Source organism: Herbidospora mongoliensis (genome assembly GCF_001570545.1).
GTDB classification, from domain to species: domain Bacteria; phylum Actinomycetota; class Actinomycetes; order Streptosporangiales; family Streptosporangiaceae; genus Herbidospora; species Herbidospora mongoliensis.
In genome coordinates this window covers 115343-171664 of record NZ_BBXD01000025.1, presented here as the reverse complement: position 1 = coordinate 171664, position 56322 = coordinate 115343, and the positions used below count along the sequence as shown (strand labels likewise).

Annotated in this window: 52 protein-coding genes and 1 tRNA gene (1 of these 53 running past the window's edge); 29 read left to right on the top strand and 24 right to left on the bottom strand. The window is 68.5% G+C overall.

Going from position 1 to position 56322, the window contains the following annotated elements:
• Positions 1-641, top strand: a 641-nt coding sequence (locus AW272_RS36125) for a transposase (RefSeq protein ID WP_369408814.1), incomplete at its 5' end; no start/stop codon positions are given.
• Positions 642-927: 286 nt separating this feature from the next.
• Here AW272_RS36125 and AW272_RS36120 read toward each other — a convergent pair.
• Together AW272_RS36120 and AW272_RS36115 are read right to left on the bottom strand one after the other, a co-directional pair.
• A complete protein-coding gene (locus AW272_RS36120; protein WP_169807695.1) occupies positions 928-2166 on the bottom strand; it encodes a GTPase family protein in 1239 nt (412 codons plus the stop codon).
• A gap of 528 nt (positions 2167-2694) precedes the next feature.
• Positions 2695-2767 (bottom strand) — tRNA-Ala (locus AW272_RS36115).
• Positions 2768-3238: 471 nt separating this feature from the next.
• Between AW272_RS36115 and AW272_RS45805 the strand changes: the two genes are divergently transcribed.
• The gene (locus AW272_RS45805; protein ID WP_275527340.1) at positions 3239-3364 is read left to right on the top strand and encodes a hypothetical protein; all 126 of its coding nucleotides are present in this window, start codon (positions 3239-3241) and stop codon (positions 3362-3364) included.
• Positions 3365-3387: 23 nt separating this feature from the next.
• Here the strand turns inward: AW272_RS45805 and AW272_RS36110 are convergent, their stop codons facing one another.
• On the bottom strand, positions 3388-3825 hold the full coding sequence (locus tag AW272_RS36110) for a rhodanese-like domain-containing protein (RefSeq protein ID WP_066374634.1): 438 nt from the start codon (positions 3823-3825) through the stop codon (positions 3388-3390).
• 71 nt (positions 3826-3896) lie between these two features.
• Here AW272_RS36110 and AW272_RS36105 point away from each other — a divergent pair, with 71 nt between their 5' ends.
• Both AW272_RS36105 and AW272_RS46150 read left to right on the top strand, forming a co-directional pair.
• On the top strand, positions 3897-4871 hold the full coding sequence (locus tag AW272_RS36105) for a helix-turn-helix domain-containing protein (protein ID WP_066374598.1): 975 nt from the start codon (positions 3897-3899) through the stop codon (positions 4869-4871).
• Between the two features lie 112 nt (positions 4872-4983).
• Positions 4984-5160, top strand: a complete 177-nt coding sequence (locus AW272_RS46150) for a DUF6203 family protein (protein ID WP_369408812.1) — start codon at positions 4984-4986, stop codon at positions 5158-5160.
• Here the strand turns inward: AW272_RS46150 and AW272_RS36100 are convergent.
• Positions 5114-5458: an STAS domain-containing protein gene (locus AW272_RS36100; protein ID WP_066374597.1), complete on the bottom strand. Its 345-nt coding sequence runs from the start codon at positions 5456-5458 to the stop codon at positions 5114-5116. The two genes, AW272_RS46150 and AW272_RS36100, sit on opposite strands and share 47 nt — an antisense overlap.
• A 132-nt stretch (positions 5459-5590) precedes the next feature.
• Here AW272_RS36100 and AW272_RS36095 point away from each other — a divergent pair, with 132 nt between their 5' ends.
• From AW272_RS36095 to AW272_RS36070, 6 genes are read left to right on the top strand one after another with little or no spacing between them, the layout of a single operon-like run.
• The gene (locus AW272_RS36095) at positions 5591-6430 is read left to right on the top strand and encodes an STAS domain-containing protein (protein WP_066374594.1); all 840 of its coding nucleotides are present in this window, start codon (positions 5591-5593) and stop codon (positions 6428-6430) included.
• A complete protein-coding gene (locus AW272_RS36090) occupies positions 6430-6795 on the top strand; it encodes an STAS domain-containing protein (protein ID WP_066374593.1) in 366 nt (121 codons plus the stop codon). The genes AW272_RS36095 and AW272_RS36090 overlap by 1 nt, the downstream gene beginning before the upstream one ends.
• Positions 6792-7190: an ATP-binding protein gene (locus AW272_RS36085; protein WP_066374592.1), complete on the top strand. Its 399-nt coding sequence runs from the start codon at positions 6792-6794 to the stop codon at positions 7188-7190. The genes AW272_RS36090 and AW272_RS36085 overlap by 4 nt, the downstream gene beginning before the upstream one ends.
• Complete coding sequence (locus AW272_RS36080; RefSeq protein WP_066374591.1) at positions 7178-8140, top strand: ATP-binding protein; 963 nt, start codon at positions 7178-7180, stop codon at positions 8138-8140. The genes AW272_RS36085 and AW272_RS36080 overlap by 13 nt, the downstream gene beginning before the upstream one ends.
• Positions 8137-9777 carry an ATP-binding protein gene (locus AW272_RS36075; RefSeq protein ID WP_066374589.1) on the top strand — a complete coding sequence of 547 codons (1641 nt, stop codon included), beginning with the start codon at positions 8137-8139 and terminating at the stop codon, positions 9775-9777. Before AW272_RS36080 ends, AW272_RS36075 begins: the two co-directional genes overlap by 4 nt.
• Entirely contained in the window at positions 9770-11311 is a 1542-nt protein-coding gene (locus tag AW272_RS36070) for a fused response regulator/phosphatase (protein ID WP_066374584.1), read from the top strand. The genes AW272_RS36075 and AW272_RS36070 overlap by 8 nt, the downstream gene beginning before the upstream one ends.
• Here the strand turns inward: AW272_RS36070 and AW272_RS36065 are convergent.
• Positions 11266-12255 carry a GlxA family transcriptional regulator gene (locus AW272_RS36065; protein WP_066374583.1) on the bottom strand — a complete coding sequence of 330 codons (990 nt, stop codon included), beginning with the start codon at positions 12253-12255 and terminating at the stop codon, positions 11266-11268. The two genes, AW272_RS36070 and AW272_RS36065, sit on opposite strands and share 46 nt — an antisense overlap.
• Positions 12256-12327: 72 nt before the next feature.
• Between AW272_RS36065 and AW272_RS36060 the strand changes: the two genes are divergently transcribed.
• A complete protein-coding gene (locus AW272_RS36060) occupies positions 12328-13602 on the top strand; it encodes an MFS transporter (protein WP_218011168.1) in 1275 nt (424 codons plus the stop codon).
• Complete coding sequence (locus AW272_RS36055) at positions 13599-14291, top strand: aminoacyl-tRNA hydrolase (RefSeq protein WP_066374581.1); 693 nt, start codon at positions 13599-13601, stop codon at positions 14289-14291. Before AW272_RS36060 ends, AW272_RS36055 begins: the two co-directional genes overlap by 4 nt.
• Before the next feature lie 5 nt (positions 14292-14296).
• Here AW272_RS36055 and AW272_RS36050 read toward each other — a convergent pair whose 3' ends face one another.
• Positions 14297-14884 (bottom strand): hypothetical protein, encoded by a 588-nt coding sequence (locus tag AW272_RS36050; RefSeq protein ID WP_066374580.1) that lies wholly within the window; start codon positions 14882-14884, stop codon positions 14297-14299.
• Positions 14885-15076: 192 nt separating this feature from the next.
• The gene (locus tag AW272_RS36045) at positions 15077-16069 is read right to left on the bottom strand and encodes a DUF3616 domain-containing protein (protein ID WP_066374579.1); all 993 of its coding nucleotides are present in this window, start codon (positions 16067-16069) and stop codon (positions 15077-15079) included.
• Positions 16070-16155: 86 nt separating this feature from the next.
• Between AW272_RS36045 and AW272_RS36040 the strand changes: the two genes are divergently transcribed.
• From AW272_RS36040 to AW272_RS36020, 5 genes are all read left to right on the top strand, one after another.
• On the top strand, positions 16156-17067 hold the full coding sequence (locus AW272_RS36040; RefSeq protein WP_157519110.1) for a hypothetical protein: 912 nt from the start codon (positions 16156-16158) through the stop codon (positions 17065-17067).
• 56 nt (positions 17068-17123) lie between these two features.
• Positions 17124-17618 carry a DUF1269 domain-containing protein gene (locus AW272_RS36035; RefSeq protein ID WP_066374573.1) on the top strand — a complete coding sequence of 165 codons (495 nt, stop codon included), beginning with the start codon at positions 17124-17126 and terminating at the stop codon, positions 17616-17618.
• A 32-nt stretch (positions 17619-17650) separates the two neighbouring features.
• The gene (ftsH, locus tag AW272_RS36030; protein WP_083959047.1) at positions 17651-19603 is read left to right on the top strand and encodes an ATP-dependent zinc metalloprotease FtsH; all 1953 of its coding nucleotides are present in this window, start codon (positions 17651-17653) and stop codon (positions 19601-19603) included.
• 37 nt (positions 19604-19640) lie between these two features.
• Complete coding sequence (locus AW272_RS36025) at positions 19641-21131, top strand: Fic family protein (RefSeq protein ID WP_066374572.1); 1491 nt, start codon at positions 19641-19643, stop codon at positions 21129-21131.
• A gap of 199 nt (positions 21132-21330) precedes the next feature.
• Entirely contained in the window at positions 21331-21927 is a 597-nt protein-coding gene (locus AW272_RS36020; protein ID WP_157519108.1) for a DUF937 domain-containing protein, read from the top strand.
• On the opposite strand, the gene AW272_RS36015 is transcribed toward AW272_RS36020, so the two are convergent.
• Entirely contained in the window at positions 21924-23777 is a 1854-nt protein-coding gene (locus AW272_RS36015) for a CASTOR/POLLUX-related putative ion channel (protein ID WP_066374632.1), read from the bottom strand. The genes AW272_RS36020 and AW272_RS36015 overlap by 4 nt on opposite strands.
• A gap of 109 nt (positions 23778-23886) precedes the next feature.
• On the opposite strand from AW272_RS36015, the gene AW272_RS36010 reads away from it, so the two are divergent.
• A complete protein-coding gene (locus tag AW272_RS36010) occupies positions 23887-24483 on the top strand; it encodes a Maf family protein (RefSeq protein WP_218011167.1) in 597 nt (198 codons plus the stop codon).
• A gap of 50 nt (positions 24484-24533) precedes the next feature.
• Here AW272_RS36010 and AW272_RS36005 read toward each other — a convergent pair whose 3' ends face one another.
• Positions 24534-24842, bottom strand: a complete 309-nt coding sequence (locus AW272_RS36005; RefSeq protein ID WP_066374566.1) for a helix-turn-helix domain-containing protein — start codon at positions 24840-24842, stop codon at positions 24534-24536.
• Positions 24842-25159: a type II toxin-antitoxin system RelE/ParE family toxin gene (locus AW272_RS36000; RefSeq protein WP_066374563.1), complete on the bottom strand. Its 318-nt coding sequence runs from the start codon at positions 25157-25159 to the stop codon at positions 24842-24844. Before AW272_RS36000 ends, AW272_RS36005 begins: the two co-directional genes overlap by 1 nt.
• Positions 25160-25320: 161 nt before the next feature.
• Here AW272_RS36000 and AW272_RS35995 point away from each other — a divergent pair, with 161 nt between their 5' ends.
• Positions 25321-26127 (top strand): EI24 domain-containing protein, encoded by an 807-nt coding sequence (locus AW272_RS35995; protein ID WP_083959045.1) that lies wholly within the window; start codon positions 25321-25323, stop codon positions 26125-26127.
• On the opposite strand, the gene AW272_RS44600 is transcribed toward AW272_RS35995, so the two are convergent.
• Positions 26074-26847, bottom strand: a complete 774-nt coding sequence (locus AW272_RS44600) for a DUF4326 domain-containing protein (RefSeq protein WP_066374560.1) — start codon at positions 26845-26847, stop codon at positions 26074-26076. The two genes, AW272_RS35995 and AW272_RS44600, sit on opposite strands and share 54 nt — an antisense overlap.
• Positions 26848-26998: 151 nt before the next feature.
• On the opposite strand from AW272_RS44600, the gene AW272_RS35985 reads away from it, so the two are divergent.
• On the top strand, positions 26999-28042 hold the full coding sequence (locus AW272_RS35985; RefSeq protein WP_066374628.1) for a DUF4192 domain-containing protein: 1044 nt from the start codon (positions 26999-27001) through the stop codon (positions 28040-28042).
• Between the two features lie 205 nt (positions 28043-28247).
• Here the strand turns inward: AW272_RS35985 and AW272_RS35980 are convergent, their stop codons facing one another.
• Positions 28248-28589, bottom strand: coding sequence for a hypothetical protein (locus tag AW272_RS35980; RefSeq protein WP_066374559.1), 342 nt, complete (start codon positions 28587-28589; stop codon positions 28248-28250).
• 180 nt (positions 28590-28769) lie between these two features.
• On the opposite strand from AW272_RS35980, the gene AW272_RS35975 reads away from it, so the two are divergent.
• Positions 28770-29333, top strand: a complete 564-nt coding sequence (locus AW272_RS35975) for a DUF1707 and DUF4870 domain-containing protein (RefSeq protein ID WP_066374557.1) — start codon at positions 28770-28772, stop codon at positions 29331-29333.
• Between the two features lie 151 nt (positions 29334-29484).
• Here the strand turns inward: AW272_RS35975 and AW272_RS35970 are convergent, their stop codons facing one another.
• From AW272_RS35970 to AW272_RS35955, 4 genes are all read right to left on the bottom strand, one after another.
• A complete protein-coding gene (locus AW272_RS35970) occupies positions 29485-31005 on the bottom strand; it encodes an ATP-dependent DNA ligase (protein ID WP_066374556.1) in 1521 nt (506 codons plus the stop codon).
• Positions 31006-31087: 82 nt separating this feature from the next.
• A complete protein-coding gene (locus tag AW272_RS35965; RefSeq protein WP_066374554.1) occupies positions 31088-31462 on the bottom strand; it encodes an FKBP-type peptidyl-prolyl cis-trans isomerase in 375 nt (124 codons plus the stop codon).
• Positions 31463-31992: 530 nt separating this feature from the next.
• On the bottom strand, positions 31993-32637 hold the full coding sequence (locus AW272_RS35960) for a YflT domain-containing protein (protein WP_066374550.1): 645 nt from the start codon (positions 32635-32637) through the stop codon (positions 31993-31995).
• Positions 32638-32713: 76 nt separating this feature from the next.
• Positions 32714-34153, bottom strand: coding sequence for a GuaB1 family IMP dehydrogenase-related protein (locus AW272_RS35955; protein ID WP_066374548.1), 1440 nt, complete (start codon positions 34151-34153; stop codon positions 32714-32716).
• Positions 34154-34218: 65 nt separating this feature from the next.
• Between AW272_RS35955 and AW272_RS35950 the strand changes: the two genes are divergently transcribed.
• A complete protein-coding gene (locus tag AW272_RS35950; protein WP_066374546.1) occupies positions 34219-34680 on the top strand; it encodes a GyrI-like domain-containing protein in 462 nt (153 codons plus the stop codon).
• Here AW272_RS35950 and AW272_RS35945 read toward each other — a convergent pair.
• Together AW272_RS35945 and AW272_RS35940 are read right to left on the bottom strand one after the other, a co-directional pair.
• Positions 34662-35321, bottom strand: a complete 660-nt coding sequence (locus tag AW272_RS35945) for a nitroreductase family protein (protein ID WP_066374544.1) — start codon at positions 35319-35321, stop codon at positions 34662-34664. The two genes, AW272_RS35950 and AW272_RS35945, sit on opposite strands and share 19 nt — an antisense overlap.
• Positions 35321-36415 (bottom strand): CaiB/BaiF CoA transferase family protein, encoded by a 1095-nt coding sequence (locus tag AW272_RS35940; RefSeq protein ID WP_066374542.1) that lies wholly within the window; start codon positions 36413-36415, stop codon positions 35321-35323. Before AW272_RS35940 ends, AW272_RS35945 begins: the two co-directional genes overlap by 1 nt.
• A gap of 85 nt (positions 36416-36500) precedes the next feature.
• Between AW272_RS35940 and AW272_RS35935 the strand changes: the two genes are divergently transcribed.
• From AW272_RS35935 to AW272_RS35925, 3 genes are all read left to right on the top strand, one after another.
• The gene (locus tag AW272_RS35935) at positions 36501-37484 is read left to right on the top strand and encodes a 2-hydroxyacid dehydrogenase (protein ID WP_066374540.1); all 984 of its coding nucleotides are present in this window, start codon (positions 36501-36503) and stop codon (positions 37482-37484) included.
• A gap of 126 nt (positions 37485-37610) precedes the next feature.
• Positions 37611-38969 carry an FAD-binding oxidoreductase gene (locus AW272_RS35930; protein WP_066374626.1) on the top strand — a complete coding sequence of 453 codons (1359 nt, stop codon included), beginning with the start codon at positions 37611-37613 and terminating at the stop codon, positions 38967-38969.
• 7 nt (positions 38970-38976) lie between these two features.
• Positions 38977-40236: an SAM-dependent methyltransferase gene (locus tag AW272_RS35925; protein WP_066374538.1), complete on the top strand. Its 1260-nt coding sequence runs from the start codon at positions 38977-38979 to the stop codon at positions 40234-40236.
• Between the two features lie 49 nt (positions 40237-40285).
• Here the strand turns inward: AW272_RS35925 and AW272_RS44595 are convergent, their stop codons facing one another.
• Both AW272_RS44595 and AW272_RS35910 read right to left on the bottom strand, forming a co-directional pair.
• Positions 40286-42652: a PQQ-dependent sugar dehydrogenase gene (locus AW272_RS44595; RefSeq protein WP_218011166.1), complete on the bottom strand. Its 2367-nt coding sequence runs from the start codon at positions 42650-42652 to the stop codon at positions 40286-40288.
• A 300-nt stretch (positions 42653-42952) separates the two neighbouring features.
• Entirely contained in the window at positions 42953-44476 is a 1524-nt protein-coding gene (locus AW272_RS35910; protein ID WP_066374534.1) for a long-chain-fatty-acid--CoA ligase, read from the bottom strand.
• Positions 44477-44570: 94 nt separating this feature from the next.
• Between AW272_RS35910 and AW272_RS35905 the strand changes: the two genes are divergently transcribed.
• Positions 44571-46112, top strand: coding sequence for a GMC family oxidoreductase (locus tag AW272_RS35905; RefSeq protein WP_066374533.1), 1542 nt, complete (start codon positions 44571-44573; stop codon positions 46110-46112).
• 49 nt (positions 46113-46161) lie between these two features.
• The gene (locus AW272_RS35900; RefSeq protein WP_066374624.1) at positions 46162-47412 is read left to right on the top strand and encodes a cytochrome P450; all 1251 of its coding nucleotides are present in this window, start codon (positions 46162-46164) and stop codon (positions 47410-47412) included.
• On the opposite strand, the gene AW272_RS35895 is transcribed toward AW272_RS35900, so the two are convergent.
• Positions 47409-49352 carry a hypothetical protein gene (locus AW272_RS35895; protein ID WP_157519104.1) on the bottom strand — a complete coding sequence of 648 codons (1944 nt, stop codon included), beginning with the start codon at positions 49350-49352 and terminating at the stop codon, positions 47409-47411. The two genes, AW272_RS35900 and AW272_RS35895, sit on opposite strands and share 4 nt — an antisense overlap.
• 453 nt (positions 49353-49805) lie before the next feature.
• On the opposite strand from AW272_RS35895, the gene leuS reads away from it, so the two are divergent.
• Positions 49806-52259: a leucine--tRNA ligase gene (gene leuS / locus AW272_RS35890; protein WP_066374529.1), complete on the top strand. Its 2454-nt coding sequence runs from the start codon at positions 49806-49808 to the stop codon at positions 52257-52259.
• A gap of 128 nt (positions 52260-52387) precedes the next feature.
• A complete protein-coding gene (locus tag AW272_RS35885) occupies positions 52388-54016 on the top strand; it encodes a cellulase family glycosylhydrolase (RefSeq protein WP_066374525.1) in 1629 nt (542 codons plus the stop codon).
• A gap of 275 nt (positions 54017-54291) precedes the next feature.
• Here AW272_RS35885 and AW272_RS35880 read toward each other — a convergent pair whose 3' ends face one another.
• The 3 genes from AW272_RS35880 to lexA all read right to left on the bottom strand — a co-directional run.
• Positions 54292-54894, bottom strand: a complete 603-nt coding sequence (locus tag AW272_RS35880) for a DUF6461 domain-containing protein (RefSeq protein ID WP_066374522.1) — start codon at positions 54892-54894, stop codon at positions 54292-54294.
• On the bottom strand, positions 54891-55994 hold the full coding sequence (locus AW272_RS35875) for a MalY/PatB family protein (protein ID WP_066374521.1): 1104 nt from the start codon (positions 55992-55994) through the stop codon (positions 54891-54893). The genes AW272_RS35880 and AW272_RS35875 overlap by 4 nt, the downstream gene beginning before the upstream one ends.
• 152 nt (positions 55995-56146) lie before the next feature.
• Positions 56147-56322, bottom strand: partial view of a transcriptional repressor LexA gene (gene lexA / locus AW272_RS35870; protein ID WP_083959043.1) — the final stretch only. Its footprint extends 562 nt past the window's final position; 176 of the gene's 738 nt are visible here — the last part of the coding sequence; the start codon falls outside the window, past its right edge — the gene reads right to left on this strand; the stop codon is at positions 56147-56149.

Here is a 56322-nt window from a genome sequence, read left to right as displayed (position 1 = left end):
GAACAGGCCATTGCCGCCTGGAAGGACGAGCAGTGGCCGATCATAAAAGGACCGCGACCCGGTTGGGGGCCTGGCTCTGCTTCGAAGACGAGGCGGCCCAGACCTTGAGATCACCCAAGGGCCGGACCTGGGGACGACGCGGGATCACCCCGGTGGTGGCGGTGACCGCCAAAGGCGGCGGCCGGATCTCCATCGCCGCGCTGGTTGCGGTCAAACCGGCTGACCCGGCCGCTGGAGCCAGGCTGATCTACCGCACCCGCCCCTATCGCGGACGCAAAGGGGAGCCGAAAGGGTTCGCAGCCGCCGACTACGCGGCCCTGTTCGACGCGGCGCATCAACAACTCGGCGCGCCACTGGTGGTGGTGTGGGACAACCTCAACACCCACCACTCAGCACGGATGCGCGAGCTGATCGCGGCCCGCCCGTGGCTGACGGTCTTCTACCTGCCCGCCTACGCGCCGGAGTTCAACCCCGTCGAAGCGGTCTGGGCCCACATGAAGAAATCCCTGGCCAACCTGGCCACCCGCAACCAGGACCAACTCCTCGCGCTGGTGAAGAGCCGGCTCAAACGCATGCAATACCGCCGCCGCATCCTCAGCGGGTTCATCGCCAAGACCGGCCTGGACCCCCACCTCTCATAACCTCAGCCATTAAGGCTCTCTAGTGGTTATGGTTCGACGTCGTGAAAGCTGTATGGGGAATCCTGATAGCTATTCTGGTGTCCCGTACGAGCGTGTACCATCACTGCCCGATCGCGCCATACCGCCGAGTCGCGTAGATACCCATGCCGTACTCGTATTGCAGGCCACCTGTGTTCGATGACCTGTGCAGCGTGCGGCCACTGCCATCCGGTGAATAACCCGATTGAGTCGGCCGGAAGAGCGCGTGACAGCAGCCCAATTCCATTCACAGAAGTCGCCGGTACTGCTATATGATCTCTTTGAGTTTCGCCTGGAGTTGTCGCTTGACGTCTCCGCCCGAGCTCTGGTTGATGAAGTAGAGGATCGCGGCCTCGCCAACAGCTTTCGTGCCAGTTGCGGCGACGAACCCGGAGACAACATTTCCAGCCGCTGGAATCAGCTTCGCCAGGGCCCTGGCTGACTCACGGAAGATCGCTCCGACGCCCACGTTCACCCCCATGGCGACCAAGAACTCACTTGCCGTCTTCCGGGATATCTCCCGACCGGAGATATAGGCGATAGCCATGACCATGCTCAGTTGGAAGCCGGTGATGATCGGAAGATCGGCTAATGGTATGGGGGTCGATCCGACTGCCCCGCAGATCCCCGCATGGACTGTCACGATTTTTCTGGCAAGCTTGGTCTGGATTTTCTGGAATTGGGCGACTCGAACATACTCCAATCGGGTCTCATTCGGGATGACATCCATGATGATCTCGGAGAGCTTGTCGATGTTCCACCGATAGTCTCTGCGGGGGTTGATCTGTTCGTCGTGAAAGAACATCTTCGCCGAAGTGGGCAGGGCCGACGAAGCGAGATGAGGTTGGACGTAGGGCCGGGATCTAAGGTGGCGGTCCAGAACAGCACACGCCTCTTGGACGTGCTTCATCTTGTCGGGATCGGAGAAATCCAGGTCGCTGGGGTCGAGTTCATCGCACTGCGTGACCACTGGGACGATCTTGACCTCGTCGACGTCGCCCATGCTCACGACCAGACGATGAATCTCATCGAGGAAACCGAGGTCCGCGTCGACGGCCGCGCCGACTTCTTTCGCTTTGGCCAGGAAGAGGATGACGTCCGGGCATTTTTTCGAGAGAGCCAACCGAATGGAATCGAAGGCCGAGTCCGCCGCGTCGGTCTCGACGGGTTTCGATGCTTCCTGCGCTCCTCGCGTATCCAAGATCTCGATCTGCCGGTTACCGAACCCCAGCGTCTCCCAGGTCGCTTCTCCGGTTTGGGGACTTACCGCGCCGACCGGCCTCATCGGCGCACCGCACAGAGCGTTGATCAGCGAGGATTTTCCCGCGCCTCGCCGACCGATCACCATGACTCTCGGCCGTCTCCGGTCACCGACAAGGCTGACCAGTTCCCTGATCTCCTTCTTGGCGGCGTTCTTCACCGGCCCCGGGAGTGCGTCCAGCATTTCATTGAGCTTTTGGGCGATCGAACCAAGCCCATCGAGGGAGTCACGCTCGTCACTGGTCACCGTTCGCTCCTGCGCTAGGCGGTCCGGTGGATTCGCCGCCAATGCTGGCATAGGGAATCGTCTACGTGACACGCCCATCTGATATCGAAGGTAACGATCCAGGGAAGCGATAGGTCCGAAATGCATTTCGGGGCATGGCTTATCTACTACTTTGCCCCAATTCAAATACTCTGTCCGTCTGTGCTTCAGGAGCCGCACGTCTTGCTCGAACCCGCTAATCGTTCAACCACGTCAGCCCCGCATCGGAGGTGTGGGGCGAAGCCCCATCAACGGTCGAGCGAAGCGAGATCTATCCGAGCGACAGCGAGGCCTCACCAGAGAGCGCGAGGGGCGGAGCCCATCGCCAGGAGCGCAGCGACCCGGAGCGAACGCGACGTCGGGCCGCAACAGCGGCCAGGGGGAGCGCGAGGGGGCGAAGCCCTCTCGCATCGGGGGGCTCGGGGGGTCGTCCCCCCGTGTACGCAAAAGGGGATGGCCCGTGGCAGTTGGTCCCGAAGGGCCAACAACCACGAGCCATCCCATTACCCGTGGAGCTATGGGGATTCGAACCCCAGACCCCCTCCATGCCATGGAGGTGCGCTACCAGCTGCGCTATAGCCCCGAAGGTGTGAGAGAAGTCTATCGGACTGAGGGGGGTGCCCGTGACGGTGAGCGCGCCTGCCGGGGGCTCCTAGTCGTCGTCAAGTCGCGACCATCTCCATCCCAAGTGTCGGCGCCCATGCTGTGACTGTGCCCGGCGGTGACCTGCCCGGCAGGCAGGAAACCGCACGGGGAGAGGGACACGATGAAGATCGCCATCTTGCCGGCGGCGACCGCCCGTCGTCGGGGAACGCGACCAGGCGGTGGCCTCCACCCAAGCCGTCGGCCGGCCTGAAGTCTCCCTGCGGGGCCGGTATGGCACTCATACTCCACCGGCCCCGCAGGGCTCCAACAGAGCCGAAGCCCACAGCAGCCTGCCCCGACAAAGGACATTCAGTGACGAACACCATCAAGCCCCACGCGACCTACCCGGCCGGCGCGAGCACCTGCGGCCGTTTCAAACCCGTCCCCACAAGACTCCGGGAATCCAGCCATGACCACCATCAGAACCCGCCTGGCGCTGGCCGCGACCATCTTCCGCGCCCGCCCCACCGACGACGTCCACCCGCGTCAAGATCGCCCCTACGTGCCGCACTGGACTCTCGGCAACCTCCGCTGAGCGACGGCCCACGCATGAAATGATCACAAGGCCTGTGGGGCCGTCAGCACGTCCACCCCCCGGCGCTCGACCGTCCCGTCGACAAGCTCGATCTCGAAACCCTCGCGGGCCCAGTACTCGAACCCGCCGATCATCTCCTTCACTCGATACCCGAGCCGCGCGAACGCCGCTCCGCCCTGATAGGCCCCGTTACATCCGGGGCCCCAGCAGTAGACGACGACGGTCTGATCGAGCGGCAGCGTGGTGGTGGGGATCTCACTGACAGGGATGTGTACGGCACCAGGAACATGCCCCTGGTCCCAGCTGTCCCGGTTCCGCACATCGACGACGACGATGCCGGGAACGCCGTCGGCGAGGTCGCGGGCGACGTCGGACACGTCGGTCTCGACGGCCAGCCGGGCGGTGAAGTGGGCGAATGCGACGGCGGGGGAGGCGGCGGGGGTACGCAGAATCGCTGACATGCCCCAAGGGTGACCCAGGTCCGCCATCCGGCAGCAGTGGCGGAAACGCCCTCTTCCGCTAAGATTCCGCCATGCCCCATCGCGTCGCCGTCCTGGCTTTCGACGGCATGGCCCCGTTCGAACTCGGCTGCGTCGTCGAGATCTTCCGCGTCGCGAGACCCGACGGCGTCGAGTGGTACGACCTCACCGTCTGTGCCGAGATCCCCGGCCCGCTCGACGTGGTCGGTGGTTTCACGATGACCCCGTCCCACGGCCTGGACGCCTTCGAGAAGGCCGACACGATCGTCATCCCCGGCGTCCGCGACGTCCGCCGGCCCATCGCCCCGGCGCTCGCGGCGGCCATCGCAGGCGCCCACCGGAACGGAGCGCGGATCGTCTCGATCTGCTCCGGCGCCTTCGCCCTGGCCGCCGCCGGGCTTCTCGACGGCCGGACCGCCACCACCCATTGGCGGTACGCCCCTCTGCTCGCAGCCCGCTTCCCGGCGGTGACCGTCACGCCTGGCGTCCTCTACGTCGACCACGGCGACGTCCTGACCAGCGCCGGCAGTGCGGCAGGGCTCGATCTGCTCCTGCACCTGGTCAGAACCGACCGCGGCCCCACGATCGCCAACGCCGTCGCGCGCCGGCTCGTCATCGCTCCCCACCGCGAGGGCGGTCAGGCCCAGTTCATCGAAACCCCGGTCACCCCGACCGAGGAGGACGCCGTCGGCCAGGCCATGGAGTGGGCCCTGACGAGACTGGCCACGCCGATCACCGTCCGCGAGATGGCCCGCCAGGCCGCCATGTCGGAGCGCTCGTTCCTGCGCCACTTCGCCCGCAAATCCGGAACCAGCCCGCTCAAATGGGTCATCGCCCAGCGCGTCGCCGCCAGCCTCCCCCTCCTGGAGGGCACCACGGCCCCGGTCGAGGAGATCGCGACCGTCTGCGGCTTCGACAGCCCGGTGACCTTCCGCCACCACTTCACCCGGGCGATGAAGACCTCGCCTTCGGCGTACCGAAGGGCATTCCACGTGGGAACCGACTCGCTCGCCGTCGGAATCCGGTGAAGATCTACCGTCGGCCGCAACCCTCGGGTGGGCGGGCGATCCGGTCGACTGTCGGGTGACGAAACCCTTCTCCCTGGCCTACCTGCGAATATTCAGGGCAGGGACAATCCGCATGAAGCGAATAATGCAGGTGTTCGTCACCCGGTGGCTGTCGAAAACCCCGTGGGGCATGGCCCTGCTGGGAGCGGGCTGGTTCATCAACAGGCGGCGGCGTAAGGCCCGTGAAGAGCAGGACGCGAAGCTCAGGCCGGCCCGCCGGCGACAGCCTCAGCGGGCGAGTCGTAGATAGGAATGTGATCCGCCAGGCCCACGAGCTCCATCACCTTGCGCGGAGACGGGCGGGGGCCGCTCAGGGCGATGCTGCCGCCTTCGGTCTGCGTATGGTGAAGGGCGTCGAGGAGCACCCGGATGCCCGCGCTGTCCATGAAGGTCATCTCGGCCAGGTCGAATACCAGGTGGGCCGAGATCTCCCGGGCCCGGATGACCGCCTCGTGCAACTGCGCGGTGGTGGTGGCGTCGACGTCTCCGGCCACGGTGATCACGGCGTAGGCCTCGGACGGGGCCACGTGAACCCGGAGGTTGTCCATGATCTCCCTCTGTTCGTAACGGCATAACACCTACCACAGGAGAGCCTCTATCCAGAAACATGTCGCGGTCCCGGGGACTTCTCTAGGGTGGGGGTCGCGAATACTGCGAATCCGGTACGACTTGGAGGGCGAATGACCTCGGAATCCTTCGGTGACCTGATTGAGCGTTGCCGGGCGGCGGAGGACGAACTCGTACGCCAGTGGCGGACGGACGTGGCCGCGTCGTTGCGTGGACGGGTCTCGGAGATCGAGCTCGACAAGGAACTGCGTGACCTTCTCGACGCCGTGTTGTCGGCCGTTGGCTCCCCTCAGGGGAGTGACACGCGGTCGCCCGCCTTCGGTGAGGTTCGGGCGTTGCTGGTCGAGCTGTCCCGGTCACGGGCCCTGCAGGGGTTCAGCCCGCGTGAGACGGCGATCGGCGTCTTCGCCCTGAAGCGTGCCGTGCGGGAGTCCGTGGGGGCGGGGCCCGAGTTCCAGGCGTTCTCCGACGTGATCGACGAGTTGGGTCTGTTCACCTTTGAGACCTACGCGAAGGCGCGCGAAGAGGTGATCTCCAACCAGGCCGAGCAGCTGCTCGAACTGGCCACCCCGGTGGTCAAGCTCTGGCACGGCGTCGTGGCGCTGCCGCTGGTCGGCACGCTCGACTCGGCCCGTGCCCAGGTGGTCATGGAGAAGCTGCTGCAGACGCTGGTCGACACCGGCAGCGAATACGCGATCATCGACATCACCGGTGTCCCGGCGGTCGACACGCAGGTCGCGCAGCATCTGCTGAAGACGATCGTGGCGGCCCGGCTGATGGGCGCCCAGTGCATCATCTCCGGCATCCGGCCGCAGATCGCGCAGACGATCGTCGCCCTCGGCATCGAGTTCGGCGACATCCCCACCAAGGCCACGCTGGCCGACGCGCTGATGCTGGCCCTGGGCCGCAGCGGGGTCGACGTCGCCGCCGAGATGACCAAGCGCGGGCTGTGATGGAGCGTCTTCCGATCCTGAAGATCGGCCCGATGCTGCTGGTCTCGATCCAGGTGGACCTTCGTGACGACATGGTCATCGCGCTCCAGGAGGACCTGGCCGAACGGATCGTCGACACCGGCGCGCGCGGTGTGGTGATCGACATCACCGCGCTCGACATCGTCGACTCGTTCACCGGCCGGATGCTGGCCACGGTCGCGGCGCTGTCGCGGGTGCTCGACGCCGAGACGGTGGTCGTGGGCATGCGCCCGGCGGTCGCGATCACCCTGGTGGAGCTCGGGCTGTCGCTCGACGGGATCAAGACGGCGCTCGACGTGGAGCGCGGAATGCGGCTGCTGAGTTCGGGCGGCGGCTCCGGGCGATGACCGCCCAAGAGCTTCCCATCGCCGGTGACGCCGACGTCGTGCGGGTCCGCCAGGCGGTCCGGGCGGCTGCCGTGGCGGCGAAACTTTCATTGGTCGACCAGACCAAACTGGTCACCGCGGCCAGCGAGCTGGCCCGTAACACCCTCACCTACGGCGGGGGCGGAAGCGCTGTCATCGAAGAGGTGTTCAACGGGCTGCGCAAGGGCGTGAAGGCGGTCTTCAGCGACAAGGGGCCGGGGATCGCCGACCTCAAGCTCGCGTTGACCGACGGCTACACGAGCGGGTCGGGCATGGGCCTCGGGCTGAGCGGGTCCCGGCGGCTGGTCGACGAGTTCACGATCGAAACGGCGACGGGCGACGGCACCACCGTGACGGTGATCAAATGGGCCCGCTGACCGACGTCTGGATCGACGTCACCGAGGAGAGCGCGGTCGGCGCGGTCCGCCGCGCGGTCGTCGACCGGGCCAGGGCGGCCGGACTGCCGGAGCCGCGGATCGCCGAGGCCGCCATCGTCGCGTCCGAGCTGGCCGCCAACGTGCAGCGTCATGCGGGCAGCGGGCGGATCTTCGTCCGCCGGGGCATCGGGTACGTCGAGATCGTGGCCATCGACTCCGGTCCCGGCTTCGAGCCGCCGCCGGTGGAAGGGCTGTCGACCAGGGGCGGCCTGGGCATCGGGCTGGGGGCCATCACCCGCCTCTCCGACTGGTCCGACGTCCACTCGCGGCCGGATTCCGGCACGGTCTTCGCGGTACGAATAGGGGAGCCCGACCCCCTCGACATCGCGGGTCTCACCCGGCCGATGCCGGGTGAGGACCAGTGCGGCGACGGGTTCGCATCCCGTACCGACGAAGGAAAGATCACCCTGATGGTCTGCGACGGGCTCGGGCACGGGCCGCTGGCCGCCTCGGCGGCGCAGGCGGCGATCCGGGCCTTCGAAGACGCTCCCGCCGGGCCGCCCGCGCAGCTCGTGAAGTACATCCACGGCGACGTCTCGCACACCCGGGGCCTGGCCCTGGCCATCGCCCAGGCCGGTGACGGCACCCTCACCTTCGCCGGGCTGGGGAACATCGCGGCCACGGTCGTCGACCGGGGCGACCACCGGGGGCTGATCTCCCTGCCGGGCATCGCCGGGCACCGCGCGGCGGCCATCAGGCAGTACGACTACCCCCTCGCGCCCGGGTCGCTGATCGTCATGCACACCGACGGCCTGCGGCAGCGCTGGACCTTCGGCGACTACCCGGGCCTCTACACCCGCCGGTCCCTGGTGATCGCCGGAACCCTCCTGCGTGATCTCGGGGTCCGCCGTGACGACGCCGGGGTGCTCGTCGCCAGGATGCCGTCATGACCTCGAGTGAGCTGCTGTCGATGGAGGTCCGGGGCGAGGGCGACGTGTTCACGCTGCGGCAGCGCGCCCGCGTGGTGGCCGACGCGGCCGGGTTGGTGCAGCAGGACCAGGTGCGCCTGGCGACCGCGCTCAGCGAGGTCGGCCGGGAGGTGCTCAACCAGGCCGGAGGGGCGAGAATAGCCTTCTCCATCGATGGTTCGCTGCGGGTCCGGGTCCGCGGCTACGGGCCGCTCAGCCCTGACGCGCCCGGTTTCGCGGCGGCGGGCCGGCTGGTCGACGAGGTCACGCGCGAGGGGGAGGACGTCATCCTGAGCAAGGGGTTGCCCCCCGGCCGTTACACCGGTGAGTGGCTCCGCGACCTGCGCGGCCACCTTGCCGGGCTGGCCAAGACGAGCCCGCTCGACGAACTGCGCGCCCAGAACCAGGATCTGATGGCCGCCCTGGAAGACGTCCAGGCCCAGCGCGACGAGCTGGAGGAGACCAACCGGGGCGTGATGGCCCTCTACACCCAGCTCTCGGAGGAGCTCGAACACACCAACCAGGGTGTCGTCGCCCTCTACGCCGAGCTGGACGACAAGTCGGCCCGGTTGCGCGAGGCCAGCGAGGCCAAGACCCGGTTCCTGGCCAACGTCAGCCACGAGCTGCGCGCCCCGGCCAGCTCGATCCTGGGCCTGGCCCGCATGATGCTGGACCTCGGCGGGCCGCTCGACGCCGACAGGCGCCACCAGGCCGAGCTGATCCGCGAGTCGGGCCGCGACCTGCTCAACCTCGTCAACGAGCTGCTCGACCTGGCCAAGGCCGAATCGGGACGGCTCGAACCCGAGGTCGTCGACGTCTCGCTGCGCGGCCTGCTGCGCCGGACCGAGGAGACGCTGCGGCCGATGGCCCGCGAGGGCGTCGCGCTCGTCGTCGACGACCCCGACGGCGTGGAGATCCTGCAGACCGACGAGCGGATGCTCACCCACGTGCTGCGCAACCTGCTCACCAACGGCCTGAAGTTCACCGAGAGCGGCGAGGTCAGGATCGGTGCCCACGCCGACGGCGACCACGTGCTGCTGCGGGTGGCCGACACCGGCATCGGCATCCCCGCCGACGAGATCGAGCGCATCTTCGAAGAGTTCCACCAGGTCAGGGGTCCTATACAGGCGTCTGTGACGGGCACGGGGCTGGGCCTGCCCTACGCCCGGAGCCTGGTCGCCATCCTCGGCGGCGAGATGTCGGTGCGCAGCGTGGTGGGGGAGGGCACGGTCTTCGAGGTACGCCTCCCGCGCCTCGACCGCATCCATCTGGGACGGGTGGTCATCGCCGACGACGATCCCGCGTTCCGGACCATGATCCGCGGCCTCCTGCACGGTGTCGCCGAGGAGATCGAGGAGGCCGCCGACGGCTACGCCGCCCTCGCGGCCGTCCGGCGGGAGCGCCCCGACCTGCTGCTGCTCGACCTGCGCATGCCCGGCATGACCGGCGAGGAGGTCATCCGGGCGCTGCGCGCCGACCCGGAGATCGCCGCCACGCCCCTCATCGTGGTCACCTCGGCCGACACGGCCGGGATCGACGGGATGGCGTTGGACAAGTCACGCCTGACCCGGGGGGAACTGCTCCGCGCGGTCGGCGAGATCGGAAAACGTGATGCCTGAACGGATCCTCGTCGTCGACGACATCAGAGCCAACCGCTATGTCATCTCCAGCTGGCTCCAGCACTCGGGCTACACGGTCGTCGAGGCCGCCACCGGCGCCGAGGCGCTCATCCGGGTCAAGGAGGAGCTGCCCGACCTGGTGCTGCTCGACGTGCGCATGCCCGACATGGACGGCTTCGAGGTCTGCGAGCGGATCAAGGCCGACCCGGTCAGCGCGGCCGTGCCGGTGATCCATCTGACCGCCTCGGCGGTCGGGGTGGGCGACCGGACGCAGGGCCTCGAACGGGGCGCCGACGCCTATCTGATCGAACCGGTCGAGCCCGAGGTGCTGCTGGCGACGGTCAACGCGACCCTGCGGTACGCGCGGGCCCGGCGCCGGGCCGAACGGCTCGCCGGGCGGCTGGCCGGGCTGTCGGACACCACGCTGGCGATCAACATGGCGAGTGACCTCGACGGGCTGCTGCGCGCGGCGGCCGACGGGGCGTCCCGGATGTTCGGCGGTCCCGCGACCGTGTTCGCGCCGACCGAGTCGGGGAGTCGTTACGTCACCTGTGATCGCGAGAAGGTGGTCGCGGGGGACGTACCGCTGATGGATCCCGGCGGGGTGCCGCGCGGGCCGACGATCCGCACCACCGCCGGGGCCGAATGGGCCCGGGTGCTGGCGCCGTCGGTCACCGGCAAAGAGGTGACGGTCGGGCTGGCCCGGGTGCAGGGGCGGCCCCCGGTCGGGGTGCTGGTGGAGGCGGCGCTGTCCCACGGCGACGACGACGCCAACGTGCTGCGGCAGTTGTCGATGGGGGTGGCGCTGGCGGTCGAGGCGCTTCAGTCGATCGACGAGGAGCGGCGGATCGCGCTGACTCTCCAGCGGGCCCTGCTGCCCCGGTCTCTGCCGACCGTGGAGGGCGTCGAGCTGGCCGCCCGCTATGTTCCGGCCAGCGCGAAGGCCGAGATCGGCGGCGACTTCTACGAGGTCATCGAGCTCGGCGACAAGCTCCTGGTGGCGATCGGCGACGTGATGGGCCATTCGCTGCACGCCGCGACCGTGATGGCCGAGATCCGGCACGCCGTGCGCGCCTACGCCAGCGAGGGGCATCCGCTGGATGAGATCCTGCGGCAGGTCAACATCCTGATGCTGCGCTTCCTGCCGCGCGAGCTGGCCACGGTGGCGCTGCTGCTGCTCACCCCGCCGACCGGCGAGATCGTGATGTGCAACGCGGGGCACCTGCCGCCGCTGCTGGTCTCGGGCGGACGTACCGAATATCTGAGCATGCCCGGACCGCTGCTCGGGGCCCGCCTGCACCGGCCCGGTGAGGCGCGGTTCACGCTGCGCCGGGGTGACGCGCTGGTGCTGGTCACCGACGGGCTGGTGGAGCGGCGCGACCTGACCCTGCAAGAGGGCATGGCCCGGCTCCAGGAGCTGTCGGCCGTCGTCGACGACGACCTGGAGGCCTACTGCGATCGGGTGATCGGCGCGATGATGCGCTCCGATCACGAAGACGACGTCGCGCTCGTGGTCCTGCGCAGGGCGGCCTGAGGCCGGAAGGTCTGCCGGTAGGCGATGGGGGAGACGCCGACCGCCGCGTGCAGGTGCTGGCGCAGCGACACCGCCGTGCCGAACCCGGCCTGCCTGGCCACCTCGTCGACCGGCAGCCCGGTCTGCTCCAGCAGCTGGCGGGCGTGCTCGACGCGCTGCCGGTTCAGCCAGCGGGCCGGGGAGAGGCCGGTCTCCTCGCGGAAGCGCCGGGTGAAGGTCCGCACGCTCATCCGGGCGTGCGCGGCCAGCGCGTTGAGGTCGAGCGGTTCGTCGAGGCGGGACAGCATCCAGGCGCGGGTCGACTCGGTGGACGCGCCCTGGGCGGGCGGCAGCGGGCGTTCGATGAACTGGGCCTGGCCGCCCTCCCGGAACGGCGCGGTCACGCAGCGGCGGGCCACCCGGTTGGCGACCTCGGTGCCGAAGTCCGACCGGATGATGTGCAGGGCCAGGTCGGTGCCGGCCGCGACGCCCGCCGAGGTGAGGATGTCGCCGTCGTCGACGAACAGCACGTCGGGGTTGAGCAGCACGTTCGGATAGAGCCGCCGGAACTTGGCGGCGTAGCGCCAGTGGGTGGCGGCCGGGCGGCCGTCGAGCAGCCCGGCGGCGGCCAGCACGAAGGCGCCGGTGCAGATCGACACGATCCTGCCTTTGAAGGTGTTCAAGGCTTCGGTGACTTCATGATCAAGAACCCCTTCGAACGGCGGCCCGCCGTGCACGCCCGGGATGATCACCGTGTCAGCCCACTCCAGCAGGGACAGGTCGTGGTCGGGCATGATCGCGTATCCGGCCGGCCCGCGGACCGGCTCGCCGTCGGGGGTGCAGGTCCGCACTTCATAGAGCTTGCGCCGGTCGGGGCCTTCCGCGGTGTGGAAGAACTGGCCGGGGATGCCGACATCCATGGTCGCGAAGTCGTCGAACACCAGCATGGCCATACGGTGAGGCATGGCCGGATTCTTTCACATATTGGCTTATGGGCCACTGGCGGGGTATCCGGCCTGGTCGACAGGATGTCCGGCATGACCATAACTCGGGGGGTGACCCGGCCCGCGCGTGTGCACCGGGCCTGGATCGTGGGCGGCATCGCCCTGATCGCCATCATCGGCGCGGCCGGGTTCCGGGCCACACCCGGGGTCCTGATCACACCGCTGCAGGAGGAGTTCGGCTGGTCGCGGGGCACGATCGGCTTCGCCGTCTCGGTCAACCTCATGTTGTACGGCCTGACCGCGCCCTTCGCCGCCGCCCTGATGGACCGGTTCGGCATGCGCAGGGTCGTCACCATCGCCCTCGCGCTGGTCGCGGTCGGCAGCGGCGTGACGGTGTTCATGGAGGCCAGCTGGCAGCTCGTCCTGTGCTGGGGCGTGCTCGTCGGGCTGGGCACCGGGTCGATGGCGCTGGTCTTCGCGGCGACGCTGACTCAGCGGTGGTTCGTGCGCAGCCGGGGCCTGGTGACCGGCATCCTGACCGCCGGAGGCGCGACCGGGCAGCTCATCTTCCTGCCGGTCCTCGCGCTCCTCGTCCAGTCGACCGGCTGGCGGGCCGCCTCGCTGGTGGTGGCGGCCTGCGCGCTGGCGGTGGTGCCGCTGGTCTGGTTCCTGATCCGCGACCATCCGGCCGACGTCGGTCTTCTCCCGTACGGCGCCACCGAGCCCCTGCCACCCGCCGCCCCCGCCACGGTCGGACCGGCCACGCGCGCGATCCGGGCACTGCGGGACGCCGCCAGGACCAAGTCGTTCTGGTACCTGGCCGGCGGGTTCGCCATCTGCGGCGCGTCCACCAACGGCCTGGTCGGCACCCACTTCATCCCGGCCGCCCACGACCACGGCATGGCCGAACCGGTCGCGGCCGGGTTGCTGGCCATCATCGGGATCTTCGACATCGCCGGGACGATCTTCTCCGGCTGGCTGAGCGACCGCGTCGACGCGCGGGTGCTGCTGGGCGTCTATTACGCCCTGCGGGGCGCGTCGCTGCTGATCCTGCCGCAGCTGTTCAGCGACTCCGCGCACCCCAGCATGATCGTGTTCATCGTCTTCTACGGCCTCGACTGGGTGGCCACGGTCCCGCCGACGGTCGCGCTCTGCCGCAAGATCTACGGCGACGACGGCCCGATCGTGTTCGGCTGGGTCTTCGCCTCCCACCAGATCGGCGCGGCCTTCGCGGCGACCCTGGCCGGGGTGACCCGTGACCACCTCGGCACCTACGACCTCGCCTGGTACGTTTCGGGCGGTCTTTGCGCGCTTGCCGCCATCATGTCGATACGGATCGCGCGTGGGGCTGGCAGTATTGGCCGGTGAGCCAATACGTGCTGCCGATGGTGGTCCGGATCGAGCGGGCGACCCCGCCTCGGCGTACCGACGCGCTGGAGGCGGCCGCCCTGGCGGTCCTGCGCATGGTCAACGACCCCCGGTCGGGCGGCGAGGGCGAATGGGCCGAGGCCGTCCGTGGCTGGGAACAGCACGGCGTCCGGAAGGTGGTCCGGCGGGCGCGCGGGTCGGAGTGGATCCGGGTGCTGGGGCTGCCCGGTGAGACGGTGTCCGCCGGAACCGCTCTCGTCCGCGTCCACCCGCCCATCCCGCTCGACGGCTGGCCCAAGGACCTGTCGAAACTCCAGGTGTCCGGCACCGACCTCGAGGATCCCGAGCCGCCGGGGAGCCCGGGAGCGCCGTGCGTGCTGTGGGTCAACCCCCACCTGGAGATGAGCGCGGGCAAGGCGATGGCCCAGGCCGGGCACGCGGCCCAGCTGGCGTGGTGGGCGACCTCCCCGCGCGACCGGGCGGCGTGGATGGAGACCGGCCTCGCGACGTCGGTCCGGACCGCGAGCCCACACGACTGGGCCAAACTGGCCGCAGCCGACCTGCCGTCGGTCCGCGACGCCGGATTCACCGAGATCGAGCCCGGCTCGGTGACGGTGATCGCCACCGCGCCCTGGCTGGCCGAGGGCAGCTACCGCCCGGCGGGCCGGGGACCGCTGCGCAATTCCTGAGCCTGTCAGGCGAACAGATCGGGATCCGGTGGCATGACGACCTTGCCGTACGCCAGCTTGTTGAACATGACGAACCACCAGTCGGGGTTGATGGTCTCCAGCCCCAATGGGGGCGATCCGACCATTTCGAGCCGGATGATGCGTCCGTCGCAGTCGGACATGCGGATGTTCTCGAACCAGAGATCATGCCATTGGGCCTGGCCCTGAAGGGCGAACCGCCGGTTCGTCAGATAGATGGTTCCCTGGTCGACCGGTCGCCATTGGGGGGCGGCCTCGCGAGCCGCGCGCGACTTGCGTACCTGATTGCCGACGACGTTGCTGGTGAATTTGGCCGCACTGAAAATCGCGCCGAGCGCGAATCCACCGGGCGAAGAGCCGATCACATAGCCGCCGGACTTTTTCAGATACTCGGCTTCGGCGTCCGTGTAGTACAGAAGGAGAGCGGCGGAATGGCCGACGCAGAACTCATCGCGCTGCAGCGCCATTTGCACGTCGACCGCCTGCGGCTCCACGCCGCGGGTGAACGCGGCGGCGAGTTCGCGGCCGAGAATGCGTGATTGACGGATACGGTTTGCGGCGTCCGGATACCCCACTTCAAACCCCCTTACACCAACATCCGAAATTCAGGCTAGTCAGATAATTGGAACGAGACAAGAGGTGTAAGGATTTATCCGGAAGATAATATATCGCCGACAAATATCACTAATAAGGCCCGAACATTTCTCAATCGGTAATCATTGCGACAATGCGGACCTTTGTTGCATATCGACAGGCGTTCGCCGACGTCAACCGGAAAGCGTCAGGACGTCCGCCCAGACCCCCTCCGGGGTCAGCCGCTGAGGTGACGGGCTGTCGTGGACGATCATCAACTGGCCGTTGCTGAGCAGCGTCAGGCCTTCCGGACGGTCGTCTCTGACGCCCGTGTGCAGGTCGGCGACGTGGACGGGCTGGTCGCTGAAGTCGTTGCCCGGGGTCCAGCGGACGATCTTCACCGGGCCGTCGTGGGTCATGGTCGGGCCGGCCAGGATGAGGATCTCGTCGCCGATCGGGCACAGGTCGCGGATGCCCAGGCCGTCGAGGTCGACGAAGTGGGTGCGGTAGCGGGCGTCGCCGACCGGGGCGAAGCGCAGGCGGTCGTCGGCGTGGGGGTCGGGTTCCGGGTGGATCTCCAGGATGACCGCCCAGCCGCGCAGCACCGGGCCGCGCAGGCCGACGAAGACGCGCTCGCCGATGACCGCTATGCCCTCGATGTCGAAGCCGTTGTCCTTGCCGGGCAGGCGCAGGAACGGGGCCAGGTGGGGGTCGTGTTCCAGCATGTCGGACAGGTTGCGCCCGGGGCCGCTCAGGATCGCGGCCTGGCGGCGGCCGTCCTTTCTGACGGGGGTGGGCAGGCCGTCGCGGTCGACGAGAGGAAGTCGTACGAGAACGAAGCGGTTCTCCTCTCTGACCACGGTGGCCAGGCGCTTCCTGGCCTTGTCGCCGTGCTGGCCGGGCTTGACGCGTTTGCGTTTCAGGCTGTGGGAGCCGACCGCCCAGAGCCAGCCGTCCGCGCGGGCCAGCCCCTCGATGTCGGCCTCCTCGTCGGGGCCCGCCGGGAGGTCCACGAAATCGGCCAGCCGAAAGGTGTGATGATCTTGGAAGGCGCCGTCACGCCATGTGAGGCGTTCGACCCCCGCCCACTCGTCTCCGGCCACCCAGAGGCACCGGCCGTCTTGGCGGACAGCGGAAAGATCGTGATGTATCGCCGATCCCGGGGCGAAACGGAGCTCTACCTGCACCCCGTCATTATGGGGCGCAAACCTCGTTCCCGAAGTGTGATGGCTACCGCACCCGAATTGCCGTGTTTTGCCGTACGCTCACCGACGTGTCAGGGGACTATGGGACGAAGGCGGTTCCTTCGTACGTCGCGGCGGAAGCGGAGACCAGCCCGTTACCGAAGATCACGGTCCAGGATCCTCCGCAGCCTTCATCCACCAAAGGTCTGAGCGACCTGCCGATGCGGCTCGTCTACCGGACCGCCGCAGTCGTCACCGTGATCGCGGCCGTAGGTGTGGTGACCGCCGCCGTCGTGCTCACCCGCAACGACGGAGAGGCAGCGGCCGCCGCGCCCGCCCCCAAGACCGACCCGGTGACCACGCTGTCCTCGCCCACTCCGGCTGCGACGAGCGCCGCGCCGTCTCCCTCGCCGTCTCCCTCGGTCAGCGCCGTCTCGACCGCGATGACCGACGCGCTGGACGACCCCCGGATCCCCGAGCTCCCCGACGGGCAGGAGAAGCTGCGGAAGTTCGCCGGCAAGAGCGCGAAGACGCGCGGCTCGGTCAAAGACGAGCGGTCGGGTGTGTCCTTCCCTCGCTTCGCCGGTGACTGGGACCTGGCCTCGGCCTCGCCGTTCGCGTCCCGCCAGGAGTTGCCCAAGGTCAAGGGCTCGGCCTACCGGGGCATGCTGGTCTCCTGCCCGGTGCCGATCGAGGTCCAGGAAGATCTGAAGGACACGGCCTTCCTGGCCGCCCGGTGGACGCTCAACCACCACCCGGCCGGCGCCACGATCAAATGGACGTCCGCCGACTACACCACGATCGACGACCGTCCGGCCTGGGTGCTCGGCTACGAGGTCAACTACACGATCAAGGGCGACAAGCGGAAGTCGACGGCCGCGATGGCGCTGGTGGACGTCCCGGACAGCAAGCCCGCGCTGGTGCTCATCACCGTGCCGGACACCCAGAAGAAGAGCTATCGCGACATCAATACCGTAATGGGCGAGATCAAGGTGCTTTAGACCTAGTCTCATCTGGGGAAATATCCTCCTATCTGGACTTCGGGGGGAGCTCCATCATGGCAACGTTGATCGCTGTCGCGTATGACGACCTCGGTACCGCCGTACAGGTCAGGGACAAGCTTTTCGAGCTGCAGAACGAGCACCTGATCACACTCACCGACGCCGCGATCGTCGAGCACACGGCCGAGGGCAAGATCAAGATGAAGCCGGCCGTGAACCTGGCCGCCACCGGCGCGGCGGGCGGCGCCCTGTGGGGCGGCCTGATCGGCCTGATCTTCTTCATGCCACTGGTCGGCGCGGCCGTCGGCGCCGCGACCGGCGCCCTGGTCGGCTCCAAGACCGACATCGGCGTCGACGACAAATTCATGAAGGACGTCGCCGAGGGCCTCAAGCCGGGCGGCGCCGCGCTGTTCCTGCTGGTCGAGGACAGCACCCGCGACAAGGTGCTGCCGAAGATCGCGCCCATGGGCGGCCGCATCATCCACACGTCGCTGTCGCAGGAGGCGGAGAACCAGCTCAAGGAGGCCATCGAGGCGGCCCGCCACCACTGACGCACGTCCACCTGACACGAGAAGAGGGCGACGTGGGTGAGCCGCCGAACGACTTCCGGGAGGGGGATCGCGACCGTCCGGACAGCCGTCCGCAGAAGGACAAGGACGGGGACGAGACGAAGCCCTGGCGGGCCGAGGGCCTGCCCCCGCCCAAGCCGAACCGCCCCAAGATCAACTGGTGGCGCTTCGCGCTGACCATGGCGCTCACCTATGCCGCCTTCTTCATCGTCAGCTCGTTCTTCGACGGCGCACCCGTCCGGACGATCTCCTACACCGAGTTCATCCGGCAGGTGAACGGCGGGAACGTCAAGGACATCTACGCCACCGGCATGTCCATCACGGGCAACCTGAAGAAGGCCCAGCCGATCCCCGGCGACAAAGAGAAGGACACGTTCACCAAGTTCTCCACGGTCATACCGGTCTTCGCCAACCAGGACCAGATCTCCCAGCAGCTCAGCCAGCAGAACGTGATCGTCCAGGCCGAACCCACCACCGACCAGCGCGGCACCTTCTGGAACCTGGTGCTTTCCCTGCTGCCCATCCTGCTGCTCGCGGGTGTCTGGATCTGGTTCATGCGCCGGGCAGGCAACATGATGGGCGGTGGTGGTGGCGGCCTCGGCGGCATCGGCCGCAACCGCGCGGCCAAGCCGGTGGAGAGCGGCAAGGTCCGCGTCGACTTCTCCGACGTGGCCGGCATCGACGAGGTCGAGAACGAACTCATCGAGATCGTCGACTACCTGAAGGAACCCGGCAAATACCGCCGCCTGGGCGCGAAGCTCCCGAAGGGCGTGCTGCTCACGGGCCCGCCCGGCACCGGCAAGACTCTGCTGGCCCGTGCGGTCGCCGGAGAGGCGAGCGTGCCGTTCTTCTCCGCCAGCGCCTCGGAGTTCATCGAGATGATCGTCGGCGTCGGCGCCTCCCGCGTCCGCGAACTGTTCGACGAGGCCAGGAAGGTCGCCCCGTCGATCGTCTTCATCGACGAGATCGACGCGATCGGACGCACCCGGGGAGCCTCGACCATAGGGGGTCACGACGAACGCGAGCAGACCCTCAACCAGGTCCTGACCGAGATGGACGGCTTCACCGGCAACGAGGGCGTCATCGTCATCGCCGCCACCAACCGCCCGGAAGTCCTCGACGCCGCGCTTCTCCGGCCGGGCCGCTTCGACCGCAACATCGTCGTCGCGCCACCCGACCAGCAGGGCCGCATCGCGATCCTGCGCGTGCACACCCGCGGTGTGCCGCTGTCCCCGGCCGTGCAGTTGCCGGCCATCGCGAAGAGCACTCCCGGCATGACCGGCGCCGACCTCGCCAACCTCGTCAACGAGGCGGCCCTGCTGGCCGCCCGCCGAGGCCACAACGTGGTCAGCCCGGCGGATTTCGCCGACGCGCTGGAGAAGCTCCAGCTCGGTACGGCCCGCGCCATCGTGATGCCGGAGGAGGAACGCACCCGCACGGCCTACCACGAGGCGGGCCACGCCCTCCTGGGGATGCTGCTGCCGGGCGCCGACCCGGTCCGGAAGATCTCCATCATTCCGCGTGGCCGGGCGCTGGGAGTGACCCTGTCGACGCCAGACGACGACCGGTACGCCTACGACGAGCGCTACCTGCGCGGGCGGATCACCGGGGCGCTGGGCGGGATGGCGGCCGAACAGGTGGTGTTCGGCATCGTGACGACAGGGGCGGAGAACGACCTGGAACAGGTGACCTCGATCGCCCGGGGGATGGTGGGGCGGTGGGGCATGTCGCCACTGATCGGCCCTCTGACGATCCTGCCGACCGAAGGTCCGCCCCAGGCCGCATCGGCGACGCTGGCGTCGGTCGACGAGGAGGCGAGGCGGATCGTGGACGAGTGCTACGGCGAGGCCCAGCGTCTCATCACCGACAACCGGCATCGGCTGGAGGGCATCGTCTCGGCCCTGCTCGACCGGGAGACCCTCGACGAGGCCGACGCTTACGCGGCGGCGGGCCTGAGCCGCGACTGACGCCACCACTCAGCGGTGATCTCCTTAAACTGGCGCGATGGACGTTGACCGGATTCCCTGGAAGCGCATCGAGCCGTTGACGTCCATCAACGGCGAGATAGCCACCCGGCTGGCCGGAGTGGACGCGCTGCAGTCGGCCTGGAAAGACGTGCAGGCCAACGCGACCCCGGCGGAGGTGGAGGCCTCACTCAAGCGACGCCTGCGCAGGCACGCCATCGAGACCGGAATCATCGAACGACTTTATGACGTGAGCTGGGGAGTCACCGAAGCGCTCGTGGCCGAAGGGCTGACGACCGAGGTGGCCCTCGCCGAGGGCGACATCACCGCCTCGACTCTGGACATCATCAGAGATCAGTTCGAGGCTCTCGCCTACCTGGTCGACTGGGTGAGAGAAGGCCGTGACCTGTCCGTCGGCTTCATCAAGGGCCTGCACGGGATCATCGTCCAGCACCAGCCCACCTACGAGGCCAGATACCAGTTCGGCCGGACGGTTCCGCTCCCGCTGGAGCCGGGGACCTGGAAGGAGCTCGACAACCGGATCACCAGGTCGGACGGGACGATCCTCGAATGCACCCCGCCGCTCTTCGTCGAGGAGGAGATGGAGCGGCTGGTGGAGCTCTGGAAGCAGACGTCCGGCCAGCACCCCCTGATCCAGGCGGCTTGGCTTCATCATCGGTTCATCCAGATCCATCCGTTCGCCGACGGCAACGGCCGGGTGGCCAGGGCGCTGACCCTGCTGTCACTCCAGCGGGGCCACTACGCCCCCATCACCGTCGACCGGCTCCAGCGTGGTGAGTACATCGCCGCCCTCGACGAGGCGAACGCCGGAGACCTGCGTCCGCTGGTGCGGTTCTTCACCCGGCTGGAGGAGAAGGCCCTCCGAGCTGAGATCCAGGCGCCTCTTTCTCCGGTTCCCCAGGCCAGCGGCGCCCTCGCGGTCGCGAAGGCATACGCGACGCGGCTGCGCGCCAGGGAACTGGGCGAGCTGAAGACGAAAGCGGATCGCAGCGTCCAGCTCGCGAACGCGGTGCACGCGAATCTCCTGGGCTATTTCGAGCCGTTCAGCAACGACCTCGGGAACGTGTTCAAGGAGTTCGACGAACGCGCGGGCACCTCGGTCGACCAGGCCGCACCGCCCGACTCCAAGTCGGGCTACTGGCACGGGCAGCTCGTCCACGCCGCCAACCTCGCCGACTTCCACACGAACCTCGCCGACGGGTCCTGGTGGGTGCGCCTGCACCTCCGGGTTCGCGGGAGCCTGCTGCGGTTCATCACGGCGGTCCAGAAGGTCGGGCAGGGGGAAACCGGCGTGCTCGCGGTGACCGTCTACGGCGAGGTGCTCAACGCCGCGACCTCTCCTGGCGAGCGGCAGGAGTTGCTCTTCCGGATCTTCGAACATCCGAACACACCTGACAGCGCCACGCTGGTGTACACCGATGACGCCGAGGAACGGTGGCCGGAGATCCAGCATCTCGTCGACGACGCGCTGGCCGTCGCCATCGGGCGGTTCTCGGAGCATCTGGCTTAGGAGCCGGCGGGCTCTCCGGATCTGCCGACGCATGTCGCCCTGCGCCGGGACTGTCTCAGGGTGGGCGGGAGCCGTAACGGAAGGAAACCCATCAGCGGGCCTGGAGCGACAGCGGTGATTTGGTGCAAAGCAGGCATTACCCCTAAATCGGACCGGGCAGATTGATCGCGGAACACTTCTGAAACGGGGGAGACCGACCGTGAGTCAGTCGAGTCAGTCGATGCACGAAGAGATCATCACCAAGCTGGGCCCGCAGGGGATCCAGCAGATGGCGTCCCTGCTGGGGACCGACGCCGAGTCGGCCAAGCCGGCCATCCAGGCCTGTCTGGCCACCGTCATCTGCGGCATGGCCCGCAACTGTGGCGAGCCCAAGGGCGCGCAGCAGCTGCGTGCCGCCATGGACGACCACTCGTCCGCCGACCCCTTCCGGGACGTCGCCGGCCTGGCGAACGACCAGGACGGCCAGCGCATCCTGGCCCACGTCCTCGGGGTTCCCGGCAGCCGTCAGGCCGCTGAGGGCATCGCCCAGTTCATGGGCATGAACTCGGGCGCCATCATGAAGATGATGGCGATGGTCGCGCCCATGGCGATGGCCATGATGGCCCACCGGATCGACGAGAACCACCTGGACGCCACCGCCATGGCCCGTGAACTCCGTCGCCAGGAGTCGGCGATGAGCACGACCAGCTTCGGCGACATGCTCAGCGGCGTCCTCGGCGGGATCTTCGGTGGCGCGCAGCAGCAGCAGGGCGGCGCCAAGCCGAAGTCGAAGCCGCAGCGGGGCCAGCGCGTCTAACGCTCCGCCAGCACTATCACCTTGTCACCGGCCTCAAAGGTGAGCTCGGCCGACTTGGCCGGATTGAGCACAACGCCGAAGTGGGGCGGTTCGCTGACGCGGGCCGCCCGCCGGTAGCCGATGGCCGTCTCGCCTCTGCGGCGGGCCGATTCGATCACCGTCGCGAACGTGACGGGACGGCCATCGGTGACGTAGTCGCTCGACGGTCTCGGGTAGATCTCCGAGCCGCGCGAGTCGAAGAGGTAGCCGAAGACCTCGGACAGATGGCGGTTCTCGGCGAGCTGCGCGAGCAGCAGGCCGATGACGGTGTCGCTGATGACGATGTCGTCGGCCTCGGTGACCTCGGCGAGTTCCCTGTTGTTCTCGTCGTGCATCTCGCTGACGATCGAGTATCGCTCGTGCATGACCGTCTGCATGTCGCGCAGCTGCAGCAGCGACATCAGCGTGCGCGTGTCGGCGTGGTGGGCCTCGAAGCGGTCGTCCGACAGGACGATGACGTGCTGGTAGATGCCCACGCCGAGCGATTCCAGGGCGAAACGGTCGGTGGTGTCGCAGTCCTTCACGTTCAGCGTGAGGTTGCGCAGCCCGACCAGGTTCCCGCCCGCGTCGGGATGCCCCGCCGCCACGTCGAGCACCGAACCGGGCGCCACATAACCGTCGAGATACCGCACGATCGTGCCCGCGCGGCCGTTCCACCCGAGCACCAGCGTGCGTTCGGGTTCCAGCCTGGTACGGCCCGCGCGCACGATCGCGTCCTCGGCGATGTCCGGGGCTTTCTGCGCGAGCCGGATCGAGGAGTCGTCCTGGGCGATGACGATGACGACGTCGCCGTCGGCGATCGCCGTGTCCATCGGCGGGTTGAGCTCCACACCGGTGGCGCGCTTGAGGCCGATGACGGTGGCGGTCTCGAAAGCGGTCAGAGCCTGGCTGTACGTCTTCCCGGTCAACGACGGGAACGCGCGCAGATAGATCTCGCCGTCGTCGAAGTTCAGCAGGTCCATGCAGACGACCGACATGCCCGACTGCCGCGACGACTGCACGATGAGCCGCGCGGACGTGTCGTCGGAATCCACCAGATGCACCCCGGGCCCGCCCGCGAGCCGCGCCGCGGCCATGTTGCCCGACTTCGCGATGGCGGCGACGACCGGCGGGTGGTCGCCCCGGCGCTTGGCGAGGGCGAGCAGGGTCTTGATGACGTGGGCGTCGGGATCCTCACCCGAAGGCGACAGGACGACGATCGACCGCGCCGCGCCCAGATTCATGAGGTCGAGGTGGCCCGATTCGGTGGGCCGGCCGGTGCGGCAGACGATGCGGGTCCGTCTCGTGTCGGGGATGCGGTCGCGGAGGTCGTCCTCCATGGCGACCTTGTCCTTGTCGGCGAGGATCGAGATGACCGACTTGTGGTTCCTGGCCTTCACGAGTTCGGCGACGATGGTGAAAACCTGGTCGGACCAGCCCAGGATGACCGTGTGCTGCGACTCGATGATGCGCGACCGGCCCTTGCGTAAATCTTCGACCTTGGTCTTGAGCCCCGCCGACAGCAGACCGACGAACAGCGAGACGAAGAACAGGCCGCCGAGCGAGGCGATGAGCATGATGGCCAGATAGGGCGCTGTGCCGTCGTCGGAGGCGATCTTCCCCGGGCTGAGCGTGCGCATCAGCGAGGCCCACAGCGCCCCCGAGAAGCCGTTGTCGATCTCACCGGGCGTCAGCCAGACGGCGAGCCCGCCGACCCCGACGATCAGGCTCGCGCAGAACGCGGCCAGCCATCCGATCAGCGCACCGGTTCCCCGGGACATGGTGTTGTCGAACCAGTACCGCGCCCTCTCGCGCACACTCGCTTTCGCCACGTAGCCTCCCCCGCCGCCGGTCAACCCGGACAAGGTACCCCTCATGACCGTCAGCCCGCATATCGGTTGACAGTCGCCGAAAACGACTTCGGGACTAAGGTGGGCTGACGTGACCGAGCTCATTCTCGCCTCCGCGTCCCCCGCTCGCCTCGGCGTTCTCCGCGCCGCCGGGCTGGAGCCCAAAGTCATCGTGAGCGGCGTCGACGAGTCCGCCATCACCGCGCCGACCCCTGCCGACCTCGCCCTCGTGCTGGCGAAAGCCAAGGCCAGGGCGGTCGCCGACGGTGTTTCCGGGGCTGCGTTGGTGATCGGGTGCGACTCCGTGCTGGAGTTCGACGGGGTTGCCTACGGGAAACCCGCATCGGCCGAGGAGGCTACGGAACGGTGGCTCTCCCTGCGCGGACAAACCGGACGCCTGCTGACGGGCCACAGCGTGATCGACGTGGCTTCGGGACGCGAGGTGGGAGAGACGTGCGCGACGACCGTCCACTTCGGGGTTCCGTCCGACGCGGAGATTGCGGCCTATGTGGCGAGCGGGGAACCGCTGCACGTGGCGGGGGCCTTCACGCTCGACGGGCTGGGCGGCTGGTTCATCGAGGGAATCGAGGGAGACCACGGCAACGTGCTGGGCATCTCCCTTCCTCTCGTACGCCGCTTGCTGGGCGAACTGGGGGTCGAGGTCACCGGGTTGTGGACCCGGGGATAGCCCTACGGTTCGTGGGGTCGTCGCGACTTCCCAGGCCTGGTCGGGTGGGGTCAGGCCGCGTGGGCCTCGAACCAGACCGACCCAAGGTCGTGCCCGGCAGTGAGCCGCACGTCGGCGTCGAGCGCGGCCGCGAGCAGTCGGAGCAGCGCCACCGTCGGCGGAGTGCCGCCCTCTTCGATGCACTCGATCTCGTCGGCCGTCAGCCCGGCTCGTTCCGCGAGTTCCGGCACGGAAAGGCCGAGCTCGTTGCGGCGGTCGTAGAGCGCCTTGCCGAAGGCCAGGGACTCTCTGATGGCGATCCGCTCGGGGTCCTCGGGTTGTTCCTGGGGACGGACCCAGCGGGTGTGGTGGCCGGTCATCACACCTGCCTTTCGAAGATCTCGACGGCGCGTCCGTGGTGGTCGCGCTCGCAGAGCTTCTGCGCCCGCACCGCCCGGTCGATCTCACGTTGGTCGTGCTGTCTGGTCTTGCGGAAGACGGTGAGAAGCACGAGCCTCCCGTCCGCAGTACACCAGTACGTTACCCGGATCGCCATCCCATGAAGACGGATGCGGAGTTCCCAGACCGGGCCTTCCAGATGATCCGACCACGGGCTTCCCAGCGAAGTGCCTCCCTCTGCGAGGAGGCCCGCCACCTCGTCGACGCGCTTGTAGTCGCCGTCGCTGAGCGCCGTCAGCCAGGCCCGGACCTCGGGCTCGATCTAGAATCCGTACAGCTCCCCTCTACGCACGGACCGGGACTTTACTCAAAGTAGCCGCGTGATTGCGAACTGGGATTCGCGTAACGGTACAACTCTGCAGATCGCGGGTGGGGCGGGGATTCGCTAGCCTCGCCCTCATGGTCGGTGGTGGGCCCGTGCGTCAGCAGGCCGGTGGGTTCTTCGATGGTGTCAGGTGCTATTTGCGGGGGATCGGGTGGATGGCCCGGCATCCCCGCTGGTGGCTTTTCGGGTTGATCCCGGCGTTGATCGCGTTCGCGCTGTTCGCGGGCCTGTTGGTGCTGCTCGGCACCAACGCCGGTGAGATCGCCGCCTGGATGACGCCGTTCGCCGACAGCTGGGGGTGGCGGGAGGCCTTCCGTACCCTCGTCGGGGTCCTGCTCGTCATCGTCGGGGTCGCGCTCTCGATCGTGCTGTTCACGGCCGTCTCGCTGGCGATCGGGGAGCCGTTCTACGAGAAGGTCTCCGAGCAGGTCGAGGAGAGTCTCGGCGGGCCCGTGCACCACGACGACACGCCGCTCCTGTTCAGCATCCTGCGGTCGATCAAGGACAGCCTGATCACGCTCTGCTATGTCCTGCTGTTCACGATTCCGTTGTTCGTCCTCGGATTCATCCCGGTCGTCGGGCAGACGGTCGTCCCGGTCATCGGCGCGCTCGTGTCCGGATATTTCCTGACCGTCGAGCTCACCGCACTGGCCATGGAACGCCGGGGGATCCGCCGGAAATACCGCTTCGCCGTGTTGAAGGCGAATCGCGGGATGACGCTCGGGTTCGGGACGGCCGTCTTCGTGACGTTCCTCGTCCCGTTCGTGGCGATCGTGGCGATGCCGTGCGCCGTCGCGGGGGCCGCGATGATGGTGCGCGACCGGATGCTAGTTCAGGGGCCGGGGCAGCCGGCCTTCCAGCCGCCGCCGCACCGCCTGTAGCTCCGCGATCCCGTCGTCGATCAGGCCGATCCAGCGGCGGATCGCCTCGGGGGTGGGCTCGCCGTCGAGTTCGCCCATCAGGTCGCGGACGGCAGACAGCCGGGGCTCCGGCTTGCGTCCAAGATTGGCCATCAGCCCGGCGGTCGCGATCTGCCGGTTGGCGTGGTGACGGGTGAAGCCCCAGCGCTGCCGGCAGTAGTCGTCGAACCCGGCGTAGGAAGCCCGGTAGAGCCGCAGGTCACGGATGCGGGTGAGGGCCTGACCGGTCCGGCCGAGCCCGCCGGTCCCGGCTGCCTCGATCTCCGCTTCGGCCTCCAGGAGTGTGGCTTGTTCGTCCCGCGACAGCGCGGGCCGGGCCACCACGCCACCGGCGAGCCGTTTGAGCACCTGCCCGTGGCACGGCCCCGGGACGCACCAGCATCCGAGCACCTTGCCGCGCAGTTCGGGCACACGTTCCAGCAGCTCGGGCCGCCCGATCAGGTAGGACTCGTAGCGGCGTAGCTGCTCGCCGCGCAGCGCGTCGTCCTTCTCGTGGGGGTTGGCCCACTCGCTGCGGGTGTCGATGCGGACGTACAGGCCCTCGGTGCGCGCCCACGCGATCAGGTTCGGGTGACCTCTGCGGCGGTTCATGCTGACGATGACCGTTTCTCCGGCCAGCAGGCTCTCGAGCCGGGCCCGCTCGTGGCCGGACCATTCATCGGTGACCGGAACGTCTCGCATGCCCGTCAACGCTGCTCCCCTCGACGCACAACCGTCCCATGCCGCGCGGTTCCATTTGCGGTTTCCAGAGCTATGCCCATAGCGAACGCGGTTTTCCACAACCGCAACGATGTCCGTTTCCTATTTTCCGTACGCCACCACGATCGCCCCCATGCCCATCGATCACCGGCTCCGCCTGTCGTCCCCGGCCGACATCCTGGCGGCCATTCCCTACCTGCTCGGCTTCCACCCCGCCGACAGTCTCGTCGTCATCGGCCTGGAATACGTCGCGGTCCGCGTCGCGACACGCTGGGATCTCCCGCTACCTCCCGGTGCCCTCGACGACCTGCTGCCGTTGCTCGCCCGCGAGAAGGCCGACGCGACCATCCTGGCCGCCTTCGGCCCGGCGACCCTGACCGCGCCCGCCCTGGACGACGCCGTGCGCTTCCTGTCGACGACCGGCATCGGCGTCCACGACGCGTTACGCGCCCACGACGGCCGCTACTGGTCCCACCTGCGCCCGTGTCCCCCCGACGGCGTCCACTACGACGCCGAGGCCCACCCGGTCGCGGCCGAGGCGGTCGTCCGAGGCATGGTCGCCCTCCCGGACCGCGAGGCGATGGAACGCACCGTCGCGCCCGCGATCGGCCCCGCCCGCGAGGCGATGAACCGCGCGACCGAACAGGCCGAACGAGAGGTGTGGGGCTGGGTGGAGAAGGCCGATCCGGCCGCCTACCTGGCCGACGGCATCGCCCGCGTGCGGTCGGCCGTCGAGTCCTACGAACGCGGCGTCCGGTTGTCCGACGACGACGCCGCCCGGCTCGGCCTGGCGCTGTGGATGATCCGGGTCCGCGACGAGGCCTGGACCCTCATCGACGACCGCCCCGCCCACATGACGCTGTGGCGCGACCTGACCCGCCGGTTGTCCCCGCACCTGGTCACCCCGGCGGCGTCACTGCTCGCGGCCTCGGCCTGGCGGATGGGCGACTGCGCACTCGCCTCGATGGCACTCGACCGGGCGCTGAAGGCCGAACCGCGCTACACGATGGCATTGATCCTGACGGAGGCCATCGCCCGACTGCTGACCCCGCAAGACGTCGGCGACCGCATGCCGACACCAGAACAGCTCGACCGTGAGATGGGACCGCCGCTGATGAGCTGGTTCACCCCGATCCTGCAGCGAATCACCGACCCTGACCTGGTGCCGCATCGATGAGGCGGCCGTTCGAGCGTGAGGGCTGGCGCGTGACTCGCGGCCGACTTCGGTGCCGCATCGACAAGGGCACCGGCGCGTGTCTCGCGGCCGAATCGACAGGGGGACGCGCATTCACCCTGCTGCGGGCTCGGCGGAAATCCGGGGCCCGGGGTTCGGCGGGAAAAGGAAAACCGGGTCTGCCTCCGTCGACGGTGGCGAACCCGGTTCAGACCTCGTCCGCCTGGCGGCGGCGTTCGTTGTAGGCGCGCATTCGGGCCGGATATCCCGTCAGTTGCACGTCATACACGGGAAGCCGCAGGTTGTGGGCCACCTTTCTGATGACCGCGGGGGAGCCGACCCGGCGCCGCGTCCATTCCCCGTCGTGGGCGACCGCGACGGCGGTGGTGTCGGTGGCGAAGGTCTCCGGCTCGACGTAGAACTCCACGCCGACGCGGGTCTTCGCGAACTCGATCAGGGCCTCGATGTCCTGATCGGTCGCTTCTCGGTCGAAACGCTGCACTTTCGGACCTCGGTTACGACGGAGTCCGTAGCGGTCACGCCATCTCATACCCCTTGTATACCGTCCGATCGGGCATCGCGCGTCCCTCCGACACATCTCCGGGGCGGGTCGGGGTCATCCCCGATTCTTCTGTGTCATGGTGTCGGACAGGATGGGAAGAGGCAGACTCGAAAAGACACATTTCTTTGGAGAAGGCAGGGTTTCATGGCGGCGTCGTTCTCACCTGCAATGCCGGGCCGCGGACCCGTACCGCCGGCCCAGCTCCGCGTCAGCGACGCCGATCGCGACCAGGTCGTCGAACACGTCAAAGCGGCCTACGCCGAGGGCCGCCTTGATAAAGACGAGATGGACCTCCGGCTCGACCACGCGATGACCGCACAGACCCACGCCGACCTGATGCCCATCATGGCCGACCTCTACAACCGCGTCCCCACGGCCATGTCCTACCCGAAGCCCCACGACGAACCGGCCCGCGCCGTCGACGCGACCGATCGCGTGGCGGGCGCCGCCGCCCACCTGATCACCCTGACCGGCCTGTTCGTCGTCGGCCCGCTCATCATGCTCCTCACGGCCGGCCGCACCTCGCCCTACGTCCGCCGCCAGGCCATGGAGGCACTCAACTTCCACCTGACCGTCTTCGGCGCCACGATCCTGCTCCCGTTCACGATCGTGGGCATCGTGCTGGTGCCGCTGTTCTGGGTCCTGGGCATCGTCCTGTCCATCGTCGGCGGAGCATCGGCCCTGGTCGACGGCGAGTTCCGCTACCCGCTGACGGTCCGCTTGATCAAGTAACCCGACTCGTCCATCAGAGAAACGACTTCTTCCTTCGTTACGGCTCCGCCTACTCCGACACCGCCCGCCATCTCCGCCGCGCCCCGCAGCCGGCGCCAACCGGCCGCGCCCGCCTCGCCCGGCAACGAGAAGGCATGACCGGGAAGGCCGGTCAGGCCGGGGGCAGCAGGGCACGGACCGCTGACACGGGGTCGGCGTTTTCGGCGCGTTTGTCCGGGCGGTAGCGCAGCACGCGGGCGAACCTCAGCGCCATGCCCCCCTCGTACCGCGTCGATCGCTGCACGCCGTCGAAGGCGATTTCCACGACCAGTTCGGGCTTGAGCGGGACAGTCCACTCCGTGGTGGGTCCGTCGGCGAGTTCCAGAAAACGCTCCGTCTGCCAGGCCAGCAGTGCGTCGGTCAGACCCTTGAAGGTCTTGCCGAGCATGACGAAGCCGCCCGTCTCGGGGTCGTACGCCCCAAGGTGCAGGTTGGAGAGCTTTCCCTCGCGCCGCCCGTGACCCCACTCCGCGGCCAAAACCACCAGGTCGAGCGTGTGCCGGGGCTTGACCTTGATCCAACCGGCCCCGCGCCGCCCGGCCGCGTACACCGTCGACGGCGCCTTGACCACCACGCCCTCGTGACCGGCGCGGACCGCCTCGGCGAAGAACTCCTCGCCCTCCTCCGCGTCCTCGGTGACCACTCGGGGAGTGATCAGCGTAGAAGGGACCGCCGCGGTGAGGGCGGCGTGGCGGTCGGCGTCGGGGAGGTCGAGCAGGTCGGTGCCGTCCACGCGGAGGGCGTCGAAGAAGAAGACGCTCAGCGGGACCTCGCGTGGCCCGATCTTGGTCGCCACGCGGCTCGCCGTGACCTGGAACGGCAGGGGGCTGGCGTCCTCGCGCAGGGCGATGACCTCGCCGTCGAGGACGATGTCCGTCGCGGTCAGGCCGCGGACGGCCTCGACCAGTTCGGGCACCTGCGCGGTGATGTCTTCGAGGGTCCTGGTGAACACCCGAATGTCGTCGCCCGAACGGTGCGCCTGGATGCGGATCCCGTCGAGCTTCCACTCGATCGCAGCGGGGCCGCCGATCTTCTCCAGGGCCGCGGTCACCGTGGGCGCGCTCTGGGCCAGCATCGGGGCGACCGGGCGCCCGACCTCCAGGTGGAAGTCGCGCAGGGCCGTCACGCCTCCGGCCAGGGCGGCCGCGCCCACGGCGGGCAGCCAGCCCCGGAGCATGAGCGCGCGGCGTACCTCCGCCGACGGGACGTCCGCCGCTTTGGCGATGGCTTCGATCATGACGCCGTCGAGGGCGCCCTGGCGGAGTTCGCCGGTCAGGAGGCGGCTCAGGAAGGTCTGTTCCTGGCGGGTCGCGGCGCCGAACAGCTCGGTGACGAGGGTGCGGCGGGCGGTCTGCGAGCCGGGGCCCGACTGGGCTTTGATGCGTTCGAGGTAGGCGTCGATCTGGGTGAGGGTGGCGGTCGCGGCCAGGCGGGGTTCGGGGAGCTCCTGGAGGGAGCGCCAGCCGACGCCGATCTGGCGCTGGGGGAGTTCGCCCGACAGGTAGGCGATGGCGATCTCGGCCTCCTCCGGGCCCACCCGGGCGAGCAGTTCCGCCAGATGGCGGATTTTCGCCAGCCGGGCCGAGTCGGCGGCGACGGCCGCGGAGGTCCTGGCAAGATCAATCAGCAACACACCGTAATCCTGCCGTACCAGCCCTTCCAATGCCACGGCCCGGCCGCCTCGCGGGGACCGGGCCGTGACAATCAGGCGAACGTCAGCTCACGCCGAGCAGGTCGACGACGAAGATCAGGGTCTCGCCGGGCTTGATGGCGGCGCCGGCGCCCCTGTTGCCGTAGCCCAGGTGCGGCGGGATCGTGAGGCGGCGGCGTCCGCCGACCCTCATGCCGGCCACGCCCTGGTCCCAGCCGGCGATGACCCGGCCGCCGCCGAGCGGGAACTGGAACGCGTCGCCGCGGTTCCACGAGGCGTCGAACTCCTCGCCGGTGGAGAACGCGACGCCGACGTAGTGCACACTCACGCTGTGCCCCGGCTTGGCCTCCTCGCCGTCGCCGACAGTGAGGTCGACGATCTGAAGGTCGGCGGGCGGGTTCCCCTCGGGAAAGTCGATCTCGGGCTTCTCGAGTGCCACGGTGGGTCTCCTTGTTTCATGGCGCGTCGTTCTGACGCCCGGACACACCGGCCGAAGCGACGCGCCGCCCCCGACCGGCCGCCGACCCCTCTGCGGGCCGGACCGCACGACTCTACCGGTCCCTCCGCACACCTCGCCGGTCGTGTCGCCGCCTCGCGGCCAAAGGCACGATGACATGCGCGGACATCCGGCCTGAGCCCTCTCGCCGCCGCGTCCGCAGGCAGCTCAGATCAAGAAATATCCGGTACGAGGTCGGTCGGCACCCGGCGAGGATCGAGTCACGATATTTCCGCTACGCCACCGCGTAGCAGCCCGCATCGGATTGTCGGCGCCTCGGGTGCCGGACTTCTCAGAAGAAGGCCGGTCAGTGTCGGGCGGAGGACAGATCGCGATATTTCCGGTACGACATCACGCGCATCCCCGCGTTCTCGTTGTCCCCTGGCCGTCTGGATCGCCAGGTAGGCGGCATCCCGCGTCCATCTCGCAGACTCTCAGGTCACGAAATTTCGGGACACCGCCCTAGCGAAGGCTCAACTGCGCTTCGTGCTCGCGTCCGATTCCTCGGCGCGGCGCTGGGCCGGGATCTCGTGCTCGGCCGTCATGCCGTCAGAGGTGGCGGGGGGCATGCCGTCCGAGGTCGCGGGGGGCATGGTGCCGGCGCTCGGGGGGCGGGGGACGACGACCGTCTCCGCGGGGGCGAGGCCGCCCTGGACGATGGTCTGGGCCCGCTCCCAGAAGCCGGCGGTCACCAGGACGTCGTAGCGGCCGGCCACGATCGAGTTGCGGCTGGTGAAGTCGCGGACGCCGCCCTGGAACATGTGGCTGGTGAAGCCGAACGCCGCGCCCGCGACGGCGCCCCACAGGATCGACCAGAGGACCAGCGCCACGAACGAGGTCGTGGTGGTCGTGAACAGGCCCAGGAACAGGCCGACGACGAGGCCGAAGACCCCGCCGCTGACGGCCCCGGTTAAGGCCGCGCGGCCGTTGGTGAGGCGGCCGGTGACCTTCTCCTCCATGCGGAGGTCGGTGCCGACGATGGCGATCTCCTGGACCGGGAAACCGGCGTCCGACAGCGTGTCGACGGTCTTCTGCGCGGCGGTGTAGCGGTCGAAGCTGACGAGCAGGCGCCGGTCCGCCAGATGCATGGCCGGGCCGTGCGTGGGCGTTTCGTACATCAGGGCCTTCTCCTCGGATCGCTTGGTGGAAGACCCGCCCTCTACCCGCACGGCCCGCCCCATCACTCGAACGGGGTCACCAGCTTTGGTGGAGCGGCATGCCCTCGCTGTAGCCGGACGCGCTCTGCACGCCGATGACCGCCCTCTGGTGGAACTCGTCGAGGCTGGTCGCGCCTGCATACGTACACGAGGATCGGAGGCCCGCCACGATGGCGTCGATCTGATCCTCCACACCCGGGCGGGCCGGGTCGAGGTACATGCGCGAGGTGGAGATGCCCTCTTCGAACAGCGCCTTGCGGGCGCGGTCGAACGGGGTGTCCTCGGCGGTGCGGAGCTTGACCGCGCGGGCCGAGGCCATGCCGAAGTTCTCCTTGTAACGGCGGCCGTCGGCGGCGGTGCGGGTGTCTCCCGGCGACTCGAACGTCCCGGCGAACCACGAGCCGATCATCACGTTCGACGCCCCGGCGGCCAGGGCCAGCGCGACGTCACGGGGGTGGCGCACGCCGCCGTCGGCCCACACGTGGCGGCCGAGCCGGCGGGCCTCACGGGAGCAGTCGAGGACGGCGGAGAACTGCGGGCGGCCGACGCCGGTCATCATCCGGGTCGTGCACATCGCGCCAGGCCCGACGCCGACCTTGATGATGTCGGCCCCCGCTTCCACCAGGTCGCGGACCCCTTCGGCCGTCACCACGTTGCCGGCCGCGATCGGCACGCCGGGGTCGAGGGCGCGGACCGCGCGCAGCGCCGCGAGCATCTTCTCCTGGTGGCCGTGCGCGGTGTCCACGACGAGGACGTCGGCGCCGGCGTCGACCAGTTCCTTGGCCTTGGCGGCGACGTCGCCGTTGATGCCGACGGCGGCCGCGATCCGCAGCCGGCCCGAGGTGTCGACGGCGGGCTGGTAGAGCGTGGCCCGCAGCGCGTTGGTGCGGGTCATCACGCCCACGAGCCGCCCCTCGCCGTCGACGACGGGAGCGAGCTTGTGGCGGCGGTCGTGCAGCAGGTCGAACGCGGTCTGCGGGTCGATGCCGGCGGTCAGGACCTGAGGCGAGGGGGTCATCACCTCGCCGAGCTGGGTGAACATGTCGACGCCCTGGCAGTCGGCCTCGGTCGCGACGCCGACGGGCCGGTTGTCGAGGTCGACCACGATGACCGCGCCGTGGGCCCGCTTGGACAGCAGGGTCAGCGCCTCGCCGACGGTGTCGTGGGCGGTCAGCGTGATCGGCGTGTCGTGGACGAGGTCGCGGCTCTTGACCCACGAGATCACGTCGGAGACGACGTCGATCGGGATGTCCTGCGGGATGACGGTGATGCCGCCGCGCCGGGCGACCGTCTCGGCCATCCGGCGGCCCGCGACGGCGGTCATGTTGGCCACGACGATCGGGATGGTCGTGCCGGTCCCGTCAGGGGAGGACAGGTCGACGGCGAGTCGCGACCCGACGTCTGACCTCGAAGGGACCATGAAAACGTCGCTGTAGGTGAGGTCGTACGGCGGGGTCATGTCATTGATGAATCGCACGTCTGTCCAGACTACTTGGGTTACATAGGATTACGGCTGATCACCATTCGTCGAGGGGAACGATCTTGATCATTGCCGACCGGCCTGAGTTGCTCGTCGTGGGATATGCCATCCGCACCACCAATGACGCCGAGGGAGACCCGGATCGCGCGCTGCTTCCGGCGCTGTGGCAGCGCGCGGGCGCTCCGGGTGCTTTCGCCCACGTGCCGGGACGGGTCGACGAGAACATCTACGCCGTGCTGACCGACTACGAAAGCGACCACACCGGGGCATATACCCAGGTCGTTGGCATTGCGGTGCATACCGCCGCAAGGCTACCTGAGGGTATGGTGGCGGTCCGGGTGCCGGGGGTGCCGAGCCTCCATCTGGAGGTGCGCGGCCCGCTGCCCCAGACGCTGATCGAGGCCTGGCAGTACCTGTGGCAGCACCCCGGCCAGCGGTCGTTCACGACCGACCTGGAGGTTCACCACCAGGCCGGTGTCGATCTCTACATCGCGGCCCGGTCGAACTACTCCGAGGCCGGGTAGTTCCAGAGGGGTTCGTCGGCTTCGAAGCCGACCGGTTCGCCCCACTGATTGCGGTAGCTCACCTCGTGGACCGGCCGCCGGGGGGCCACGCCCCATCTGCCGGTGGGGTAGCCGAAGGTGACCGTACAGGCGAGTTCCCAGCCCTTGCCCTCGGGCACGCCGAGGATCTTCATCGCCTCGGGGCCGTGGAAGAGGCCCAGAACCGTGGTCAGGGCGGTGCCGACGCCGTGGCCACGGGCGGCGAGCTGGGCGCTCCAGACCGACGGGTAGATCGAGCCGCCGCTCGCGTCGTTGCGGGTGAACGCGAACAGCAGCAGCGGATATTCGGCGAAGTGGTCGGCCAGGTGCTGCGACGACCTGAGCACGTTGAGGGTCCGCTGGTCGCCGGTGGCCTCGGCGACCTCGCGCTTCTCCTTGTAGTGGCCGGAGTAGAGACGGCCCAGGGAGTCCTGGTAGAGCGGGGCCAGCTGATCCTTGATCGACTGGTCGTCGACCAGCAGGAACCGCCAGCTCTGGGCGTTGCCGCCGCTGGGGGCGCGGACGGCGGCGTCCAGGATCTGCCGCTGAACGTCCATCGGGATCGGGTCGGGCTTGACCCGGCGCATCGCGCGGGTCGTGTAGAGGGCCTCCAGCAGGTCCATCAGGCCAAGAGTCCTTTCGCTCGCAGGTGTGTCGTGGTGTCTTCGGAAAGGCCCCACCCGGTGAGGTCGTCGAGGCGTGTCGCGGGGGCCAGGTCGCCGGTGCCCGCGCCGAGCAGGCGGGGGGCGGGGGCCGCCTGGGCCAGGCCGCCGATCTCGACGAAGGTGCCCCGGGCGGCGTTGTGGGGGTGGTCGGGCGCTTCGGCCACGTCCAGGACGGGGGCCACACAGGCGTCGGAGCCGGCGAAGACGGCCTCCCACTCGGCGCGGGTGCGGGTCTTGAACGCCTCGGTCAGCCGGTCTCGGAGCAGGGGCTCGGGGGGATCGGACAGCTCCAGCCCTCGAAGCAGTTCCGCGTAGAACTGGGGTTCCAGGGCGCCGACCGCCATGAACTTCCCGTCCTTGGTCTCGTACGTGTCGTACCTCGCCGCCCCGCCGTCGAGGAGGTTGGTCCCTCGGGGGCCCCAGAAGCCCGCCTGGCTCAGCGAGTAGAACATCGAGAACAGCAGCGCGGCCCCGTCGACCATCGCGGCGTCGACCACCCGCCCCCGGCCGGTCCGCTCGCGTTCGAGCAGGGCGAGCAGGATCCCGTACGCCAGCATCAGCCCCCCGCCCGCGAAGTCGCCCAGCAGGTTGATCGGCGGCGTCGGCCTCTCGCCGGCCCGGCCGAGCTGGGACAGCACCCCGGAGATCGCCAGGTAGTCGATGTCGTGCCCGGCCCGGGGGGCCAGCGGCCCGTCCTGGCCCCAGCCGGTGAGGCGGCCGTAGACCAGGCGCTCGTTCACGGCGTGGACGTCGGCCGGCCCGATGCCGAGGCGTTCGGCCACACCGGGGCGGAAGACCTCGATCACCGCGTCGGCGTTGCGCGCCAGTTCGAGGAACGCGGCCACGCCCTCAGGGGACTTCAGGTCCAGGCCGATCGAGCGTTTGCCCCGGTCCATCACCTCGCGCCGGGGTGTGTCGGTCACCGCGGCGACCCGATCGACCCGCAGTACGGACGCGCCGTGGTCGGCCAGCATCATCCCGGCGAACGGGCCCGGGGCGAGTCCGGCCAGTTCCAGCACCTTGATTCCGGCAAGCGGGCCGCTTGTCTCCATGCTCACGGAGGTCAGTAGAACAACATTCGGCAACGACCCGCAACCCGGTCGCGCCGTGTCGGGCGCGGCATGGCAGTCTGAGCGCATGACCGACTTAGGGCGTCCCTGGCGGTTGCTGGCGCTGCCGCCTCTTCCCGCCGACGCCATGCGCGGGCTCCTGTCCGGTCTGGGCGACCGGATCGACGTCGTCACCCCCGAATCCCGCGATCGGAACGCCATGCTCGAACTGCTGCCGGAGGCCGAGATCGTCGTCGGCGACTGGAGTTCGCAGCTCGTCCTCGACGCCGAGGCGGTGGCCCTCGCGCCGAAGCTGGCGTTCGTGCAGCAGCCCGCCGTCGGGATCGACGGGCACGACCTCGGCGCGCTCGCCGACGCCGGGGTGCCCCTCGCCAACACGGCGGGGGTGAACGCCATCGCGGTCGCCGAATGGTGTGTCGCGGCGGCGTTCGCGCTGGTCCGGCGGCTCGTCCAGGGCGACGCCGACGTGCGGGCCGGGAACTGGCCGCAGCTCACCCTCCAGCCGCGCGAGCTCTCGTCGTGCCGGGTCGGGCTGGTCGGGTTCGGCCCGATAGGAGCGGCCTGCGCCCGGATGTTCTCGGGGATGGGGTGCGAGGTGACCTACTGGTCGCGTACCGAGAAATCGGACACCTACGGCGCCACCTACATGGGACTGGACGAACTCGTAAGAACCAGCGACATCGTCGTGATCGTCGTCGCGCTGGCCGCCGAGACGCGGGGCATGTTCGACGCGGCCCGGCTGGCGATGATGAAGCCCGGCTCGTTCCTGGTGAACGCCGCCCGTGGCGGCATCGTCGACGAGAAGGCGCTCGTCGAGGCGGAGAACCTCGCCGGAGTGGCTCTCGACGTGTTCGTCACCGAGCCGCTGCCGCTGGATGATCCACTGCGGTCGAGCGACCGGATCCTGCTCTCGCCGCACGCCGCCGGAGTGACTCCGCAGTCGACCACACGGCTCATTCAGTGTGTGGTCGGGAACCTCGCGGCGGCCGTCGGCGGGGCGCCGGTGATCAACGTCGTGAACGGTGTGAATCCGGTCATAAAACGCCGCTGACCAGGTCCGGACAGTTTTCCGGTGCTTAACGTGTCGAGTCTGGTATGCGGGGGTTTCGGGGGATATGGTGCGCTTGGGAAGATCTCTATCACGACTACACATGGGGGTGGCGTCATGCCCGAGCGCATGACCAGTATGACCACCCATAGGAGAGCGGTCGAGCAGATTCGCGACTCCTACGCGGCGATTCCCGAAGGCTCGGCCCCGCGCCTGGCCAAAGCCACCACGAACCTCTTCCGTTTCCGTGAGCCGGCGAACGGCGCCAAGCTCTCGGCGCGCGATCTCGACCAGGTCATCCACGTCGACCCGGAGACGATGACCGCCGAAGTCCAGGGCATGACGACGTACGAGGACCTCGTTGACGCCACCCTGCCGCACGGACTGATGCCCTTCGTGGTGCCGCAGCTCAAGACGATCACGCTGGGGGGCGCGGTCACCGGTCTCGGCATCGAGTCCACGAGCTTCAAAGACGGCCTGCCCCACGAATCCGTGGAGGAGCTGGAGATCCTGACCGGCGACGGACGCATCGTCGTCGCCCGCGCCGACAACGAGTACGCGGATCTCTTCAACGCCTTCCCGAACTCCTACGGGACGCTCGGCTACGCCCTGCGCATCAAGATCAGACTGGCGCCGGTCAAGCCCTACGTGAAGCTGACGCACCTGCGCTTCTCCGACGCGGCCAAGTGCATGCTGGCCATGCAGGAGATCTGCGACCGGCGGGAACACGAGGGGGAGAAGGTCGACTTCGTCGACGGCACCTACCACTCGCCCGACGAGATGTACGTCACCATCGGCACCTTCGCCGACCGGGCGCCCTACGCGTCCGACTACACCGGCATGCGCATCTACTGGCAGTCGATGCGCAGCCGCAGCCGCGACTGGCTCGCCATCCGCGACTACCTCTGGCGCTGGGACACCGACTGGTTCTGGTGCTCCCGCGCGTTCGGCGTCCAGCAGCCGCTGGTACGTTCCCTGATGCCGAAACGCTGGCTGCGCTCCGACGTGTACCGCAAGCTCGTCGGGCTCGACCAGCGCTACGGCATCACCGCCCGAATCGACCGCTGGCGGGGCAACCCCCCGCAGGAGTCGGTCATCCAGGACATCGAGGTTCCCATCGATCGGGGCGCCGAGTTCCTGGACTTCTATGTCAACCACGTCGGGATGACCCCCTTGTGGATGTGCCCGCTCAAGTCGACCCGCGACTGGTCCCTCTACCCATTGGAGACCGGCCGCCTCTACGTGAACTTCGGATTCTGGGGCATGGTGGCCCTGCCCCGGGGCCAGCAGGACGGCTACTACAACCGCGCGATCGAAAAGGCCGTCCACCAGCTCGAAGGTCACAAATCCCTTTACTCGTCGTCCTACTACGAGCGCGAGGAGTTCTGGGCGTTCTACAACGGGGAGGCCTACTGGCCGGTCAAGCGGTCGTACGACCCCGGAGGTCGGCTGCTTGACCTGTATGAGAAGTGTGTACGGGGAAGGTGATGCACGCATGACACTCGCCGAGATCTTCGAAAAGGTCGTCGGCACGGGAGCCGGCATCGAGTTCCACGCCTACGACGGGAGCAAGGCCGGCCCGTCGATGGCCGACATCCGGCTTGAGGTGAAGTCGCCCGTCGCGGTGGCCTACCTCGCGCAGGCCCCCGGCGAAATGGGTCTGGCCAGGGCATACGTATCCGGGCACCTCGATGTGCACGGTGACATGTATGACCTGCTCGACCGGATGTGGTCGATAACGCTCCACGATCTGCCGTTGACGGAGAAGCTCGCCGCCATCCGGGCCCTCGGACCCAAACCGCTGCTGATGCGGGTGCCGTTGCCCCCGCAGGAGGTTCGGCAGTCGGCGATGGCACGGCTCGGCAGCCGCCACGCCAAACAGCGTGACGCCGAGGCGATCCACCACCACTACGACGTGTCCAACCGGTTCTACGAGTGGGTGCTGGGGCCGTCGATGGCGTACACCTGCGCCGCCTACCCGGAGCAGGACAGCACGTTGGAGGAGGCCCAGTTCGCGAAGTTCGACCTGGTCGCGAAGAAGCTCGATCTGAAGCCCGGCATGCGGCTGCTCGACGTGGGCTGCGGCTGGGGCAGCATGGTCCGCCACGCTGCCAAGCACTACGGAGTGAAGGCGCTCGGCGTCACGCTGTCCAAGCAGCAGGCCGAATGGGCGCAGAAGGCCATCGCGGAAGAAGGCCTCGGAGACCTCGCTGAAGTGCGATTCTCCGACTACCGCGACGTCACAGAAGGCGACTTCGATGCGGTGAGCTCCATCGGCCTGACGGAGCACATCGGCGCCAACCAGCTGAAAAGCTACTTCTCATTCCTGTACGACAAACTCAAGCCGGGCGGTCGTCTGCTCAACCACTGCATCACCCGGCCGTCCTCGAGAGACCGCACCATCAACAAGACCGGCTTCATCAACCGCTACGTGTTCCCTGACGGGGAACTCGAGTCGGTCGGCACGCTGATCCGAGAGATGGAAGACGTCGGTTACGAGGTCCGGCACGAGGAGAACCTGCGCGAGCACTACGCGCTGACCCTCCGCGACTGGTGCAGGAACCTCGACGACCACTGGGACGAGGCCGTGGCCGAAGTCGGCCAGGGCACCGCCCGCGTCTGGCGCCTCTACATGGCCGGATGCATCGTCGGCTTCGAGCGCAACAAGGTTCAGCTCCACCAGGTGCTCGGCGTCAAGCTGGGCGAGGACCAGAAGGCCCACGTCCCGCTGCGGCCGTCGCGCGACTGGCCCTGACCGTCCACATGAAGAAGGGACCCCGGGCATCCGGGGTCCCTTCTTTCTTCTACGAGTTGAGACTCACCTTGATGATGCGGTCGTTGCCGTCGGCCTGACCGCCGTTGTCGTCGGTGTTGCTGGTGGTGATCCAGATCGCCTGCTCGTCTGGCACCCGCTCGACCGCGCGCAGGCGGCCGTAGGTGTTGGCGTAGTAGGAGATCGGGTCGCCCGCCTCGGTGCCGGTGAGCGGGATCGCGTAGAGCCGCTTGCCGCGCAGCGCCGCCATGTAGACGACGTCGTCGACGATCGCGATGCCGCTCGGCGACGCGTCGGCCGTCGACCAGGTCTTCTTCGGGTTGGTCATGCCGGGCTCGTCACACGTGCCCTCGCACTTGGGCCAGCCGTAGTTCTTGCCCGGCTCGATCAGGTTGAGCTCGTCGGTCGAGCTCGCGCCGAGTTCGGCCGACCAGAGGCGGCCCGCGGAGTCCCAGGCCAGGCCCTGCGCGTTGCGGTGGCCGAGCGAGTAGACGCGCGAGTCGTCCGGGTTACCCTCGGCTGCCGCACCGGTCTTGGTGATCCGCAGGATCTTGCCGTTCAGCGAGTCCGGGTCCTGCGACAGGCTGGTCTCCTGCGCGTCTCCGGTGGAGACGTACAGGAAGCCGTCGGGGCCGAACTTCAGGCGGCCGCCGTTGTGGTAGGTGCTCTTCTTGATCCCGGTCAGGACCGGCGTGTACGCCAACAGGGTCGTGCCGTCGTACTCCATCTTCGCGACGCGGTTGCCGTCGGACGAGGAGTGCATGAAGAACACGTCCTTGTCGGTGGTGCCGTTCCAGCCGGGGGAGAAGGCCGCGCCCATCAGGCCGCCCTCACCACCGGTTCCCATCGATTCCGGTACGGCTCCCGCCTCGGCCTTGGCGCCGTCCTTGTTGACGCGGAAGACCTTGAAGCTGTCCCGCTCGGTGACCAGCGCGAAGTCACCGGCAGGCGACCAGGTGATGTCCCAGGGGACGGTCCACTGCTGCGAGACGACGGTGGGGGTTCCAGGCACGCCGGGCGCGCCGGGGGTGGTGGGAGTGGGGGTCGGGGTGGGCGTGGGCTCGACGGTCGGCGTGGGCTCGACGGTCGGCGTCGGTTCCACGGTCGGCGTCGGCTCAATGGTCGGCGTCGGTTCCACGGTCGGCGTCGGCTCAACGGTCGGCGTCGGCTCAAGCGTGGGCTCAAGCGTCGGTTCCACCGTCGGTTCGACTGTCGGCTCCACCGGCGGGGTGGCGCAGGGGGTCGGGGTGCCGGTTGGGCTGAAGCTCGGCGTCGGCGTTTCCGAGACGGTCGGAAGACCGGTCGGCGTCTGGCTCGGCGTCACCGTGGGCTCGGCGGTCGGTGTCTCCGAAGGCCGGGCCGTCGGGGTCACCGTCACCGTCACCGTGACCACCGGCTCAGGTTCGGGCGTCGTGAAGGTCGTCGCGGTCTCCGCCGGCGGGATGACCGGACACGGCGGCAGCGGTGCGCAGGTCGGCGTCGGCTCGGGCGTGACCGTCAGGCTCGGCGTCGGTTCCGGTGTGCCGGGACCACTCGACGGCGTCGGGAGCGGAGTCTCCGAAGGGCCGGCGGATGGGGTAGGCGTGGGAGCGGGCGTCTCCGGGAGACCCGACGGCGTCGGCTCCGGCGTCGTCTCCTCCGGGAACCCGGGCACCGGGTCGGTGAGCGGGATGACCTCGAGGTCGCACGGCGGCGGAGGCGAGCAGGTCACGGTGGGCGTCGGTGCCGGGACGGGCGGGACGCTCTCGCTCGGCGTCGGCAGCGGACCCGACGTCTCCTCGGGCTGCGTCCGCGCCGCGGCGTCCGGCAGCGTGGAAGGCGTCTCCGAGGGCGTCACGGTGGGTGTCACGGAAGGCGTCGGCTCCGGTGCCCAGGTCGGACACGGTTCCGGGACCACGCAGCCCACATCCGGCGGGCTCACTTCCGGCACGTCCGGCGGGGTCTCACCGTCGGGCGGCATCGGGCTGACGCAGGGCGTCGGCGTGGACTCGGGCGTGGGGTCGAGGGTGGGTTCCGGTGTGGGCTCCCCGGAAAGCGACGGGCTCGGAGCCGGCGTCGAAGGCGGCGTGGTCAGCGGGAACAGGCTGATGCTGTCGAGGTGCGGGTTGCCGCGCCGCGTGGTGGCCACGACCTTGACGACGGACTCGCCCTCGGGCAGGTCGGCCTCGACCGCGACGGAACGCCAGTAACGGGACCCCCGGAACCGCAGGTCCTCGGCCACGACCTCGTCGTTGACGAGCAGGTCGGCGTGGAGGGTGCGGCTGGTCAGGTAGCGGATGTGGATCCGGTTGGGACCGGCGCCAAGCGGGGTGACCGTCCATTCGACGAAGTTGCCGCGCCGGTCGGCGCCGTTGACGTAACCACGTCCGGTGAATCCCCAGAAGCGTTTCTGGACCACGCCTCGGGATATTGCGGCCGTTTCGGCCTCGTACCGAATCCCTTTCATGTATTGAGTCGTGCGTTTCTCTGGTGTGTTCGTGCTGGCCGTGGACACGGGCACCATCACCGATCCGGTGATGAGTGCGCCTGTCACGAGCAGCAATAACGATCCGGTGAGCGCGCGCATGGAGTTGTCTCTCCCCGACATTGACTACGGCGGCACGGGCGCCTCCCTACCCGGTTCGTCACCCCGGAATCATCTAATATCCGACAATAAAAGGCCGCGCCGGAACGGAACCGGCGCGGCCCCGAGCGCGTCTCAGCGCAGTTCGCGCTTCAGGATTTTGCCGGTCGCGGTCATCGGGAGCTCGTCGCGGAACTCGACGAGGCGCGGATATTTGTACTGCGCCATCATCTCCTTCCCCCACGCGACCAGTGCCTCTTCCGTGACCGACGCGTCCGGCTTGAGGATCACGTAGGCCTTGATCTCCTCGCCGTGCGAGGGGTGGGCGACACCGACGACGGCGGCCAGTGAAACGGCCTCGTGCGTCATCAGCACCTCCTCGATCTCACGCGGATAGACGTTGAACCCGCCGCGAATGATCATGTCCTTGGCGCGGTCGACGATGAAGTAGTAGCCGTCTTCGTCGCGGGTGGCGATGTCGCCGGTGCGGAACCAGCCGTCGTTCATCACCTCGGCGGTCGCCTCGGGCCGGTTGTAGTAGCCCTTCATGATGTTGTGGCCGCGGATGGCGATCTCGCCGATCCCCTCGGCGGTGTTCCAGCCCGCGTCGATCAGCTTCATCTCGACGCCCCAGATCGGGGTGCCGATCGAGCCGGCCTTGGTCACCCGGCCCGGCTGGTTGAACGAGGCGACGGGGGAGGTCTCCGAGAGCCCGTACCCCTCGAGGATCGGCACCGCGAAGGTGGTCTCGAAGTCCTTCAGCACCTCGACGGGCAGCGCCGCGCCGCCGGAACAGGCGGTCCTCAGCGTCGTCGGCACCGGCCCGCCACCCGCGTGGACGGTGGTCAGCAGCGCCCAGTACATCGTCGGCACCCCCGCGAACAGGGTGATGTTCTCGGCGGTCATCAGCCGCAGCGCCTCGACCGGCTCGAAGCGGGGCAGCATCACCAGCGTCGCGCGCCGCCGGAACCCGCCGTTCATGACGACGGTCTGGCCGAAGGAGTGGAACAGCGGCAGCGTCGCCAGATAGACGTCGTCGCCGGTCGACTCGAACATCGTGTCGTTCACCAGGGCGTTCAGCAGCATGTTCTGATGGCTGAGCTCGGCGCCCTTGGGCTGCCCGGTGGTGCCGCTCGTGTAGAGGATGACGGCGGTGTCGGAGGGGTCGGTCTGTACGGGCTCGAACTCCCCGCTCATGCCGCCCAGCGCCGCCCAGATCGTCTCGCCGAACTCCGATTCGACGGCCAGCGGCGTGGCGGGCAGCACGAAGAAGATCTCCGCGCCCGACGCCTCGAACCCGGCCCGGCCGCGCTCGCCGAGGGGCAGCTCGGGGGTGCCCTCGAAGCAGAAGAACGCTTTGGCCTGCGAGTCGTCGAGGTGGTAGGCGATCTCGCGCCCCTGGAGAAGCACATTCAGCGGTACGACCGTCGCGCCCGCCTTCAGGATCCCGAAGTAGACGAACGGGAAGTAGGGCGAATTGGGGCACGCGAGGGCGACCTTGTCACCCCGCCCGATGCCCCGTGACACCAGCAGATTGGCCACCTGGTTGGCGACGGTGTTCACGAACGAGTAGGACAACCGCAGGTCACCGAACACGACGGCGGTGCGGTCGGGCGCCTCCCGGGCGCTGTCCTCCAGCACGATCGACAGGTTGAGCATGGGCCCACATCCTCGAGGGGGATCGACATACCTACCGGTACGTAGGTCACCCTAAATCCTGGACGAGGGCAATTGTGAGGAGTAAGCACGGAGCATGGAGTTCGACTATGTGATCGTCGGTGCCGGTTCGGCCGGTTGCGTCCTGGCCGCCCGGTTATCGGAGCACGCGTCCACCACGGTGGCCCTCATCGAGGCCGGCGGCAGCGACCGGAAACTGGAGGTCCGCATGCCGGCGGGCTTCAGCAAGCTGTTCGGCACGAGCTACGACTGGAACTTCACCACGTCGGCGCAGCCCGGCCTGTCCGACCGGGAGATCTACTGGCCGCGCGGCCGCATGCTCGGCGGCAGCTCCTCGATGAACGCCATGATGTGGCTGCGCGGCAACCCGCTCGACTACGACCAGTGGGACGTCCCGGGATGGTCGTACACCGAGATCGAACCCTATTTCCGCCGCGCCGAACACCGGGTCGGCTCCAACGTCGGCGGTGTCTACGGCACCAGCGGGCCGATTCACATCTCCGAGCTGCGCACCCCCAACGAGGCGACCGGCGCGTTCCTTTCCGCGTGCGCCGAACTCGGCATGACGAAGCTCGACGAACTCAACGGCCCGTCCACCGAGGGCTACGGCCCGACCCCCGTCACCCAGGACCGCGGTCACCGCTGGAGCTGCGCCGACGCCTACCTCCGTCCGGCCATGGGGCGGCGCAACCTCACCGTCCTGACCGCCGCGCAGGTCCACCGGATCGTGGTGGAGAACGGCCGGGCGGTCGCGGTCGAATACGGCGCGGGGGAGCGGGTCGTCGCCCGGAAGGAGGTCATCGTGTGCGCCGGCGCGATCGGCTCGCCGCACCTGCTGATGCTGTCGGGCATCGGCGACCCCGACGTGCTCACACCGAACGGGATCCCGGTGGTGCACGCCTCGCCGAACGTCGGCACGAACCTGATGGACCACCTGGCCACCGGAGCCTACTTCGCCTGCCCGAAGCCCATCACCATGTCCGGTGCGGAGAGCGTGCCCAACCTGCTGAGCTACCTGGTCGGCCGCAAGGGCATGCTGACCTCGAACGTCGCCGAGGCGGTCGCCTTCATCAGGACCTCGGACGCCGAACCGGCCCCCGACGTCGAGCTCATCTTCGCGCCCGCCGTGTTCGTCGACCACGGCCGCACCCCGCCCGCCGGGCACGGCCTGACCGTCGCGGCGGTGCTGCTCCAGCCGGAGTCCCGGGGCCGGGTCACCCTCGACGGCCGCGACGCCGTCATCGACCCGCGCTACCTGACGGAACCGGCCGACGTGCGCAGACTCGTCGAGGGGCTCAAAGCCTGCCAGCGGGTCGGCGCCACCGACGCCCTCGCCGACTACGTCAGCGGCCCGATCGAGCCGTACACCGAACCGAAGACCGACGACGAGATGACCCAGTGGGTGCGCGACAGGTCGGAGACGCTCTACCACCCGGTGGGGACCTGCCGCATGGGCGCCGACGCCGAGTCGGTGGTCGACCCGGAGCTGAAGGTGCGCGGTGTCGAGGGGCTGCGCGTCGTCGACGCGTCGGTCATGCCGACGCTGAACCGGGGCCATACTCACGCGCCCGTTGTGATGATCGCCGAGCGCGCGTCCGAGTTGATATGGCAGCATTGATACCGAATGTGGTTCTGGTTTCCCTCCCCCGGAGGCTCCACTCATGACGATGCCGCCGATCGTTTCGGCCGCCGATGTCGACCTGTCCGACTGGGAGTTCTGGAAGCGGCCGATGGCCGACCGGGAACACTCCTTCCAGTTGCTGCGTGACCTCGGCAAGCCCGCCTTCTACGAGGAACCCCAGGTCTCCTTCGCCAGCCAGGGCATGGGCTACCACGCCCTGGTGACGCACGCGGACATCCTGGAGGCCAGCCGTACCCCTGAGATCTTCTGCTCCGGCGACGGCGGTGCGACCAACATCGTCGACATGCCGCCGGAGTTCGTCGAATACTTCGGCTCGATGATCAGCATGGACGACCCCAGGCACGCCCGCCTGCGCCGTATCGTCTCCCGGGCCTTCACGCCCAAGATGATCAAGCAGTTCGAGGACGACGTCGCGCTCGCCGCCGCGCAGATCGTCGACGAGCTGCTGGAGAAGGGCTCCGGCTGCGACTTCGTCGAGGAGGTCGCGGCCCGGCTGCCACTGAAGATCATCTGCGACATGATGGGCATCCCGGAGAAGGACTACCGGTTCGTCTTCGACCGCTCGAACATGATCCTCGGCGCCCAGGACCCCGAATACGTCGGCGACATCGAGGCCGTCGGCACCGCGCTGCTCACCGCCGGCATGGAACTGCAGCAGATGGTCGGGGAACTCGCCGCCCACCGGGAGCAGAACCCCACCACCGACCTCATCTCGTCGCTGGTCAACGCCAACATCGACGGTGAGCGGCTCACGCTGCAGGAGCTCGGCTCGTTCTTCATCCTGCTCGTGGTGGCCGGCAACGAGACCACCAGGAACGCCATCTCGTACGGCCTGCGCCTGCTGACGACCAACCCCGACCAGAAGGCCCGCTGGCTCACCGACGTCGACGGCCTGGCGCCCGGCGCGGTCGAGGAGATCGTGCGGCTGGCCAGCCCGGTCAACTACATGCGCCGCAAGGTCACCCGTGACTACGTGATGAACGGCCACGAGTACAAGAAGGGGGAGAAGGTCGTCATGTACTACTGGTCGGCCAACCGGGACGTCGCGGTCTTCGACGACCCGCTGCGGTTCGACATCGGCCGCAACCCCAACCCCCACGTCGGGTTCGGCGGCCCCGGGCCCCACTTCTGCCTCGGGGCGCACCTGGCCCGGCGCGAGATCACGGTCATGTTCCGGGAGCTGCTCACCCGGGTGCCCACCATCGAAGGTGGCTCACCCGAGCGGCTGTTCTCCAGCTTCATCAACGGGACGAAGCACATGAAGTGTGAGTTCTAGGACTTCTTGATCGAGTTGAGGATCGTGTTGACGTCGGGCAGCAGGTCGTCGCGCAGGTCCGGGATCATCATGTAGACGATCGACGGCACTTCGGCGCCGGTGTTGACCGCGGCCACCACGACCAGGGTCCCACCGGCGTCGTCGGTCACCTTGTAGGCGGCGGCCTGGCCGAGGTTGCCGCGCAGCTTCTGCGCACCGACCTTGGCGACCTTGTTGCCCTTCGGGAAGATCGTCTGCCGGGCCCTGACCACCACGCCGTTCAGCACGGGGCGCATGTCGGTCGGCGACTTGTACTGCGAGGCCAGGTCGGCCGGCAGCGGGCCCGTCATGATCATCGCGGACCAGGGCTTGCCCTTGGAGGTCAGCCCGGCGCTGACGAACTGCCGGGTCGAGTAGCCGTAGGTCGCCTTGACCGTCTGGGTGTCGGCGTCGACCTTCCACTGGCCGCCGAGCTTCGGGACCGAGATCCCGGCGGTGTCGTCGGTGATGGCGCCCGTGACGGCCGACTTCTCCCCCTCGTAGACGGGGATGCCGCTCGACTGGCCGCCGGCCGCCGCCGACGGCTTGGCGGACGGTTTGGCCGACGGGGCGGGCTGCGCGGTGGTCTCTGCGGCGGAGCTGAGCGGCCCGGCCAGGAACGCCCACAGCAGCGCCACGATCAGTGCGACGAGCACCGATCCGACGAGCGCGAACAGCCAGACGGGCTTGCCCTTCTCGTCGTCGTCCTCGTAGTCGTCGTCGGTGGTGTGCTGGCCGTCGCCCCAGACGGTGTTCCACAGCTCCTGCTGCCGCGCCGCCGGAGGAGTCTTCGGGCCGCTGATCTGGCCCGCCGTGACGAACGGCTTGTAGGGGTCGTCGGCGGGGATCTGCTGCACCAGGTGCTCACCGGTGGTGGGACCGGAACCGTAGCTCGGTGCCTGCTGGGGCTGCTGCCCGTGCTGTGCGTGCTGCCCGTGCTGTGCGTGCTGTCCCTGCTGGGACTGCGGCATGGGCTGCGCCTGCGGTCCCGGCTGCATCGGCGGGCTCATCGGCTGCTGGGCCATCTGCTGCTGCGGCGGGGCCTGGCCGGGCGGCGGCCCCATCGTGACCGTGCGGTCGGTGGCCGGGGCGGGGGCCTGAGCGGCCTGGAAGTGCTGTTGCGGGTCGTACGGCGGCTGGGGGACGCGGGGGTCGAACGGGCCGCGCGGGGTGCCGAACGTGGTGGCCGGCTCCTGGTAGGAGAACGACGGTTCGGGCTCCACGGGGCGGGGCGGGTAGGACGGGTTCCGCTCGTCGCCGCGCGGGAAGACGTTGGGGGCCGAGGCCCAGGGCCCCGTCTCCTGAGGGGGAAGCTCGGGGAAGCCGGGGAAGCCGCCGCGCGCGGGCTGCGGTCCCGGCTGCTGCGGCTGCTGGTGCATGGGCTGCTGCTGCCCGGGCTGGGGTTCGGGGAAGCCTGGCGGGTTCATCGGAGGGGGGAACACCGGTCCACTCCCGGCCCTCACGGGCGGCGGGAAGTCGGGGGCGGGGGGCCCGGGGCGTACAGGAGGAGCGGCGCCGCCGTTGGGCGGGAAGGCGGGGTAGTCGTCGGCCGGGCCGAACGGACTCGCCGGGGGGCGCACCGGGGGCGGCACCGGGAACGGCGGATGTTCCTGGTACGGGGCCTGCACGATCGGCGGGCTCTGCGGGCCCGTCTGGTGTTCCGGCCGCTCGCCGAAGGGCGACTGGTGCCGGCCGGGCGGGGCGGCGAGCGGGTTCGGCGGGAAGGATCCGCCGGGCGGTGGGGTCTGCGGGCCGGTGTGGCGCCCGTGAGTCGTGCCGTGTGGGGTGCCCTGCTGAGTGTTCTGGGGTGTGACGACCGGGTTGGGCGGATATGAGGCGGCGGGCGGCGACACCTCGGGCCAAGCTGGCGGGATCTCCGGCCAGGCCGGGCCGCGCCGTGGATCGCTGTGCTCCGAGGGCATGGAACCTCCCGAGATCATGCCCGAATTAGACGTGCTTGGCATGATCTCATGCGCGCCAGGGGGCGGGGCGGCGAAACTGGAAAAGCCCCCTCTGAACGTCTCGCCCGTGGGGTCGGTCGGCGGGTCCTGCATCGGAAGGTCCGCCTGCGGGAAGTCCGGGCCACGCCTCGGGTCGACAGGGTTCACGAGATGAGGGTAAACGAAAGGGACAACCGAGGTCACAATGGATCTATCACCATCCGATATCAGGCCTTTACTGTCCGTGTAAGATCGACACTTAATCGTCAGCGGCCCTTGCGTCCTGCGCTACGCTTGCCCTATGCGTGCGGCGAACCTGCTTCTTACCGGGCCGCGTCGAGCGAGCTGATCGAGCAGCCTCGACGCGGCCGCCCCTCGTGCTTGAGCCCGGGGGGTTTTCTTATGGGCAGGTGTCGATAAATCAGGAGATCAAACGTGGACGAGCAGGTATACGACCCCCAGGCGATCCAGGCCAAGTGGCTGCCGCGCTGGGAGGAACTGAAGCCCTTCGCCGTCGTGGAAGACGACGCCGATCCACGGCCGCGGCGCTACATGCTCGACATGTTTCCCTACCCGTCCGGTGACCTGCACATGGGTCATGCCGAGGTGTTCGCCATCGGCGACGTGGTGGCGCGTTACTGGTTCCTGAAGGGTTACAACGTCCTGCACCCGATCGGCTGGGACTCCTTCGGCCTGCCCGCCGAGAACGCGGCGATCAAGCGCAACGCCCACCCGGCCGAGTGGACCTACTCCAACATCGACACGCAGGCCGCGAGCTTCCACCGCTACGCGATCTCCTTCGACTGGACCCGCCGCCTGCACACCAGCGACACCGCTTACTACAAGTGGAACCAGTGGCTGTTCACCCGCTTCTTCGACCGCGGCCTGGCCTACCGCAAGGGCGGCCTGGTCAACTGGTGCCCCAACGACCAGACCGTGCTGGCCAACGAGCAGGTCGTCGCGGGCAAGTGCGAGCGCTGCGGCGCCGACGTCATCCGGCGTGAGCTGACCCAGTGGTACTTCAAGATCACTGACTACGCCGACCGCCTGGTCGACGACATGGCGCGCCTGGAGGGCGGCTGGCCCGACCGCGTGCTGACCATGCAGCGCAACTGGATCGGCCGCAGCACCGGCGCCGACGTCGACTTCGAGATCGAGGGCCGCAAGGACCCGGTCACCGTCTACACCACCCGCCCCGACACGCTCTACGGCGCGACCTTCTTCGTCGTCGCCGCCGACGCGCCCCTGGCCATGGAGATCGTGACCGAGGGGCAGCGGGCGGCGCTGGAGGCGTACAAGGCCGAGGTCGCGAAGCTGAGCGACATCGAGCGCATGTCGACCGAGAAGGAGAAGACCGGCGTCTTCCTGGGCGTCCACGCGATCAACCCGGTCAACGGCGAGCGCATCCCGGTCTGGGCCGCCGACTACGTGCTGGCCGACTACGGCCACGGCGCGATCATGGCGGTCCCGGCCCACGACCAGCGCGACCTCGACTTCGCGGTCAAGTTCGACCTGCCGGTGAAGGTCGTCGTGCACACCGGCCTGGCCGACCCCGGCGAGACCGGCAAGGCCACGCCCGGCGAGGGCAAGCTGGTCAACTCGGGCCCGCTCGACGGTCTGGGCAAGGCCGACGGCATCCAGAAGATCATCGAGATCCTGGCCGAGCGCGGCACCGGCAAGGCCACGGTCAACTTCCGCCTGCGCGACTGGCTGCTGTCCCGCCAGCGCTTCTGGGGCACCCCCATCCCGATCATCCACTGCGGCGAGTGCGGCGAGGTCCCCGTCCCCGACAAGGACCTGCCGGTCGTGCTGCCCGACCTGCGCGGCGAGGCCCTGTCGCCCAAGGGCGTCTCGCCCCTGGCCTCGGCCACCGACTGGGTCAACGTGCCGTGCCCGTCGTGCGGCGGCCCCGCCAAGCGCGACACCGACACGATGGACACCTTCGTCGACAGCTCCTGGTACTTCCTGCGCTACCTGGACCCGAACTTCGACGACGGTCCCTTCGACCCCGACCGGGCCGAGAAGTGGGGCCCCATCGACCAGTACGTCGGCGGCGTCGAGCACGCGGTCCTGCACCTGCTGTACAGCCGCTTCTTCACCAAGGTCCTCTACGACATGGGCATGATCTCCTGGGACGAGCCCTTCACCCGGCTGCTGAACCAGGGTCAGGTCATCAACGGCGGCAAGGCCATGTCCAAGACCCTGGGCAACGGCGTCGACCTGGGCGTCCAGATCGACAACTTCGGCGTCGACGCGGTCCGGCTGACCATGGTCTTCGCCGGTCCGCCGGAAGACGACATCGACTGGGCCGATGTGTCCCCGGCCGCGTCGCTGAAGTTCCTGGCCCGCACGCTGCGCGTGATGACCGACGCGGCCGCGGCCGCTTCCGACTTCGCGTCGGGTGACCTGGAGCTGCGCAAGGTCGTCCACCGGACCATCGACGAGGTCACCAAGCTGGTCGACGGCCACCGCTTCAACGTGGCGGTGGCGCGGCTGATGGAGCTGACCTCGGCGGCCCGCAAGGCGATCGACTCGGGCCCCGGCGCGACCGACCCCGCCGTGCGTGAGGCGGCCGAGGCGCTGGCGGTCATGCTGTCGATCGTGGCGCCGTACACGGCGGAAGAAGGCTGGGAGCGACTGGGCCACCAGCCCTCCGTCGCCCGCGCCTCGTGGCCCGTGGCCGACCCCGCGCTGCTGGTGCAGGACTCGGTCACCGCCGTCGTGCAGGTGGCCGGCAAGGTGCGCGACCGCCTGGAAGTTTCACCGGACATTTCGGACACCGATCTGGAGGCGCTGGCCCTGAGCTCCGAGAAGGTGAAGGCACACCTCGACGGAACTCCGCGCAAGGTCATCGTGCGGGCCCCCAAGCTGGTCAACATCGTTCCGTAGGAGCAGCATTAGCGCCCGAGCCGATATCTCGAACATCGTCGGGCGTGCGGTCAGGGCATGCCTCAGCGGGGCGTGCCTGAATCCGTACCGGCTCGACGGTCAGGTGTGCCCCCGCCTTGGAGGCACCTTTGTCCAGATTCACCGCCCTGTTGGCGGGGACCGCGCTGCTCACGGGCTTACTCGTGGGAATCAGCGTCGCCCCCGCCAACGCGGCAGGCACGGGGACCGGCTACCTGCGGACCAACGGCAACAAGATCGTCGACAGCACCGGGGCGACCGTCCGGCTGACGGGGATCAACTGGTTCGGCATGGAGACCGACAACAAGACCTTCCACGGCCTGTGGGCGAGCGTGACCTGGCGCTCGCAGCTCGACCACATGGCCCAGCTCGGCTACAACACGCTGCGCATCCCGTTCTCCAACGACGCGCTGAAGCCCGGGGCCGTGGCCACGGGCATCAACGACTTCACCAACCCCGACCTGGTCGGGCTGTCTCCCCTCCAGATCCTCGACAAGGTCATCGACTACGTCGGGACGAAGGGGATGCGGGTCATCCTCGACCGGCACCGCCCTACCTCGGCCGGGCAGTCGGCCCTCTGGTACACCTCGACGGTGTCGGAGGCGACGTGGATCGCCGACTGGCGGATGCTGGCGCAGCGATACGCGGGCAACACCACCGTCATCGGCGCCGACCTGCACAACGAGCCTCACGCCGACGGGACGAACCCGAACGCGACCGGCGCGTGCTGGGGATGCGGGGTCGAGTCGCGTGACTGGCGGCTGGCCGCCGAACGGGCCGGCAACGCCGTTCTCGCCGTTCAGCCCAACTGGCTGATCTTCGTCGAGGGCGTCTCGTGTCCTTCCGGCGGACTCTCGAACGTGTGGGACGGCGACACGTCCAACGACGAGGACTGCGGCTGGTGGGGTGGGAACCTCTCCAAGGCCGGACAGTTCCCGGTTCGGCTCAACGTGGCCAACCGGCTCGTGTACTCGCCTCATGAGTACGCGACGTCCGTCTACAACCAGACGTGGTTCTCCGACCCGAGCTACCCGGCGAACATGCCGGCCATCTGGGACCGGTACTGGGGTTACCTGTACAAGCAGAACATCGCGCCCATCATGATGGGCGAGTTCGGCACGACGATGACGGCCAATGTCGACCGGATCTGGCTGACGGAGCTGATGAAGTACACCGGGACCGGCGTGAACGGGATGTCGTTCACGTATTGGTCGTGGAACCCGAACTCGGGTGACACCGGCGGCATCGTGCTGGACGACTGGGTGACCGTCCAGACGGCCAAGCAGAACATTCTCTCGCCGTACCTGATCGCCCCGGTCCCCCCGGGGACGACCCCGTCACCTTCGCCATCCCCTTCACCTTCTCCTTCGCCGTCACCCAGCCCGTCGCCCTCTCCCTCGCCCTCGCCTTCACCCAGTCCCTCGCCGTCGCCTTCTCCGGGTGGCTGTGTGGCGACGTACCGGATCGCGAACCAGTACCCCGGTGGGTTCCAGGGTGAGGTGACCGTGCGGCCTTCGTCGGCGGCGATCAGTAAGTGGACGGTCCGCTGGACCTTCGCCAACGGCCAGACGATCACTCAGCTCTGGAGTGGTCAGCACACCGTTTCCGGTTCTCAGGTCACGGTGAACAACATGCCCTACAACGGCTCGATCGCGGCCAACGGATCGACGACGTTCGGCTTCAACGGCACGTGGAACGGCACCAACGCGGTGCCGTCTTCGGTCACCTGCACCATCTAGCCTGAACGGCCCGCCACTCTCGTTGAGTGGCGGGCTATTTCAGTTGTGCTGTGACTTTGACGGAATGAGCCGGAAGAAGCGGCTGATTTATGCGAAGGATCGCCGCGACGACTACGGCGAGAATGCCAAGAACATCCCGCGCAACAAGCGTTTCCCCATCGGGCGAACCGGCACCGCGATCACCAGATCCTCGAATCGGCCCGGTCGAGGAGCGTCTGCACACATGGTGACCCAAGCACTGGTGGAAGGTGCCTTACGCGCCGATCAGCGAGGGTTCAGATCGGGAGCATCGGACGCGTACTGATGTAGCAGGGGTGCTCGGCGTCCAGCCATTCAGCGGTGAGGCGGAACCCGGTGAGACGCTCGGCGATGGCGAGGGCGTTCGCCGCCCAGATGACGGGTTCGATGTCCGGGTCCAGCAGCGGGGGCTCTCCGACGATCTCTTCGAGGGATATCGGGCCTTCGATCCTGGGCTCGTCGATCCGGGGGATGACCACCAGGGCCTCTCCGTCGGCGGTGTAGGTGAAGGTGTGAAAGGCCTGGGGGTGGAACCGGAGCGAGAGAGCGGTTCCCTTTTTGGAGAGCGCCAGGAGCGTATCGGTCATGGCGCCGCCGTCCCCGAACGGCTCGATGCAGATAAGCCACGAACCAGCCCTGTCGAGCAGGATCTCGCTGCCGGAGCAGCCGCGCAGCTGGAAATCCTTGAAGGCCGCGGAATGGCAGTCTTCGAACGGAAGCGACAGCTCTGAATCGGGGTCGCCGCCGAGAATGTCGAGGGCGGTCTCAGGCTCCAGGCCGGAGATCCAGGTGATGGTGCCCCAGCGGGACAACGACGCATTGTCCTCGAGCAGCCCGAGATAGTGAGAAACATCGGTCACATGCGTATTCTGTCGAGAATCTCGTCCAGGATGAGGCTCGACGTGCCGAAATTGAGCCTGATCCAGGTGTCCGGGGCCCCGTAGAGCGTGCCCGGTGCGACTTTGACGCGGGCCTCACGTTCCAGGACGGTCGTCGCGTCGGGGATGCCGGTGTCGATCCAGGCCAGATAGGTGGCTTCCGGGACCCGGTAGGTCCAGCCTGCGGGGAGCCGCTGGGCGAGGGTCTTGCGGTTGCGGTCGAGGAGGGTGACCACCTCGTCGAGCCAGGCGTCGCACTGCCGCCACGCCGCATCCGTGGCCGCCACGGCCAGGACGCTCGGGTTGCCGTACAGGTTCGGGGGCCGGGTCGCCAGGGCCGCCCGGGCTCGGGCGGAGCCGATGTGGGCGATGGCGCAGTGCACGCCGCCCATGTTGAAGGCCTTGCTGGCCGACGTGAGGGTGACGGTGCGGTCGGGGCGGAGCAGGCCGAACGGGATGTGCTCGTTCGGGGCGAAGGTCAGGTCGGCGTGGATCTCGTCGGAGATCACCGTGAGGTCGTGGCGGTCGGCGTAGCCGGCCAGTTCCTCCAGCTCTGTACGGGTGAAGCACCGCCCCGTCGGATTGTGTGGATTGACCAGGAGCAGCACCCGCGCGCCACCGGGATCGGCGGGGAGTTCGGCCCGCCAGGTCTCACCGTCGGGGACCAGCGGGATCGGGATCGGCGGGCGGTCCATCGCCTCCAGGGTCATCAGGAAGGCGTTGTAGGTCGGGGTGTGCACCAGCACCCCCTGGCCAGGCTCGGTCAGCACGTCGAGGAGCGCCTGAAGCGACTGGTTGAGGTCGGTGAACACCCTCACGTGGGCGGGGTCGGGGTGGAAGCCGTAGCGGGTGGCCATCCGGTCGGCGAACGTCTCGGGCAGCGGCAGGCCGGGCTGCTCCCAGGGCCAGTCGGGGTAGCCGAGGTCGGTGGTGACCCGGTGCATGACGGCGTCGCGGATGGGGCCGGCCACGGGGAAGTCCATGTCGGCCACCCACGCGGGGATCACATCAGGACCGGCCAGGGTCCATTTGGTGCCGTCGCGCTTCCTCGCCTGCTCAACCGTCAGCTGATCAAGGTCCACACAAACAGCGTATGACGTGACGAAAGGGCCGACCAGGGATTTACCGGGCCCCAGCCGTTGCTTGGCGGGGGGCCTGGTGCGGGCAAGAACTGGCGCGGGCAAGAAGAAGCCGGCCCGGCCGCCTGATCGGCCACCGGACCCGCTCGGTGTGGCTAGAGCTTGCGGAGGACCGCGGTCACCTTGCCGAGCACCGTGGCCTCGTCGCCCGGGATCGGCTCGTAGTTGGAGTTGTGGGGGACCAGCCACACGTGGCCGTCTTTGCGCTTGAAGGTCTTCACGGTGGCCTCGCCGTCGATCATCGCGGCGACGATGTCGCCGTTGTCGGCGA

Excerpts from the sequence above, each read along its gene's own strand:
- AW272_RS45805 (WP_275527340.1), top strand. The coding sequence starts at position 3,239 with ATGACCACCATCAGAACCCGCCTGGCGCTGGCCGCGACCATCTTCCGC.
- AW272_RS36110 (WP_066374634.1), bottom strand. The coding sequence starts at position 3,825 with ATGTCAGCGATTCTGCGTACCCCCGCCGCCTCCCCCGCCGTCGCATTC.
- AW272_RS36105 (WP_066374598.1), top strand. The coding sequence starts at position 3,897 with ATGCCCCATCGCGTCGCCGTCCTGGCTTTCGACGGCATGGCCCCGTTC.
- AW272_RS46150 (WP_369408812.1), top strand. The coding sequence starts at position 4,984 with ATGAAGCGAATAATGCAGGTGTTCGTCACCCGGTGGCTGTCGAAAACC.
- AW272_RS36100 (WP_066374597.1), bottom strand. The coding sequence starts at position 5,458 with ATGGACAACCTCCGGGTTCACGTGGCCCCGTCCGAGGCCTACGCCGTG.
- AW272_RS36095 (WP_066374594.1), top strand. The coding sequence starts at position 5,591 with ATGACCTCGGAATCCTTCGGTGACCTGATTGAGCGTTGCCGGGCGGCG.
- AW272_RS36090 (WP_066374593.1), top strand. The coding sequence starts at position 6,430 with ATGGAGCGTCTTCCGATCCTGAAGATCGGCCCGATGCTGCTGGTCTCG.
- AW272_RS36085 (WP_066374592.1), top strand. The coding sequence starts at position 6,792 with ATGACCGCCCAAGAGCTTCCCATCGCCGGTGACGCCGACGTCGTGCGG.
- AW272_RS36080 (WP_066374591.1), top strand. The coding sequence starts at position 7,178 with ATGGGCCCGCTGACCGACGTCTGGATCGACGTCACCGAGGAGAGCGCG.
- AW272_RS36075 (WP_066374589.1), top strand. The coding sequence starts at position 8,137 with ATGACCTCGAGTGAGCTGCTGTCGATGGAGGTCCGGGGCGAGGGCGAC.
- AW272_RS36070 (WP_066374584.1), top strand. The coding sequence starts at position 9,770 with ATGCCTGAACGGATCCTCGTCGTCGACGACATCAGAGCCAACCGCTAT.
- AW272_RS36065 (WP_066374583.1), bottom strand. The coding sequence starts at position 12,255 with ATGCCTCACCGTATGGCCATGCTGGTGTTCGACGACTTCGCGACCATG.
- AW272_RS36060 (WP_218011168.1), top strand. The coding sequence starts at position 12,328 with ATGACCATAACTCGGGGGGTGACCCGGCCCGCGCGTGTGCACCGGGCC.
- AW272_RS36035 (WP_066374573.1), top strand. The coding sequence starts at position 17,124 with ATGGCAACGTTGATCGCTGTCGCGTATGACGACCTCGGTACCGCCGTA.
- AW272_RS36025 (WP_066374572.1), top strand. The coding sequence starts at position 19,641 with ATGGACGTTGACCGGATTCCCTGGAAGCGCATCGAGCCGTTGACGTCC.
- AW272_RS36005 (WP_066374566.1), bottom strand. The coding sequence starts at position 24,842 with ATGACCGGCCACCACACCCGCTGGGTCCGTCCCCAGGAACAACCCGAG.
- AW272_RS35995 (WP_083959045.1), top strand. The coding sequence starts at position 25,321 with ATGGTCGGTGGTGGGCCCGTGCGTCAGCAGGCCGGTGGGTTCTTCGAT.
- AW272_RS44600 (WP_066374560.1), bottom strand. The coding sequence starts at position 26,847 with ATGCGAGACGTTCCGGTCACCGATGAATGGTCCGGCCACGAGCGGGCC.
- AW272_RS35985 (WP_066374628.1), top strand. The coding sequence starts at position 26,999 with ATGCCCATCGATCACCGGCTCCGCCTGTCGTCCCCGGCCGACATCCTG.
- AW272_RS35980 (WP_066374559.1), bottom strand. The coding sequence starts at position 28,589 with ATGAGATGGCGTGACCGCTACGGACTCCGTCGTAACCGAGGTCCGAAA.
- AW272_RS35975 (WP_066374557.1), top strand. The coding sequence starts at position 28,770 with ATGCCGGGCCGCGGACCCGTACCGCCGGCCCAGCTCCGCGTCAGCGAC.
- AW272_RS35960 (WP_066374550.1), bottom strand. The coding sequence starts at position 32,637 with ATGTACGAAACGCCCACGCACGGCCCGGCCATGCATCTGGCGGACCGG.
- AW272_RS35945 (WP_066374544.1), bottom strand. The coding sequence starts at position 35,321 with ATGGACCTGCTGGAGGCCCTCTACACGACCCGCGCGATGCGCCGGGTC.
- AW272_RS35940 (WP_066374542.1), bottom strand. The coding sequence starts at position 36,415 with ATGGAGACAAGCGGCCCGCTTGCCGGAATCAAGGTGCTGGAACTGGCC.
- AW272_RS35935 (WP_066374540.1), top strand. The coding sequence starts at position 36,501 with ATGACCGACTTAGGGCGTCCCTGGCGGTTGCTGGCGCTGCCGCCTCTT.
- AW272_RS35930 (WP_066374626.1), top strand. The coding sequence starts at position 37,611 with ATGACCAGTATGACCACCCATAGGAGAGCGGTCGAGCAGATTCGCGAC.
- AW272_RS35925 (WP_066374538.1), top strand. The coding sequence starts at position 38,977 with ATGACACTCGCCGAGATCTTCGAAAAGGTCGTCGGCACGGGAGCCGGC.
- AW272_RS35910 (WP_066374534.1), bottom strand. The coding sequence starts at position 44,476 with ATGCTCAACCTGTCGATCGTGCTGGAGGACAGCGCCCGGGAGGCGCCC.
- AW272_RS35905 (WP_066374533.1), top strand. The coding sequence starts at position 44,571 with ATGGAGTTCGACTATGTGATCGTCGGTGCCGGTTCGGCCGGTTGCGTC.
- AW272_RS35900 (WP_066374624.1), top strand. The coding sequence starts at position 46,162 with ATGCCGCCGATCGTTTCGGCCGCCGATGTCGACCTGTCCGACTGGGAG.
- AW272_RS35895 (WP_157519104.1), bottom strand. The coding sequence starts at position 49,352 with ATGCCCTCGGAGCACAGCGATCCACGGCGCGGCCCGGCCTGGCCGGAG.